Raw genomic sequence first — 57671 nt, 5'->3', positions numbered from 1 at the left:
TGTATGTTGTCTTGTTGTAGGCCGTGTCCGTATGTTATGTCATCCAGATTAAATACCGAAATAGACCATGAGTCCTCCGAGTATGATATATACCACCGCATAGGGAATAGCCGAAAGCATAATCTCTCCGTCCTTTCCTTGCATATCACACGATGCAGTAGCAATAGCGATACTTTGTGGTGAAATCATCTTTCCACCAGTTGCACCAGTGGTATTTGCAGCGACGAGCCAGTTGCTTTCCGAGCCAGAGATGCCATAGAATGACGATGTGCCCGTCATGCCCAACTGTCCTGCCACATTGGCTTGTAGTTTTGCGAAAAGTATATTCGACGAGGTATCAGATCCTGTAACGAATGTTCCGATAGCGCCGATGAGTGGTGCAAAGAATGGATAGAACGATCCAGTCAGTGCCACGAGTCCTGCCGCAATAGCCCCTATCATGCCGCTATAGTTCATGACCGATGCCAATGCGATGAGTGAAACGATGGTCACCACCGTTTTCTGCAGGTTGATGGTAGTACGTGCAAGCACTGTCATCAACTTGCGTAAAGAAAGTCCTTGTATCATTCCACCGATGGTAGCACCTAAGAAGAGCATAAGTCCAGCATTGGATATCCATCCGAATTTGAACGTCGATCCGATGACTGGCAGCGGCACTTTCGATACGAGATGTGTTTTGAGGAAATCGTTGACTGGTGGGCATAGTGCACCGCTGACAAGGATAAACACAAGGATAAAGAGATATACGCTCCATGCGCGGAAGGTCTCTCCGAGTGTGAAGTGTCGTTCGTTCTCACGATGTTCCTTCTTCTTTCCAAAGAGTTTAGCATAGATGATGATAGCCACGATAGCCGCCACACTGCCTATGATAGCAGGAGTTTCCGATCCCAGATAGCGTGCGCAGAGATATTGCACCACTACCGATATGATGCCCGTCCATAGTGCCAGTGCAATGTTTTTCGCCCATGCTTTCCGGTCGGTGAGCATCAGGATGATGAACGGCAGCAGGACGAACAATGGTGAGAGCTGTACCACAGCGAATGCCGATGTCTCGCAAATGGCTTCTGCCGATGCCGATCCGCCCGGTGCCACTTCGTTGCAGAGCGTTGTTACCGGCACTCCCACAGCACCGAATCCCGTAGCCACGGTGTTTCCGATGAGGGCCACCAGTGCCGAGAACATCGGTTTGAATCCCAGTCCGATAAGTATTGCCGCAGGAATAGCCACAGCCGTTCCGAATCCCGCCATACCTTCGAGAAGTCCTCCGAATCCCCATACAAGCATGAGAACGAGTATTCCTTTATCGTCTGTAAACGACGTAAACTGCTGTTTGATAGTTTCTATTTCTTTCGATTCCACCAGTATGTTATAGCTGTAGATAGCCATCAGAATGATGATGAGTATAGGAAATACGGCTTTGAGTATGCCTTCCACAAGACTCCACCACACTACTGCATAGGTACTGGCAGTGGCAAACTTTTCTGGCATCATGCCCATTGCTGGCGCCACGAATAGCGCTAACAGGACGGTGGCAGCCAAAGTGATAAACGCGCTCTTGTGACCGGGCATTTTCAGTCCCAGCATCAATACGAAGAGCAGGATAATGGGGATAATAGCGATAATTGCTGTCATAGGTTTTAGTGTTTTAGTGTATTTGTGTGTAAGTATTTACAGTTTCGTTTTTCGGCTATTGTGCTTCTGCGGTTCGCATTGCCAGCGCTTTGTTTTCTGCAGCCTCCATGATTTCCCGTTCTCCCGGCCCTTTGTCGTTGATGCCACAGAGGTGTAGGATGCCGTGTATGATGACGCGGTGTAGTTCTTCGTCATAGTTTTTATGGAAGAGTTCTGCATTGCTCTTCACGGTGTCGAGTGATATGACGAGGTCTCCGCTGATGATGTCATCCTCATCATAGTCGAAGGTGATGATATCAGTATAATAGTCGTGTTGCAGGTATTCGCGGTTCACCTCCAGTATTTTCTCGTCATCGCAGAAGAGATACCCTATCTCTCCCACCTTTCTTCCATAGGAGGCAGCTACTCTTTTAATCCATGCTGTGGTTTCCCGGCGCTTTATTTTCGGGAATTTCACGTTTTCTGCGTTGTATGTTATCATATTGTCTTTATTGTTTCGTTCTATCTGTATATTGTAGTCATACGCTGTATTTTCATTGCCCAGCGTTATTGCTTCGTTGGTGTTTTAGCTTTGGGCAGATAAGGAGAAACATCTACTCCGAAGTGCATCAGTTCTCGCACCATGGTTGAAGAAACGCTCGAAAGTTGTGGTTCGCTGTATAGCAGCAGTGTTTCCACCCCACTCATTTGTCTGTTGATGTCCGCCTGTTCGCGTTCATACTCAAAGTCTTTTACCGACCTAACCCCTTTGATGATGTACTGCGCCCCCTCGTTGCGAGCGAAATCCACCGCCAGTCCGTAGTATGGTTTCACTTCTATGCGTGGTTCGTCAGCATAGAGTTCGGCAATCGCCTTCATCCGATTTTCCGCCGGTTGCATATAAGGTTTCCCCACATGATCGCCCACTACGCCGATAACGAGTCTGTCAAATAGTGCCACACTTCGTCTGACGATGCTGTCGTGTCCGATGGTAAAGGGGTCGAAGCTTCCCACAAATATTCCTGTTCTCATAGTTTTTATTCGTCAAAGAGTCCTGGTTCCATGATGTTTCCCGTATAGGGGTTGCGTCCAAAGTGCTTGTAAGCCAGTTCGGTGACCATTCTTCCTCGTGGTGTTCGCTTGATGAAACCCTCCATGATGAGGAATGGTTCATAGACTTCCTCCACAGTTCCTGCATCTTCTCCGATAGCCGTAGCAATGGTCGTGATGCCCACCGGTCCCCCTTTAAACTTATCGATGATGGTCAACAGCAGTCTGTTGTCTATCTCGTCCAGTCCGTATTGGTCGATGTTGAGCGCTGTCAATGCCACCTGTGTGATATTGGTGTCGATGCGTCCAGTGCCTCTCACCTGTGCAAAGTCGCGCACTCGTCGCAACAGTGCATTGGCGATACGTGGCGTACCTCTCGATCTTCCCGCTATTTCAGCCGCTGCTTCAGCGGTGATGGGTACACCGAGAATCGATGCCGATCTCGTGATAATGCGTTGTAGCGTCTCTGGTTGGTAATACTGCAAGTGCATGTTGATACCGAAACGTGCGCGCAGTGGAGCCGTCAAGAGTCCGCTTCTTGTAGTAGCCCCCACGAGTGTGAAGGGGTTGAGGTCAATCTGTATGGACCGTGCCGACGGTCCTTTGTCTATCATGATGTCTATGCGATAGTCCTCCATAGCCGAGTATAGATACTCTTCAACCACTGGTGACAGACGGTGTATCTCGTCAATAAAGAGCACATCGTTTTTTTCGAGCGATGTCAGGATGCCTGCCAAGTCGCCCGGTTTGTCGAGCACTGGTCCGCTGGTAATCTTGAATCCCACTCCCAATTCATTGGCAATGATATTGGACAGTGTGGTCTTACCCAGTCCTGGTGGGCCATGGAGCAGGGTGTGGTCCAATGGTTCGCCCCTATATTTAGCAGCCTCTACAAACACCCGGAGATTCTCTACCACTTGTTTCTGTCCGCTGAAATCATCGAACGAGAGTGGTCTGAGTGCGTTCTCATAGTCTTTCTCCGATGCTGAGATCTGCTCTTGTCTTATGTCGAAATCTTCGTCCATCATTGTTTTTTTATCGCTTTTGGTGCAAAGTTAATCATAATTTTTGTAATTTTGCAAAGCGAATAACAAAAAACCATACTATAGTTCATGAAAAGAATCGTTTTCCTCATGCTCTCAGTTGTTGCCGTCTTTTCGGCTGCGGCATCGACCACACGTCCTGTAACAGGCACAGTTATCAACCCCACCGACAGTTGCATCCAGTATGTGGGACGCATCTGTTTCTCCAATCCCATGCGTCCGCGCTTCACTTTCCCTGGCACACAGATCATTGCGCGCTTTACCGGCACCTCGTTGAAGATGATGGCAAAACCTCGCAGTGGCTATTTCATGGCACAAATAGACGGTGCCGAACCCTTCAAAGTGAGTTTCATGGGTGAGCGCGATTCGGTTGTTACACTTGCCACAGCCTTACCTCAAGGTTGTCATGATGTGCGATTGATGTATGTGATAGAAGGTTATGAACTCAAACCCGACTTCCGTGGTTTTGTTCTCGACGCTGGCGCTAAGTTGTTGACAGCCCCTGCATTGCCCCAACGCACTATCGAATTTATCGGCAACAGCATCACCTGCGGTTATGGCAACGAGAGTATCGAGATGAGCGATCCTTTCGAATACGAAACAGAGAACCACTATTTCACCTATGCGCAAATCGCTACGCGTGATCTTGATGCCGTAGCGCATGTCGTGGCACGCAGTGGTATTGGAGTATATCGCAGTTATGACGGTCCGAAGACAGGTACTCCCGACAATGTGATGACCACCGAATATCTCTACACCAACCTCTACGACCGTTCGGAGAAATGGGATTTTGCCCGTTACCAACCTCAGTTGGTGTGCATCAACCTTGGCACCAATGACCTCTCCACCAACAATTACGATACAAAGTTGCTTAAACAAGCCTACAAACGCTTTCTCGCTCAGGTGCGCCAACGCAATCCACATGCCAAAATAGTGTATCTTTGCGGTTCTATGCTCAATGGCAAAGAGCTCGACATAGCCCGTCGAATCCTCGATGAAGTAGTGGCAGAGGCACGCAAGGGCGGTGACGCCGAGGTCTATCGCTTCGACTTCACACCACAAACCGGCGATTTATACTATGGCGCTTCATGGCATCCATCACTCTGGCAACACCAGAAAATGGCAGCTGAGCTCGTTGCATTCTTGCGACCGCTGATGAAGTGGTTTTGATTAACCAAATAGGGAGGATATGGCAAACTACAGCAAGTGGGGGCAGTGCCTATGTCTGCTTCTATGCCTGACAGCATCGCCTTTGATGCTGTCGGCACAGCAATCGCGCCCTTGGCAAGATGATTTTTGGCAGTGGGTTGAGGCTGATGAGGGCGATGCCGCCCAATGGGAAGAGGCATTCGACCAATTGACAGAACTGGAAAACCACCCCATCAACCTGAATAGTGCCACTCGCGAGCAACTTGAGCGGCTGCCTTTTCTTTCCGCCAGACAGGTGGACGACCTCTTGGAGTATGTCTATCGCAACAAGGCCATGCTATCCCTTAGCGAACTGCTGTTGGTGAAGTCGATAGGTGACGATGTGCGCCGACTGCTGTTACACTTTGTCTGTGTGGCACCCGTCGAGCGTCAAATGCCCACGTTGCGACTGGACTCAGCCCTTTTGCGAGGCGACAATACGCTGTCAGCCACCGTCTCCATACCGTTTTACACCCGTAAGGGCTACCGCGATGGATATTTGGGCAAGCGCTATGCCCATACCGTGCGCTATCAGCACAACTATCGCGACCGATTGAAAGTGGGGTTTACGGCAGCACAAGATGCCGGTGAGCCCTTCTTTTCCGACCGCAACAAGATGGGGTATGACCACTATTCCTATTATCTGCAACTCAACCATTTGGGGCGTATCGACCGCCTTTGTCTGGGCATGTATCGGGTGCAGATGGGCATGGGACTCATCATGAACGGAGCTTTCGCCATGGGAAAAACCATGATGCTACAGTCTGCTATGCGATCCTCTGCCGATATCCGAGCCTACAGCTCGCGATCTGTTGCCAACTATCTGCAGGGTGCAGCCCTGACCATGCGCCTGTCTGACCATTGGCGCACCACCGTATTCGGCTCCTACCGACCGCTTGATGCCACGCTCAACGATGATGGAACGGTGCGCACACTGCTCACTTCGGGCTACCATCGCCTGCCTGCCGAGATGGACAAAAAGCATAATACTTACCGATGGGATGCCGGTGGAAGTATTGGCTGGCATGGCAAGAAGGTCTATGTCAATGGCAATTTCGTCTATTCCCACTTCGACCGCACACTTGATCCCGACCGTGAGGGTACTCCCTTCCGTCGCTATCAAGCCGCAGGAGCCACCTTTGCCAATATGAGCGTGGATTACGGTTATATAGGCGATAACATCTCGTTGGCAGGCGAAGCAGCCATCAACCGCCATGGCCACTTGGCTTTGCTGCATCGTGCTACTTGGCATCCTGCCACCTCACTGACTTTTTCAGCCATCCACCGCTACTACGACAAGCAATACACCGCCCTCCATGCCCGCAGTTTCTCGGAAGGAGGCAAGGTGCAAAACGAGCATGGCATGTATGTCGGCATGGAATGGCGACCCTCATGGCGATTTCTGTTGAAGGTATATGCCGACTATACCCACTTTGCTTGGGCACGCTATCAGGTCAGCGCATCGAGCGATGCCTTCGATACCAAGGTGGCTTGCGAGTGGAAGAGCCGCAATTGGATGCTTGATGGCTATTACCGACTGCATCTCACCCAGCGCGACAATGCAGAGAAAACTACCCTCTACAATCGCTACAACCATCGGTTGCGCCTCCGGCTGAGTAGGGCAATAGGTTCGTGGCTATCTTGGCAGACCCAGTTCGACGGCACTTCGGTTAGCATCCATCAGCAGTATTGGGGCTATATGGGTAGTCAGCAGCTGACTTGGAAACGTTCCGCCTTCCGCCTGTCGGGGCGCATGGGCTATTTCCACACCAATAGTTATGAGAGCCGCCTCTATCAGTATGAGCCATCGTTGCGCTATGATTTCTATTTCCCTGCCTTCTATGGTGAAGGCATCAGGTATAGTTTCTTGGCCTCTGCCACCATTGCCAACCGTCTGATGCTAACAGCCAAGTTGGGTGTCACCGATTATTTCGACCGTTCTAAGATAGGCAGTGGCAAGCAGGAAATATGCCATTCCTCGCAACCCGACCTACAGTTGCAGATGGAGTGGAAGTTCTGAACGATCACCATGGTCAGACCTTTTGGCATTGTCTGATATTGATGGTTTCAAAAGACCTGTTTTCTCTGTGTTGTTGAAAAGCCATGTAATATGCTTGTATATAGCGTGTTGCATGCTTGTGGATGTTTCGTTGCTCAGCAAAGTAAATTGAATTGCCGAGGAAAACAAATTGAATTGCTGAGGAAAACAAATTGAATTGCTGAGCAAAATAAATTGATTTGCACACCAATAAAACTTGCATAGCGCTCACAACAGATAGGTATAGGAGTCAAATGAAATATTCAGCGAAGGTGCAAATTCATTGAGTTTGCCGACCAAATTCATTGAATTTGCCGAGTAAATTCAAAAAAAAATGCCGCTACTCACCACGAGCAGCGACATCCAAAGCCTATGTATAACTAAAAATCCTTTTCTAATGTTGTTGACCTTTCGGTCGGGGCTACCTTGCGGTAGTATATCTTGTATAAAACAAAATTCAATTAAAAAAAAGAAAGTTATGGGAGCCTCACGGCGACCACTGTTATCCATATTTCAAACTTTCTTTTTACCAATAACTAAAAACCTAAAACTATAAATATTACTACTAACCTAAAACAATCTATTTGTGTGTGTCATTTTGGAACCTCTTGTTCCTTTTGACGATGCAAAGTTACGATGTTTTTCGATATCTCGCAACATTTTTGCAATAAATCATGCATTAAATTATCATATTCTTGACGTATATCAAGGATTTGTGTGCGAAAACAATGGTTTGTTAACAGGCTTTAACTATCTGAGCGCTATTTTGTTTTACGTGTTTCTGATATTTTGCTTAGGCTTGTATCCGTCGTATGGATGTCCAGTTCTGAACTAAGAAGATACTATTATATTAGATGTGAGCATATTCCTGGTAAGTTGCAGGTGATTCTGAGTTTCTTCCTTTTTTGTATTTGTACACGGCCTATTTAGGCCTTATACAGATTGTATGTAAGTCCCATGTGACTACCAAGTAAGTCCCAAGTAAGTCCTATTTTTACGATGATAAATGGGAGAATGATAGGAGGACAATAGGAGAAAGTTGGAGAGTCTTGCGCTTTGTACTATCTTCTTTGACGTGAAAGTAATGTAAAAATAGGGCAGAATACACAGAATATCGTTTTTTTTTCATAACTTTGCAGCTTGAACTATTATATACTCCAAGACACATGGCTTGTATATTACATATTGAAACCAGCACAGACGTATGTTCGGTGGCAGTGTCGGAAGACAGCCACTGCATTTATCACGAAGAAGACCATAGCGGTCCTAACCATGCCGAACGACTCGGATCAATGGTGGATGAGGCCCTTTCGTTCACTGATAGTCACGCCATTCCATTCGATGCCGTGGCTGTGAGCTGCGGTCCTGGAAGCTATACGGGACTGCGTATCGGTGTGTCAATGGCAAAGGGTGTCTGCTACGGACGTGACTTGAAACTCATTGCCGTTCCTACACTTGAGCTTCTTTGTGTGCCCATACTTCTGCGCGAAGGCATTGAAGACGATGCCTTACTTTGTCCCATGCTCGATGCACGACGCATGGAAGTTTATGCCGCCATCTACGATCGCAGCCTGAAAGAGGTGCGGCCGGTAGGTGCCGACGTTGTGAATGCCGATACTTATCGGCAGTGGCTCGACCAGCATCCCGTATATTTCTTCGGCAATGGTGCGAAGAAGTGTATGGACATCATCGATCATCCCAATGCCCACCATATAGACGGCATTGAGCCACAGGCACGCTGGATGCAGCCGCTGGCAGAGCGCCGATTGCTGGACGGACGTACGGAAGATGTGGCCTACTTTGTGCCTTTCTATCTGAAAGACTTTGTAGCCCTCAAGCCCAAGAAATTACTCTAAAAGACAAAACAACATGACAATGGACATCAAAGGAATAGATTACAATACACAACGCGAGAAACTCGTCATGCCTGAATATGGACGCGAGATTCAGTTGATGGTGCAACATGCCTGTTCGTTACCTTCCAAAGAGGAACGCCTGCGCTGTGCAAAGAGTATCGTCAGACTGATGGAGAGTCGTAATCCGCAAGCCAGAGTCAACAACAGTGACGCACAGGCTTATTGGGATCACCTATATCTCATCAGCGACAAGAAGCTCGATATCGACTGGCCTTACGATGTGTCGTTGGCAGAAAAGTTTTTGGCAAAGCCCGTACCGATTTCTTATAACAAGAGCCGGTTTAAGATGCGTCACTACGGTAGATTGCTTGATGAGTCTTTTGAACGCCTCAAGAGCATGCCGCCGGGAGAGGAACGCGACGAACTAGCACGGTTGACTGCCAATCAGATGAAGCGTGATCTGGCAAATTGGGGACATGGTTCGACAGACGACGAGAAGGTGGCTGACGATATTGCCCGACTGACGGACGGTGTGATACAGCTTGATCTCAACGAATTTAAGTTTGAGAAAATCATTCCCGGTACAGACCCTATTCCCATGAAACGCAATAAGGGAAAAGGTCGCAGATAAGTATTTTTATAACCCCTAACATTCTGATTATGGCATCATTCAAAATCGAAGGCGGACACCTGCTCAGTGGAACCATCGTCCCTCAAGGCGCTAAAAACGAGGCCTTGCAGGTGATCTGTGCAACGTTGCTCACCAACGACGAGGTTATTATACGCAATATTCCCGACATTCGCGACGTCAACAATCTGATACAGTTGTTGAAAGACATCGGTGTGAAAGTCAGTAAGGAACAGCAGGGAGTGTTTCATTTTCAGGCTGATGAACTCAATCTCGACTACCTCGGTAGTGAGGAGTTTGTCCAGAAGTGTGCTGCACTGCGTGGCAGTGTGCTGATGATTGGACCGCTTTTGGCACGTATGGGAAAGGCTGTGATTGCTAAACCTGGGGGTGATAAGATCGGTCGCCGACGCCTTGATACCCATTTTCTCGGCTTCAAATACCTGGGTGCAGACTTCCGACAGAACCCAAAGACGGAAGTTTATGAGATTGCTGCCAAACAGCTCGTTGGCACCTATATGTTGCTTGATGAGGCTTCGGTGACCGGTACTGCCAATATCATCATGGCGGCGGTTCTTGCCAAAGGCACTACAACAATCTATAATGCAGCCTGTGAACCCTATATTCAGCAACTCTGCCACATGCTCAACCGCATGGGTGCCAATATCAGCGGTATCGGATCAAACCTGATAACCATCGTGGGTGTGAAGCATCTGCATGGCACAGCCCACCGCCTTCTGCCTGATATGATTGAGGTGGGATCGTTTATCGGAATGGCTGCCATGGTGGGCAACGGCATACGCATCAAGAATGTGTCGCTCCGCAATCTGGGTATCATTCCAGACGCTTTCCGCAGATTGGGTGTGAAGATTATAGAAGAGGGTGATGACTTGTATATTCCTCGTCAGGAACATTATGAGGTGGACTCTTTCATCGATGGAACTATCATGACGCTGGCTGATGCACCATGGCCTGGACTGACTCCCGACTTGTTGTCGGTGCTCATTGTCGTGGCAACGCAGGCACGTGGCACAGTGCTCTTCCATCAGAAAATGTTTGAGAGCCGACTCTTCTTCGTGGATAAACTCATCGACATGGGAGCGCAAATCATTCTCTGCGACCCACACCGCGCTGTGGTGGTAGGCCACGACAGGGTAAATACGCTGCGCCCGCAACGCATGTCGAGTCCGGATATTCGTGCCGGTATCGCTCTGCTCATCGCTGCCATGAGTGCTGATGGCGTCAGCCAGATCAGCAATATCGAGCAGATCGACCGCGGCTATGAAGATATTGAAGCGCGCCTCAATGCACTTGGTGCACACATTGAACGCATATAATAATTTATATAAATAAGGTGTAGAACGACTGCAAACGATAACAAAGAGTGAGATGATTCGTAAAGAAGAGGTCTATAAGATAGGACGACTGGGCAAGTCGCACGGTGTGAAAGGCGAGGTGAGCCTGCAGTTTACCGATGATGTCTTCGACCGTGTCGAGGCAGAATACCTGATTCTCGATATCGACGGCATACTCGTGCCGTTCTTCATGGAAGAGTATCGCTTCCGTTCAGACAGTCTCGCACTCATCAAATTCTGCGATGTCGATACCCAACAACGGGCAGCAGAACTCACAGGGTGTGATGTCTATTTCCCAAGAAGTCTGGCAGAAGAGGAGGACGCCATGCCTTCACTGTCTATGCTCGTGGGATTCATGCTCGTGGATGCTGATACAGGAAAAGAGGTGGGACGCATTGCATCGATTGACGATTCAACCCATAACATCCTCTTTGAACTCGAAGACGGACGACTCATTCCGGCTTCTGACGACCTAATACACTATATTGACACCACGGAAAGAACCATAAAAACAATTATCCCAGAGGGATTGTTAGAGATATGAAAAAGAAACAAATTGCCATCCTCGGATCTACAGGTTCCATAGGAACACAGGCTCTGCAGGTCATCGAAGAGCATAGCGACCTCTATGAGGTGTATTGTCTCACGGCAAACAACCGTGTGGAACTGCTCGCCGAGCAGGCTCATCGCTTTCATCCGGCAGCTATCGTTATTGCCAATGAGGCACGTTACGATGAACTCAAACGACTCACCGACGATATTCCCGACGTGAAAGTCTATGCTGGAGCACAGGCCATCAACGAGATAGTAGAGGCTAAACCGATTGATATCGTACTCACTGCCATGGTGGGATTTGCTGGACTGACCCCCACCATCCATGCCATCAAAGCAAGAAAGACCATTGCACTGGCCAACAAGGAAACGCTTGTTGTGGCTGGAGAACTGATTGGTAATCTGGCTACGCAGTATCATGCGCCCATCCTGCCAGTAGATAGTGAACACTCGGCAATATTCCAAAGTCTTGTGGGCGAGGATGTCAACCGCATCGACAAGATACTGCTGACAGCTTCTGGAGGCCCCTTCCGCAACTTTACCATTGAGCAGTTGGCACAGGTGACCAAGGCAGATGCACTCCGACATCCTACATGGGACATGGGAGCGAAGATTACTATCGACTCGGCATCGATGATGAACAAGGGCTTCGAAGTCATCGAAGCCAAGTGGCTCTTCGGTGTAAAAGCCTCGCAAATTCAGGTATTGGTACATCCGCAAAGCATTGTCCATTCGGCTGTGCAGTTTGATGACGGTGCGGTCAAAGCGCAACTCGGAGTGCCCGATATGCGACTGCCCATACAGTATGCGTTCTCTTATCCCAAACGTCTGACGCTCTCTGGTGAGCGCCTCGACCTGTTTAAGACCCGCAGCCTTGAATTCTTTGAGCCCGACTTGAAAAAATTCCGTTGCTTGGCACTGGCTTTCGAGGCCATTGAGAAGGGTGGAAACATGCCTTGTATCGTCAACGCAGCTAATGAAATTGTCAATCGCGGATTCCTTGAAGATAAGTGTGGATTCCTGCAGATGAGCGACATCATAGCCGAAACCATGCAACGTTGCACCTACGATGCTTCGCCTACCTATGATACATATATTGCGACCGATGCCGAGGCAAGGCGCATAGCAACAGAACTCATGAATAAATAAAAATCGAATAGACACAAATAACGAATGGAAGTTTTTCTTATTAAACTGCTACAACTGATGTTGGCCATCTCTATCTTGGTGCTCTTGCACGAAGGTGGTCACTTCTTCTTCTCGAAACTTTTTGGAGTGAAAGTAGAGAAGTTCTATATGTTCTTCGACTGGAAATTCAGTCTTTTCAAATTTAAACCCAAAAACAGCGACACTGAATATGGTATCGGATGGATTCCCCTTGGCGGTTATTGCAAGATTGCCGGTATGATCGACGAGAGCTTCGATACCGACCAGATGAAGCAACCCGCACAGCCTTGGGAGTTCAGAAGCAAACCGGCATGGCAGCGATTGCTGATCATGATAGGCGGTGTGCTGGTCAACTTCCTCCTTGCGCTGTTTATCTACTCCATGATTCTCTTCTATTGGGGAGATACCTATGTGCCAGTGAAAGACATGACTGGCGGTATGAAGTTTAATAAAGAGGCTAAGGCTCTCGGTTTCCGCGATGGTGATATTCTCGTGGGAACAGAGAAGGGCGCCTTCAAAGATTTTAGTGCCGACCTGTATCGCGATATCGCTGCAGCACAACAGGTGGAGGTGATTCGTCAGGGAAAAACCGTGACGGTGAATCTGCCTGGTGACCTGAATCTCCTGAATATGATGAAGGCAGAACCCTCGTTCGTGCGTCCGCTCCTTCCTGCAGTGGCAGACTCTGTCGTGCCCAATATGCCTGCATCGCAAATTGGAATGAAGAAAGGCGACCGAATACTGGCGGTCAATGGACATGCAGTGGATTCATACAATGAGATTATCGACCAGTTGGATCGTCGCTCCGACCTGTTGGCAGATGCTAAATCGCCTGCCGATAGCCTCAAAGTGCGCACCATCCCTGTGGTATTTACCAATGGCGTAAAAACCGATACTGCCGTGGTGACGCTCACTGCCGATATGCGTTTGGGATTCACCGTACAGAGCGTAGCGGGTCTCTATAAACCATATACACAGAAATATGGATTCTTTGAGAGCTTCCCTGCTGGTGTCAAATATGGCATGCATGTGCTTGGTTCCTATGTTGACGACCTGAAATATGTGTTTACTGCCGATGGCGCTAAGAGTCTCGGAGGATTCGGAGCCATTGGAAATCTCTTCCCCTCAACATGGGATTGGTATCTCTTCTGGAAGATGACCGCATTCCTGTCTATCATTCTGGCATTTATGAATATTCTGCCCATACCTATCCTCGATGGCGGATATGTGCTTTTCCTCATCTATGAGATTATCACACGTCGTAAACCATCCGAAAACTTCATGATACGTGCCAATTATGTGGGACTTGCCTTACTCATGCTCCTTATGATTGTGGCTAACCTCAACGATGTGTTGCGTTGGATTGGTATCATGTAATAATCATAGGACAGAACAGCTATCAAATAACATAAGCGCTCATGCACGTATATATGAATAGGTACGTGCGTGAGCGCTTTGTCTTTAGTGGAACTTTCATCAGGTGGAATGCCACGATGCTTATGACATTCTCTAAAAATTTTAGTTTTCAGAAAATTTCGACCACACGACCACGGAAGTGTGTATCGCATTATCATACAGTGTTTTATGCTGTGGTCGAAGCTGTTTCTATCGACCACCCATCGACCACCGCCAAAATTCGTCGAATTTCATATCTCAGTCCAAGATACGTATAGTTAGACATTTCCCAACCTTTGGTAAAGGTATTGCCTAACGTTTGTTAAGAGTGTTTTCGAACATTTGTCAAGACTGTTTCGAAACGATTGAAAAAGGTCTTTTCTGCGTTTGAAAAAGATATTATCTAACGTTTGAAAAAGATATTGTCCAACGTTTGACAAAGGTATTGTCCAATATTTGATAAAGGTATTGTCCAATATCTGACAAAGGTATTGCCCAACGTTTGATAAAGGTATTATCAAGGTTGTGAAAAACGATGATAAACAACATCTCTAACTTATATATCGATATGCAGGACTTGCTTTGCTTGGTCAGTGTTGATAATCGATGGCAATCCGGTGGTCGAAGGGTGGTCGATGATAATAGTTTCGACCACCACTTAAAGTTCTAAACTACTGCATGTTAGACTATAGAGGTGGTCGAGTGGTCGATTTTTACGACATCGCGTGCGCGCGAGTGCGCGTGCGCGATCCTTAAATATTATATATGGACCGAAGCATATTTTATGCTGACCATCATTATTAGTGTGTGCTAAGTAAAAAAGGTGAGAGTGTGTCTGTTTATGACACACTCTCATGATGAATTATTATTTTTTTTTAGTTTATGACGCCGCTAACAATTCCGTTTTCTATCATAACGATGCTGCCAGATTCATAAGACCACATGGTACGTTGTGAGTTTTCTGTGACTGTAAGGGGTTTACCCTTTGCCAATATAACCTCGTTGGGGTTCATACCTTTTACTACTTGTCCATTGATAATGGCTTCCCAATGAGACAAATCAATATTTTCTCCAAGGATTTCTTTCATTGTTTGTTGCATAAACTGATTGCATAAAACAGAAAACTTATCAACATATTCCTTGTTCTGGGGTTTCTTCTCTAAATTCAACTTGTCTAATGATACGGTCTTGAATACAGCCATAACACCCTTTGGAATACATTTTACGTCTTTTACAAGAAATTCTATCTTCCCCTTGTTTACCCCAATGTTGAGTTGAAAGGTATAAGCCTTGTCTGAGTTTTCGCTTTCTTCAATGCTACAACCGACGCTTAATGATAGCTTTTTCGCATCACACTTCAGTGTATTCTCAATGATGTTGCTTGATTTCTCTATTGCCCAGAGTGCAGCGCTTCCGAAGGTCGCTTTCTCGTCATATTTGCATGGTTGAGAACCTTTGCAAATATAGCTGTTGCCTTCTTTAATCAAGGTGTAGCTCTCTTGTGCATGTGCAAAGGTAATAGACGTCATCATTAATGCTGTCAAAATCATGAATTTCATATCATCATCTCTTTATTGTTAAAGAAAATAATCTGCCCAACATCCATTATAGTAACAGATGTTCGGCAGACCATTAAGTTATTCTTTTTTTGTTAGAATACGATACCGACAGTGGCTGCAAGATTGTTCAATTTGCAACTGTATGACTCGTTTCCTGCATAATTGGTCAGACCACCACCATAAGTTACACCAACATAGAATTTACCCAACTCTACATTAACTCCAGCCTGCCAACCAAGGCTAAAGACCTTCACGTCATCAGCGTCTGATAAAATGTTTCCATTGAAAGTCAAACCTGCCAAAGGAGCAATCTTGATGCCCTCGGTAACTGGTAACTTGTATGTTACGTTCAAAGGAATAGTGGCTGTGAGGGCATTTAATTCATCAAATGCGTAAGTGGCACCAATACCAGTCTCTATGTATAGAGGCATGCTTTTAGAAACAGAGATACCTTTGGTCCATGACAACGAAGCTCCACTGACAGATCCAGAACCTTCGGCATCAGTACTGATTGAATTGTACGATGCACCAATACGGTTGTAACCACTGCCCTTTTTGTGAGAATAAGTCATGGTGTTTGAGGTAATGAGCTGGGCTGAAGCGCCGAGGCTCATGATTGAGGCGATAGCCAGAACTAATAATTTTTTCATTGTCTTTAAAATTTAAAATTAATATTGAAATTTACTTGTTTGTGTTTCGTTGTACAGCCTTGTTCTGCTTGTTGTCAACAGATATGGCACGTATGCGAGCGCCATCCTGCAATGGAGTAATCCACTTAGAGTCGTCAGCGCCAAGTTGTCCTTCGCCATAGTTGTGGAATTTCACATACTTGGCAGGATAACCACGTACGGTAACATCCAGTCCTTTAGCTTTTTCGTTGTTAATAACATAGAAAGTAGCACCAAGAATAATGTCTGCACCAGCAAGTTTTGTGGCTTTAAATGCTGCGTTAGCCTTGGCATTTTCAAGCATGTCAACACTGATGTCGGAAAGAGGAACACCAGGGAAAATGTTGAAAGACCATTCTTGGCAATCTTTGTTGAGCATTTGAAGTTCGGCTACCATAGGACGAACAAAAAACTCAGACATACCCTCTTGAATACGTGTCTGTGCATGCTCAAATTTAGCCTGTGCAAACATTGAGGATGCACAGCTAACTAGTAATAAAAGTGTAAACGCAATCTTTTTCATACGTGTTTAACTGGCCAACTGACTCCCAAGTATCGGCAATAATACATTGTTACATGAAAAAGTTATTGACTATAAACAAAAAGCGTAGGAGTCTGATCTTGTCACTCGTCCTACGTCTTGAGGCTTCTCGCATTGCCCATTCAGTCAAGAACGAGCAACGTCAGAAACCCACGCCGATTGTTGATATAAAAATCCCATTATACCATACACGTACATTATTATAAAGTAACAACGTACAGCATGATATCAGGGCATTATAAAAACATCCCATGAGCATCTATCGTTGCTTCGTCACGTGACTGAATCATTTTGAAACTTTGCGAGAATTTCAAGACGTCAAGCTACAAAGCGCATGATAAACGCTTCCCATAAATAGTGGCTCTCATTACCTCTGTGGTTTATATCCCTTAGCCTATGCGGAACCTCATACACACTAAAAAAATCTGTGAGCGCATCATGTCGGCGTGGATTCTGCAGTCCAAGTAACAATTCAGCGATAAGTCTCTACTCATCATGTTATAGGAAACTGCATGTTTCATGAAAACCGCTTCAAAATTAAATATTATTTATGAAACGACCAAATGAATTTGAAGTTTTTAACAAAAAAACGGTAACAAATGGCGTGTTTATGCATGTTATATATGTTTTTATGAAGTAAAAATATTGCTTTGTACTGAGGCATATTACTAATAAATAACCATACGCTTGCTGCGCGTTTACAGTGTATGGTTAGTACTCATGAATGTAACTACTCAGCCCCCCACAGCATAAGATAGTCAACTGAACTCGTTAATAATTCACAAACTTGATTTTGTTCCAAAACAAAATCATTGTTAAAGCGGTTTGTATGTATGGTCTTATGTATGTGTAGCCTACATTTGTCAAATTTTAGATCTATTAGGATGCCTGTGGGTGTGGCATACTTGCGCAGCCAAATTATGTCTTCAAGCAGACAGTCGTCAACGAGAGCCTATTTTGCGTTTCGGGCAAACGCAAAACTTCCGGTAATGGATGTGAAACCGCATTTGGTCATTTCACAAGAAATGCCTATCATTGCAGATGAATGGCAAGACCGTGTACAGACATAGACGAAATTTTACGCTCGATTAATCAGCGTCTGCGTAAGCTTGAGAAGTCCGACTCCAAGAAGACTGAGGAGATTGGACGTCTCAACCGTGTCATATGCCAAAAGGACAAGAAGATACACAATCTGAAGGTGGAGCTTGCTTCGTCCAAGTCAGATCTTGCCGATGCCAAGACCCGCATCAAGGAACTTGAGGGCGAGGAACCTGACGAAGAGGACGATTCTTTGTCGAATGTTAAATAATCATAAATATAATAATCTTCAAGCTTAAACACTCTGACTATCAAAAGAAAAGTCGTAACTTTGCAGTCCGATTATTGGGGAGAGACTTAGAATCCCCGTGAACCGTGTGTAAATAGCAGTGCCTTTGGCCGGGCAAAGCGGTTTGTGAATCACGATTCAGCACAAGACGTTAGACTGCTGCAGGGAGTTAGACCTCTGCCGTGGTATTTGTCTGTGCATAAGAGAAAAGAGAATTAAATGTTTTTTAGTAGTTAAATTAAAAAGTAAAATGAACACTTTGAGTTACAAGACTATTTCCGCTAACAAGGAAACAGCTAAGAAGGAGTGGGTGGTTATTGATGCCACAGACCAGGTTGTTGGTCGCCTTGCTTCTAAAGTAGCTAAGCTCATCCGCGGAAAGTACAAGCCCAACTACACACCACACGTAGATTGTGGCGACAACGTTATCATCATCAATGCCGCTAAGGTGGTTTTCACCGGCAAAAAGGAAACCGACAAGGTTTACACCCGCTACACTGGTTATCCCGGTGGACAGCGCTTCACCTCTCCCGCCATGTTGCGCAAGCAGCCATTCGGCGTTGAGCGTATCTTGAAGCACGCTGTCAAAGGTATGCTTCCCAAAGGCCCACTCGGCCGTAGCTTGCTCGACAACCTCTACATCTATGAAGGAACTGAGCACAACCACGAGGCACAGAAGCCCAAAGCAATTGATATTAACCAGTATAAATAATAAGATAGAAGATGGAAATGATTAATGCAATCGGTCGTCGTAAGAGCTCTGTAGCTCGCGTTTACCTGAGCGAAGGCACAGGCAAAATCACGATCAACAAGAAAGATATCAGTGTATATTTCCCTTCAGCTATCCTGCAGTACGTGGTTAAGCAGCCGCTGAACCTGCTCGAAGTGGCTGAGAAATATGACATCAAGGCTAACCTCGACGGTGGTGGTTTCACTGGTCAGAGCCAGGCTCTCCGCCTCGCTATTGCCCGTGCACTCGTTAAGGTTAATGCAGAAGACAAGAAGGCCCTTAAGGTACAAGGCTTCCTGACCCGCGATTCACGTGAGGTTGAACGTAAGAAGCCAGGTCAGCCCAAGGCACGTCGTCGCTTCCAGTTCAGTAAGCGTTAATATCTACTGGACACGTTTAGTATCTAAACTGGTAGGACTCCATCATAGGATTACCTGCCGGCTGGTTCTAACAACAAGAATTAAAAAGAAAGTAAACAACAATTTTAAAGCATTAAGACAATGTCAAGAACTAATTTTGATACATTGCTTCAGGCCGGATGTCACTTCGGTCACATGAAGCGCAAATGGAATCCCGCTATGTCTCAGTACATCTACACAGAGCGTAACGGTATTCATATCATTGACCTCCACAAGACTGCAGCTAAAATTGACGAGGCTGCTGAAGCATTGAAGCAGATTGCCAAGAGCGGCAAGAAAGTACTGTTCGTCGCTACTAAAAAACAAACTAAGGAAATCATCGCCGAGAAGGCTTCGAGCGTGAATATGCCTTATGTTATTGAGCGCTGGCCGGGTGGTATGCTTACCAACTTCCCGACTATCCGCAAGGCCGTAAAGAAAATGGCGAACATCGATAAGCTCATGCAGGATGGTACTTACAGCAACCTCTCAAAGCGTGAGTTGCTGCAGATTACCCGTCAGCGCGCCAAGTTGGAGAAGAACCTCGGTTCTATCGCTGACCTGACTCGTCTGCCTTCTGCACTCTTCGTTGTTGACGTGCTGAAAGAGCAGATTGCCGTTCGCGAGGCTAACCGTCTGGGTATCCCCGTATTCGGTATCGTTGACACCAACTCTAACCCCAACAACATCGACTTCGTAATTCCTGCCAATGATGACGCTAAGGACAGCGTAGAGGTTATCCTCAATGCTTGCTGCCAGGCTATCAACGAAGGTCTCGAAGAGCGCAAGGTAGAGAAAGCCGACGAGAAAGCTGCAGACGCACAGGCTGAGGCTGATGCTGACGAGGCAAAAGCTAAGCGTGCTGCACGCAAGCCTCGCAAGGCTGCTGAAGCTCCCGCAGAGGAAGCTCCTAAGGCAAAAGAGGATACTCCTGCTGCAGAGTAATTAAAGGTTTAATCATCAATTCTAAAAAAGCAAAAAGATTATGGCTATTTCAATTGAAGATATCAAGAAGCTCCGCACTATGACTGGTGCTGGTCTGGCTGACGTTAAGAAAGCGCTGACCGAGGCTGAAGGCGATTTCGAGAAAGCTAAGGAACTGCTCCGTGAGCGTGGTTTGGCTATCGCTGCAAAGCGTAGCGACCGCGAAACTTCAAACGGTTGTGTTCTTGCAAAGGTTGCTGATGGCTTCGCTGCTATCATCGCCCTGAAGTGCGAAACTGACTTCGTTGCCAACGGTGCTGACTTCATCGCCCTCACTCAGAGCATCCTCGATGCTGCTGTAGCTGCTAAGGCTAAGGACATCGAAGCTGTGAAGGAGCTGACTCTCGCTGATGGTCAGAAGATTCAGGACGCTGTTACTCAGCGTTCAGGTATCACCGGTGAGAAGATGGAACTCGACGGTTACAATGTTCTCGAAGGTGAGAATATCGAGGTTTACGACCACATGGGCAAGCATACTCTTGCTACTATGGTACAAACCAACAAACCCGTTGCAGAGATTGGCCACAAGCTCGCTATGCAGGTTGCTGCCATGAAGCCCGTAGCACTCGATGCTTCAAAGGTTTCTCAGGCTGTTCTCGACGAGGAGTACAAGACTGCTGTTGAGAAGACCAAGCTTGAGCAGGTTGAGAAGTATGTTGAGAACATGCTGAAGAAGGCCGGTATCAATCCCGCTCACGTTGACTCAGACGAACACATCGAGAGCAACATGAAAAAGGGTTGGATTACTGAGGAGCAGGCTAAAGAGGCTCGCGAAATCAAGGTAAAGGCTGCTGCTGAGAAGGCTGCTTCACTCAACGAGAACATGATCGACAACATCGCTAAGGGTCGCGTACAGAAGTTCTTGAAAGAGAACTGTCTCGTTGACCAGGAGTTCCAGTTCGGTGATGGCGACAAAGCTTCTGTTTCACAGTGGCTCGCTAAGCAGGACAAGGATCTCAAGATCGTTGACTTCAAGCGCTTCACCCTTTCTGCTGAGTAATCCGTAGATAGGCATTAAGCACAATCCGATATTATTGGAGGAGCATCCCATAAGGGTGCTCCTTTTTTGGTTATTATTAATCAACTTGAGTAGCATGCTGGAAATGTACAGTGGATATCACATGACGGATTGTGCTTTATACATGTTTCCCTGCTATCGATAGGGTTTTTCCTATTATTGTTTATGAATTTCCCCTTGACTCTATTGTCATCTTTTCCGTATCTTTGCACCATCAGAAGTCAAACGATACGAGTTTGCGCTCACGTGCTGGCTCTGGAAGAGATAATAAACATGGTATAACCCAAACATCGAAGAGTTATGAAAAGAATGGTATTCGCAATGGCAACAATCCTGATGTTTGCCGTTTCTGCAAAAGCACAACGCCTCGAACATGCGAAGGATGAGGCCAGTTATATCACCCGAATAATGACAGCCGAACTCGGATTGACCCGTGTTCAGAGTCAAGAACTGTTGCGCATCAACCTTGTTTATCTGGATGGTATTAGCAGTTACCGTGACATAGAGGGTAGAGGATGTAAGAGTAGAGACAAAAAGATTAAGTCGTTGCTCAACAAACGTCAATGGCATCAATATAAAAACACCTATTATTTCTACCGTCCCATCTCTTGGCGTGACCATGCTTATGTGCACCATATCTATGCTAAGTATCCTAAGAACAAAAAACATAAATACTGTAAGCATCAGGTAGATCGCAATTGTCGACAACAGGGTAATAACAGTCCCGAAGCTATTCGTCAGCGTCAGAAGATGTGCCGCCATGTGATGAATGGCGCAAGATAAAACCTCACATACATACAATCTTCAATAGAAAACATTTCTGGTCTTAATGACTGGAAAGTATCAGGATAAAATAAAATTAGTAGCTGTAAGAATGTAATAAGACCTCGGCATCCTATAAAGGGTGTCGAGGTCTTCACGTTATCTGATGACAGTTTAGTTTGTGTCTGTGTGTTATAGACTGTCCAGTCTTAATGATTCATTAGGGCCTTTATTTGCGATGCATATACCAGTCTTGTGAATTCTGACCGTCGCTTGTTGCCCACGATTTGAAGTTGGGAAACTCTTCATCAATCTTTTTGCCTTCTGTGGCAGGCACAAAGATTTTGCTGTGCTTGGGATCTGCGATGGACGGAAGGGGAATTTCGAGTGCAAAAGGATGATGTCCGCCTTTGTCACTCTTTGTCACTCTTTGAGCTGAAATTTAGCTTTATTTAACTTGTCTATAGACTCTTTTACATAAATTCTGCACAAAGAACAGCTAAACGCTTTTGAAGAGAGATGAGTGATCAATCAATAAGATAATGTTTCTTTTGCCGATAATAAATCCTAATTGGTTGTCTGACTATCTGTAAGTATCATTTACCGCAGATTGTTGCTTCGGCTCGCCTTGATAATGCTGTTTGTAATACTACCGAAAGGATGATGAGCAGTACGCCAAACCAGAATGCGCCATTGAGTTCTTGTCCTTCGTCGAAGAGCATCATGGCGAGTACGATGCTATAAAGCGGTTCGAGGTTATAGCTCAGATTGACGGTGAATGCTGATATGGTGCGTAGTGCTTGTAGCTGTGTGAGGAACGGACCGATGGTAAACACCGATGCAAACATCAATATCATGGCCCAGTCGATACCCGTAGGCAATAGTGTTGCGGTGGGGTAGAGGTGGAGATATATTGGCAAGATGACTGTCAGAGCGCCCCATCCTGCCAGCAATTCGTAGAGTAGCATGGTGCTGCTTGAGCGTCCGGTTTGCTGTTGTACACGTTTGCTGGTAATGGAGAATAAAGTGTAGAACAGCGATGAGAATGTACCGATGATGATACCTGTGCGATGTCTGGTATCCAGACCGAAGATAAGTAGGATGCCTGCCAGAGTGAGAAGACTGAGTGCCAGTTCATGCCACGACATGCGTCGGTGTCCGATGAGCGGTTCGATGATGGCAGTAAAGAATCCGTTGAGTGCGATACAGACCACAGCGATACTTACGTTTGATGCTTTGATACTGGCGTAGAACAATACCCAGTGAATAGCCAGTAGTATGCCACATCCAGCAATACGTGCAAGTTGGTGGCGTTCGGGTATGCTGACGCGGTGGTTCATGCGCATTACAATCCATAGTACGATGGCTGCAATAAGCATTCTATACCAAACTAAAGGAATCTCTGTTAGTGCGATGATACGCCCGAAGATACCGGTAGCTCCCGCCAACAGTATGCCGATGTGTAGTCTCAGATAGTTGTGTGGGTTGTTTTCTTGTGTCATATTAAGGCGTTTTTTGGATTTGCTGTAAGTTTGTTATTCCTTCTTTGTCGTCTTTACAGGTTTCTTATCGCTCATTTATCTCTTATAGAGCGTATCTCCGCTTCCTTATCACCCATACGTGAGAACTGATAGTTGGTCATACTCGTACGCATCTGGTGGTTTCGGTGCATGTTGGATATCATTGGGGTTTGTTTTGCAAAATTATACCTTATAATTGTAATGACCAAACATTTATTTGGAAATCTGCAAGACTAAGCGTGTTGCTGTTTTGTCTGACAGTTTGATACTATTCTCTATGACGACAATTTTTTTTCGGTTGTTGACAGAAAAAGGATAGATGCAGGATGGAAAATACAAAGAAAACATGGACTGCTCCATCACCGGAGCAGTCCATGTTGAATCAAAAGTAATGAATTATTTGAAAATCAGTTGTGCAAATTGATAGATGCTTTCGCGCCATACAGGCCAAGTGTGACCGCCTGGGTACTCGTAGTAGTCGTATTTCAAACCCATTTCGTCAAAGCGTGCACGCATGGCTTTGCAGTTTTCATAGGCGATGTCTTCTTCTCCGCCCATTGACAGCCAAAGTTTCTTGAGGTTCTTATTGTAGATGGCAACCTTTTCTTTCAGCGTTTTGTAACATGCCTCCGTATCAATAAACGATGCCCAAGGTACTCGTTCTTTAAACCATCCCGAACTGAATACACCGGCATAGCTCACCAGGTCAGGACTTGACACCAAGGCGTTGAGTGTATGTATTCCGCCCATTGACAGTCCAGCTAAGGCACGATACTTCATGCCTTTCTTCACTCGGAAGTTCTTCTCTACGAAAGGAATCCCCTCTTGTGTCCATTCGGCAGTAAAGTCGCTGGTGTTGCCATCCATCATCACTACAACCATTGGCACAGCCTTGCCATCGGCAATCAAGTTGTCGAGAATGATGTCTGTCAGTCCTTGGTTGCTCCATCCGCGTTCGTCCTCACCGCCACCATGTTGCAGATAGAGCACGGGAAAGGTGGCTTTGGGATTGGTATCGTAGGCAGCAGGGGTATAGATATACATGGTTTTCCATTTGTTGTCAACCTTTGAGAAGTATCGTTTGCGGTGTACGTCGCCACGAGCAACATCACGTTGGGCAAAGCGTGGAGCTTTGATGTCATCATAGGGAATCTCTACACCGCTGGTCATCATCGAACAGCCATAGAACGATTCACTCTGCGGATCTGCCACACGTACTCCGTCTATTACGAGGAAATAGTAGTGGAATCCTTCGCTCTGCGGATCGGTCACACAAGTCCATATGCCATCACGGTCTTTATACATATCATATTTTCGTCCAAGGTCTATCTGCACATGTTTGGCAGTAGGAGCCTTGACGCGGAATACCACACGATGGTCGGCCAATACCTTAGGATACTGTTGTCCGCGGATATTCCAGAGTGAAGGCTGTCCTTCTTGGTTAGCGAGTGTTTGCTTGGCTTTGGCCTCTTGTTGGAAGAACGTCACCATTTCGTTGAAGGTATTTTCGTTGAATGTCACAGGACCATGCTCGCCACCTTCCACGGTGATGAACTTTTCCAACCGTCCGTTTTTCTTCAGTGCCGCAGCAAAACGCTCGCTCTGACAGTAAGGCACTACGCTGTCGGAATTGCCATGTATGACGAGGAAACGAGGGATGTTTGGTGTGACGTAGCTGTAAGGACTGGTGAGTGAAATCATGTCAGGCATATCGGCAGGCGCACCACCTATCAGTGCGGCTTCTGGTGATTTGGCATCTTTTACAGTCTCGCAGCGTTCCATAGTTGCCATATCGACTGGTCCAAACCAATCCACTACAGCATCCACTTCACTGGAATAGTCTGTATAATGCCCTACATTGCCTTCGATATCTACCGTGGTCTTACCTACGGTGTGTGTCTTCATGTGGTTGGTTACACCAGCCAGCGATGACAGATGACCACCAGAAGAATATCCTGTGATGCCGATGAACGAGGTGTCGAGATGATAGTCCTCGGCATGGGCACGAATATAGCGGATGGCGGCTTTCACATCGTTGATCTGTGCAGGGAATTTTGCGTCACCGCTACTACGATGGTTGATGCTTACTACGGCAAAGCCGGCATCCACCAGAGGTTTGCCGATTGATAGATAGCCCATGGCCTTCATGTTGTTGGCAAACCATGCGCTACCATATATTACCATCACCACTTTATACTTCTCATGACCTGTAGCAGGTAGATAGATGTCCAGTCGGTGAGCTTCCAAACTATCGCCTGCATAGTTCAAATCCTTGTACTGCGGATTGGTTTCGGGCATTTTGAATCCGCCTGATGCGCTCTGTGGCTGTGCCATCATCACGATGGCACAGCAGAGCATAAGTAATGATAAGATAGATTTTTTCATTATAGTATTTTTGACTATATGCTTTATTTGAAGAGCAGCGGTGCCATAGTGTGCAGGGCACGGCGCCATGACAGAAACTCGTGGGCTGTGCCCTCAGAGATATGTCCCACAGCGTTGAAACCAGCTTCTTTCAAGCGAGCTGTTGAAGCGTTGATGGCTTCGGGACGCTCTTTGCTACCACAGCTTTGGAAGATCAGTTTCACCTCGCCCTTATCTTTCAGATCGGCAGGTTCATACTGTCCACCGCTCAGCAGTCCCCAGTATGCAAACACCTCTGGGCGGCGCATGGTGATGAGTTTGGTTTCAAAACCACCCATTGACAATCCTGCCATTGCACGATTGCTGCGGTCAGCCTTGGTCTGGAAATTGGCATCAATATAAGGAATGAGCTCATCCACCAATACGGTTTCAAACTCCTTGGCATCAAACTTATTGATATGTCCGAAGCGCACATCGTTGGTCATGCCGTAGGTCATCACAATGATAAACGGTTTGCACTTACCTTCTGCAATCAGGTTATCCATTATCAGGTTGGCATGACCTTGGTTGCTCCAAGCTGTTTCGTCCTCGCCCCATCCGTGTTGCAGATAGAGCACAGGGAAGCGTTCTTTCTTGTTTTTGCCATACGTCGGTGGAGTATAGACAAAAGCGCGACGCACGGTGTTGGTGCTTTTTGAGGGGAACAATACCTGTTGTACATGACCATGAGCCACATTCATGCGGTTCTCATAGAATGCTTGATCGTGGGCAGGAATCTCAATACCACTCTCCCAACGGCATGAACCATAGTAGTTGTTGGCACCTGGGTCGTTTACCACAGCACCATCAATGGTCAGGTGATAATAGTGGAAACCTTCATCCATAGGACCTTCTGTAGTTCCAGTCCATACGCCGTCCTTGTCTTTGCGCAGTACTGTACCGCCACGACCACCTAATCCGAGACTTACAATAACAGATTTGGCATCTGGAGCGACAATGCGGAAACGGGCATAACCCTCAGAGTTGACCATAGGATACTGTTGTCCAGGCTGGTTCTTTGAACTGGGTACAAAGTCTTCCTTAGGCTGATGTTGGTCGAGTGCAACATTGAAGTCCTTTACTACGCTATATACCTTCTTGGCTTTGTAGTTTGCATCAAAGAGCAACGGATGGTTATTCACGCCAAGCCAGGAGTCGCGGTCAGAAAGATTCCAAAATGTTACGTTGTCAATCACGTCCTTGTGTTTGCGCAATACGCGGAACACACGTGCATACTGGTCTTCCTGCAGTGCAGCAATATATGCGGGCTGTGCTACGGCTTGACCACGTGAGAACTGCAACTGTCCACCCATTTCCTCATTGGTACGGATGTCGAGTTCGGTGATGTGGATATGTTTTACCAACTGAGAATATTTGGTCAGTGCAGCATCAACATCCTTTTCCGATGGTCCATAGATGTTGTAGTGCCCCTGCATACCAATACCAGTGATAGGTACACCGGCATCCTGCATCTTCTTCACCATATTGTATATTCGCTCGCACTTCTTGGGGTCTGCAGCGTTGTAGTCGTTATAGAACAGCAGAGCGTTGGGGTCTGCCTCATGGGCATATTCAAAAGCTTTGGCAATAAATTCATCGCCACAAAGTTTGAACAGACGACTTTGGCGATAGGGAGAAGGCTCCTGTCCAGGACGGAAGCGCATCATGTTGTTGTCGTTCATGGCTTCGTTGACCACATCCCATGCATATACAATGTCCTTATATCTGTTGACCACTGTATGGATATGTTCGCGCAAGCGTTGGTAGAACACCTCTTTTTTCACTTCCTTACCTTTTTTATCGGTAAACATCCAGTCGGAGAACTGGCTGTGCCAAACCAGACAATGTCCGCGCAGTTTGATACCATTCTGTCGGCAGAAGTTGGCAATACTGTCTGCAGCCCCCCAGTTCCATACACCTTCTTTCGGGTGTACCGATATAGGTTTCATATCATTCTCGGCAGTCACACTGTTAAATTCGCGCTTGATCAGTGCGATTTGTTCAGGCTGTGCAATATTGTGCTTATTGACAGCCACACCAATAGTGAAATAGTCTTTGTAGGCATCTTTCAAACCCTGTGCCTGAGCGGTTGTTGCGCTGATTGCAGCAAGAGCAACCCATACAATCTTTTGTTTGATCTTCATGTCTTTAGTTTAATTGTTTTAGGATGATGCAAAGATACATATAAAATATGTAGTAATGGTCATGCGGTGTAACACATTCTTTTTCGGTTCTTTCATTTCTGCTGGTTGAGATAATAGATAAAGATGTTGAAATGGTGTGTGGGATGGAATCGGAAGCAAGTGTAGATGTCCTGATATTGATTATTCTTGAATAAGAAGACAAAAACAACGAGTCCACGAAACATGGTTTCCGTGGACTCGTTTCGTATGATAGCGTGAGTGCTTTCTGCTTGAAGTTTAGTTTTTCTTTGTCAGCACATAGTGTTTAGCCATTTCTCCTTCAGGCTCGTTGCCGAGCGAATCGGTCATGATAAGGCTATTGTCATCCTTAACCTTGTAGTAAGAGGCCTCACCACTTGATGGGCGGATAATCTCAATCACATGATTTGCTGATACCTTGAAGATGCCACTTGCCTCGTCGTGTCCATCCTTGCGGTCGATGTAGTCGGCAGCATACTGGTAAGTGCTATCGCTGTTGAGTGTCAAGACAGTCTTGATTCCTGGGCAATCTGCTGCGGGGAGTGTTCCCTCATAGGTGCCCGTAATCGATTCGATAGCAATGCCATCAGCCTGCAGCGAATCACTCTCTACACAGCTGAGGCTATCTGTATCAGTTTTCTGACCTGTTGTCTTGTTGCCATTGCATGAAACAACAAACATTGCAGCAATAACGGCTACTGCTAAAATAATTGTCTTTTTCATATTTTATACATTTTGATAAATAGTCAAGGGTAATCCACACTTTTCCTGATGAAGTTCCCGTTTCATCATCTAATGAGTGGGATAGTTGTATGTGGAAGTTTATGTGGAGTAGGAGGGTGTTGCACCTGTTTTGTTATTCATCCCAATAGCGAATCTTGCGTGTCTGCACCACGTTGGTAGATTGGCTTTGTGCATCTTTCTCCCAATACACGATGTTAAGTTGGTTGCGTGTCCAGTTGCCGTCATCGTCGTGGGCGGTATATTCATTGCGCATATTGACCGACATCAGACACTCCTTCTGTTCATTATAAACCTTTTGACTCTCGTTGAGTATTTCGTTCTTTTCGTTGTAGATATACTCATTGACATAGGTGATGGCAGCTTTCTCGTTGGTCAGTGTGCGGCGCACCAGTCTGTTTCTGTCATCATACTCATAACTGATGCTGCTTGTGCCGTTGCGTTCCAGCATCTTCGCCTTTGTCAGATAACCATATTCATTATATATGCGCTCCATGATGTCAGGATTCTCCATCTTGCCGTCTCGTGCGAAACGCTCCATGGCATTCTCCGACACCGGATTGGTGGTCATCACCTCTTGCACCTTGCCTTTCAGTCCCAACAGTACCGCATCTTTATAAAAAGGAGTAGTAGGTTGGAAGAAGATATTGATATCCGAAGCCCCATCGTTGTTTTTAGTGATAGACACTTTCACATTGCCATAGTCGTTGAAGAAATAGTATGATCCGTTTCGTGTGGTATAGTTGCCATAGTCTTGCGACAGTTTGCGGAGGAAATAAGCCGTATTGCGGTTCATCATCTCTTTGGTACGATAGGGTCCCACGGTGAAATACATCGATTCAACCCGTTTGGTGTCTTTATCGGCACTAACCATCAGTTTGGCACGTATGCCATAGAAGTTTCCCCGGAAATAATAGTCTTCGCCATCTCCCGAATCTCCCCATGGTGTGAAGTTTTTCTCTTGTATGCGTACAAGGAACGAATCGACCGCTCCCTCGATGGGCACACCCATAAAGTCGAGGCAGCGCACATCTGTAGTCTGTGCCTTTCCGCTGGCAAGTGATAGCCAGACCATTAGTGTTATGATGCAGTATCTAACCATTTTCCGTGCAAAGATAGTGCAAACCGAGAGAAATACAAAGAAAAAACACTTTTTTCTTTGTACTTCCGAGGTGTAGCCTATCTAAGCAATGAGATTGCAAAGATACGATTAAGTGAGCGAAAAGCAAAAGAAAAAGCATTTTTTCTTCTGCTTTGCCGAACGTGAGTATCTTGGGGCTGTAGGTCCAAAGATAGTGCAAACCGAATGCAGAATAGCAAGCTTGCTTAAATATTATGCTTAAAAAAACATAATAACCCAATTGTTTTGCTATGTTTATTTGGATGTATGTGTCAAAAAGTGTATCTTTGTGATGATTTTATGTGTCAGAAAGTGTAAGATGTTACCATTGTTATGTGTCTAAAAGTGTAAATCTATGAAAAGAAAGATATATACTCAGCTTGTAGATTGGAAGAATCAAGAGCGTCGTAAACCATTGGTATTAAATGGAGTAAGACAATGTGGAAAAACCTATATTCTAAAAGAATTCGGCCAAAAAGAGTTTGATAATCTTGTTTACGTCAGTTGCGATAGGAATGAGAGTCTGCATGCAATATATTCAAGCGACTTTGACACAGCAAGAATTATTAGAGGATTAAGTGCTTTGACCGGAGTGGATATAATCCCCGGCAAGACTCTTATATTCTTAGATGAGGTGCAAGCATTTCCACAAGCATTGGAAGCATTGAAGTATTTCTGCGAAGATGCCCCAGAGTATCATATTGTAGTTGCAGGTTCGTTGTTAGGAGTAGCCTTGCATACAGGAGTGTCTTTTCCTGTAGGCAAGGTACAGACCATGCGACTATTTCCTATGGATTTTGAGGAATTTCTTATGGCAATGGGTGAAGATCAACTATTAAAACTTATGCATAGCAAGGACTATGAGCTGATGAATGCCTTTCATGAGAAACTGAAAGACTATTTGCGACAATACTATTACGTGGGTGGAATGCCTGAAGTAGTGAAGACGTATGTGGAAAACAGATTGTTAAACCAAGTGCGCACTATACAGAACGAAATTCTCTCCAACTATGCCAGCGACTTCTCCAAGCATGCTTCTACGCAAGAGGTGCCGCGCATAGACATGGTATGGCAGTCGATATTGGGCCAACTTTCTAAAGAGAACAAGAAATTTGTGTATGGTGTATTGAAGAAGGGTGGCAGAGCCAAGGAGTTTGAACTGGCCATACAATGGTTGGTGGATGCTGGTTTAGTGTATAAGATAACAAAGGTGACAAAGCCGGAATTGCCCTTGAAGTTTTATGAAGACTTGTCGGCATTCAAGCTTTATCTATGCGATTGTGGACTGATGGGGGCTATGGCAGATACCGCAGCCAAGGATGTGTTGCTTGGCGATAACGTGTTTACGGAGTATAAAGGAGCGTTCACCGAACAGTATGTTCTTCAACAGTTGCTTGCGTCAGGCATCAATCACATCTACTATTACAGTTCTGACACATCTCGTATGGAAATGGATTTCCTTGTTCAGTGCAACGGTGCCCTATTGCCTATAGAGGTAAAGGGCGGAACAAGCATAAAGGCCACTTCGCTGCACAACTATCTCATGGAGCATCCTGACATATCAGCCATACGCTATTCTATGCTGCCATACCGCCAACAAAAGAACATCACAAATATGCCGTTATACGGAGTTTTCCTACAATAAGAACATCGGTCAAGCAAAGTTGCTCGTTAATAATCCTCTACAAACCTATCTGCACTACGTTTCTGAATCCCGCCACCACTCCCTACTTTTGAAATGCTTTCGCCTGTTGGAATCACTTATTGGTTCTTATCTTTGAACAGTTGCCTATTCCTTCAGCCATCCACTGATGAGGTTGATGATTTCCTGTCGGGTGGGTTCGGGGAATGAGAGAATTCGTGTGCGGTGTGAACCACCCTTGCAAACATATACATGCAAGTTGGTTTTGTTTTTGGTGAATGGTAGTCCGGCAACGCCCGATGCGCCCCATGGGTCAAGGTCACCATAGATATAGATCATCTTAGGATCGTTGTGGCTCAGATATTCCACTGTGCGTTTGTAGAGTTCCGGTGAGAATTTTACGTCTTCTGCATCTTTGGGCAACATCAGTCGCTTCAGGTATCCTTTTGCAGTCTTGATGCTCAGGTATTTCTTGAAAGGTTTGGTATAATAGCCATAGTATTCCTGTTGCCCTCATCTTTCGCGTGATGTTCACGCGCGTATGCGCATGCGCGATGTGTTGTTTTTCGACCACCGACCACCCGTGATGGTTATGTTTCTGAGTAGTAAAGACTTATATGGTGTTCGATGTTGTGGAATCGACCACCCTTCGACCACCGATCGACCACCAACTATATTTTTCTTTCCCTGGTAGTCTGACGTGTTTGAATCGATTGCCTATCGTTGGAAACTACATTTACCTAACGTTTGACACAACTCTTTCGCAATGTTTGAAATAACTTTTACCCAACGTTTGATATAACTCTTTTCAACGTTTGACACAACCATTATCCAACGTTTGACACAACTATTATCCAACGTTTGATAATACTATTATCCAACGTTTGACACAACCATTATCCAACGTTAGACAAAACTTTTGTCAGGCGTTAGAAAAACGCTGAAAAAAACAAGTGTAGCATTTACATTGATACCAGTTTGTGTGGAAACTATCGTTAGGGCTATCCAAAAACAAGAGAATAGCGATTCCTATATGCCTACGAATAGATTGTGTTGTAGTTATTTTTCGTGCGTGAATAATGCATATAAAATCCACCCATATCTATATGTCAACCCACACGAAGAAGTGTATGGATGAACATATAGTTATGGGTGGCACGATTTTCAACGAACCGATATTACATCGTTGCTCCGAATCTGGCGCTTGGCAGTGGAGCTGTGAAGTAGTAGTTCTGATCGTTGTTGTTATCCAAGAAAACTACCTTTTTCATGCCAAAGAAAGGAATGCCGTTGGGGAAAAGGCGAGCAAAATCGGTAACACCGCCAGAGCGTGCAGGACTTTCGGCTTTCACGTCGAAGTTCCATGCCTTGTCGAAGGCGAGTGGAGCACCTTTTTCCACATCATCTGATTCGCAATTGATATTCATGTTACTGCTTTGTTTGAAATTTTCGAATAGTGGGTCGAGTTGTCCGGCAACGCCGCTCTTGATGTCGGTATCAAACCAAATGCCGAGTGAAGCCCCTTTCTCCATTTGTTTCACACCCGTTTCTGTTGAGGCGAAATAATAGTTGGGAGTGAGTCGGCTGTGCTCCATATCTGCACCGTCCTGCTTAGGTTGTTTCAGTCCGAAGCGTGAATCGTAGATTAAATTGTTGACGAAAATGGGCTTTGCAGCCTTCTCGACCCATACCGAACCGCCTTTTTGGTTTTTGGCGCGACGCCATCCACAATCTACAACCGTATTGTTATATACGGTCATTTCGGTGAGAGGAATCACCTCGCTGTTACCCGCATTTGAGAGTTTGAAAGCATTGGTGCAGGCATTGTAGATGATATTGTTAGCCACATCAAATTTGCATCCAGCCTTCACGTTGATAGCTTCGCCACCATCGGTCTTGTTTCCGCAATCAGCAAAGATGCTGTTGACAATGACGGCATTGCCGCCAGTAAAGTAGGTAAGGTCGTTGTAGGCATCGTGGAAGAAACTGTTTGCAATCACAAACTTACCGTTTACATTGCAAAAATGGAAGGCAGGCACACCGCCATCGATAGTAGTTTTGAAGAGTTTTCTTTGAAACGAGATGGAGTTTTCTGTAGGTGTTGCTCCTGCGTAGGCTATCTCTACATGGTTGAGCACCACTTCTTCCGAATTGTATCCGCAGATGATACCACCCCATGCCTCAGGTTTCTTGTCGTCTGAAGTAAACACAACGGGCTTCTCGGCAGTACCCATACAGTAGAGGTTGCCCAATACCACGATTTCGATGGGCACTTGCACTTCAGCCTTGCAAGTGACAGTCACACCCGGTTCGATGTAGAGCGAAGTGCCTTCCGGAATTTCTATGCTCTCGGTCAGCGTAGTGTCTTTGGTCCATACCAGCGACCCTATGGGGTATTCGGCAAACGATGTTTTGATGACATCGGTAGAACCTTGGTTATTGTTATCCTGATTGTTGTTGTTTACGTAATCGTATGGATTGATATTGTCGTTCTCGCATGATGTTGAGAACACTGTCGTTGCCATGATCAACATGCAGGCGAAAGTATTTATCTGTTTCATATTTGTTCTTGTTTTTTATAGTTTATATCTTACTCCCAAAAGGAATGTTCTGCCGTATTTATACGTACCTATGATGGTCTTATCACTCTGCTGTCCCTCATATTCAAGGTTGGCAGGGTTCACCGTCTTGAGGTATCTCTCTCGTTTGGCATCGAGCAGATTGTTGGCTTTGAAGAAGATAGAGAATCCGTTCTTGAATTGTTTTTCGGCGCTAAGATCGAGTCCAAACATGGCTTTGTCCCATTGGTCGGCATCTTTGAAAGGTGATACCAATGCCAGTTTGGTGCCAGTGAACGAAGCCGCGAGTTGTCCATTCCATCCGTGTTCGGTATCCTTATACAGCAGAGAGAGGTTGGCGGTGTGTGGAGCCTGATTTACCAGAGGTCGGGTCTGGGTCACTCCCGTCTTATATTCCGCGCTGCCTTCTTGATATTCACGCTTTGATGTTGTGATTCTCGAATAGGTATAGGTGTAGTTTGCCTTTATACCAAAGTGGCGGATATACTTGATGACGTCGATTTCGAAACCCATGTTTTTGGCATTTCCCAAATTGTCGGGCATATAGTAGGCATCGGTTCCCGCACCAATCTTACCGTCGGAAGTGACAAACACCTGTTCGATAGGATCCTTCAGGTATTTATAGAATACGCCAGCCAGTATCTGTTCATTCTTTGACGGAAACCACTCCCATCGCAAGTCGATATTATCGATGCGTGCTCGCTTCAGATTAGGATTACCCTTCTCCTGATATTCCTCGCCCTGAATCTGATAAGGCACAATCTCGTAGAATCCAGGTCGGTTGATGGAACGATAGTAGGATAGACGCACATTCATCTTTTGTGTAGGTGTCCACTTGATATTGGCAGAGGGCAGATAGTCCCAGTAGCTCTGTTCTCCCACCTGTCCCATGTTGCGGAAGTGTTGCAGCATGGTGTATATCTGGTTGGTGTGTTCTGCGCGGAAACCAACATTCACCTCGCCCAATTGACTCTTCATGGTCATCATGGCATAGGCTCCACCGATGTGTTCCTTAGAGTCGTAGTTGAGTTGTGAGGCTTGCGAGTATGGAGTTCTGCATGTCCATTCGATATGGCCAAACTGCTCCAGACTATTGTCATCCAACGTCAGTTCGGTATCGGCAGGATTGAAGATGTAGGAATAGTATCTGTTGCTGCGTTCCTTGCGACGATACTGCCCACCAGTTTTCCAAATAGCTTCCATATCGTTTCCGAAACGGGTGTTGTAAGTGAGGTTGATGTATCCAGCCCAATCGGTATCTCTGTTGTGTTGGAATCGGCGTTCCGCATTTTTTGGATACGTCTTGCTAATGGTCTTGTTGGGCGACCAGATCGAGCCGGAAACGGCATCCCCCTCTGTGTTGTCGGTAGTCACCGTGTTGCTCAGTGTGGCGTAGGTTCTATCGGGATCCTCCTCTTTGGCTTGAGAAAAAATTCCCGCCCAGTCGATGGTGAAATCCTTGGTGAGATGGTGAGTGCCCTTCAGATTGGTGGCAAAAATGCTTTGCGTGGTAGAGGTAGATCGCATCTCGTCATCTTGCGTATAACTGTTTTCGCCGATATATTCAGTACCGATGCCATTGCTGTATCTGATACCTTTGGAGTTGGTATGCACATACATATTATACCATTCCAACTTGTGACCAGGCAAAGTCAGGTCCAGTTTGGCATGAACACCCGTATTCAAATCGTGGATGCTGTAGTAGCGGTGTTGCAGCTTGGAAATATACATGGCCTGTTCGCCCGAAGCCATCTTTACAGAATTATAAGTGCGCTCAGTCCCCCGGAAGGTGTTTTGTATGCTACCTGCAACTATCACGCCCAAGCGGTCTTTCCAGAAGCGATTGCCTATGCTGATGCCACCAATGAAGTTGGGACTTGGAGCGGAGTGACTCTTTAGTTGCATCGGACCATTCTTAAAGTCGCTCATGCTTGCCTTGTATTCCGAACCGAAAGCCTCGTAAGGCGACTTGTGGGTATAGTCAGAACGGTTGCTTGTGAGATAGTCTCTGCCGTTTTTCCAGAAGTAATCGCTCGCTCCAATGGCAGCATTGGCTTGGAGCTGAAAACGTGAAGGAGCGTCCTTCATGACCATATCGATCACTCCACCGGCAGCATCACCTTCCATGTCGGCAGTCAACGACTTCGATACTACGAGGCGATCCATCAGGTCGCTTGGGAAGATGTTCAACGGGATGTAGCGGTTCTTGTCATCGGGACTTGGAATCTTCACCCCGTTCACAAGCGTGTAATTGTAGCGCTTGTCCATGCCACGGAGAATGGCATAAGAAGCCTCACCCGACGCATCGCGCTCCATCGTGACACCCGATACGCGCTGAAGCACACTGGCCACATTGACGTCGGGAGACAGTTGGATGCTCTGCTGGCTAATCACGTTGAGCACATTGCCAGCCGCCTTTACGGTTTCTACGGCACTACGGTCGGAGCGATATTCGCGATGACCCGTCACCACCACTTCGCCAAGTTCCTTCTGATCTTCAGTCATCGGAATGTCGAGTTTGTCTTTCTTGGCAACATCCACCACAATCTCCTGAGTCTTGTAGGCAATGTAGGAAACGATAAGGGTGAACTTTCCCTTGTTGGGCAATTCATGCAGGGTGAAAGTTCCGTCGAGGCCTGTAGTGGTGGTCACTTCAGGCAACTCTTTCACTCGGATCACAGTTCCGATGAGCGGTTCGCCCGTTTTGTTGTCCTTGACAGATCCATCCAGCGTATGGGCTTGGATAGTAGCTGTCACGGCGGCAAGCAATGCCGCACTGATTAAAAATCTTTTCATCTCAATATATGTCTCAGTAGAATACTTCTCTCTGCTTCCTTTTATTTGCTTTTTTCTATCGTGTGAATCACTTTGCCCTCTTTGTCAATCATCGACATGCGGAGCTGATTCTTGTCGGCTGTGATGACAGAAAAACCATCGGCAGAACTGCAAAATACGGTGCCGTCGATAGGTTTTACTGGGCGTGCCAACGACGACGATGAGTTGACCACATAGTCGATAGCATCTCCTTTCTTCTCGATATGCTGGAAATTATGGATGTGTCCGCAGGCGTAAATTGCCACATTATTATATTTATGGAGCACAGGCAACAGGCGCTTCTGCATATCAAGACGCTCGGTTTCCTTCTTGCCTGTCTCGGCGTAGATGGGGTGGTGACCCACCACGACGACCCAGTCTTCGTGGGCATTCTTTAGCGTTTCGTCGAGCCAAGAGAGTTGCGCTTGCATATCCTCCTTACAGGCGTCGGGGTATGTGTCGGCATTCTTGCGATAAGAATCGATAAGGGGTGTGGTGTCGAGGAATACGATGCGTATGGTGGTATTCTTATGTGAAAACACCTTTGTGTAGTATTTGGCAGGCATCATCCAACGGCGGCTCACCTTGCCATAGTTGAGGAAAGCCTCGGTATTGCCCCGATATTCATGGTTGCCGCAAACAGGAAACCAGTCGAGCATGAGGTCGGGATGGGAGTAGATCAACTCGTAATTGGTCATCCAAAGTGGGTCTTGCAATGATGCCACTCCATTGAAATGATGGATATCGCCCACGGCAAGTACTGCTTCCGGATCTACCACATCAGCCATTTCGCCCATCAGTTCGGCAATCGGCTTTTGGTCGTAATAGCCATTCCGACCCATGTCGTTGGTCATATAAAGTGTGATTTCACCTTTCAATTTCTCCCATTCTGTGGCATTTTGTGCTTGCGCCTGCACGTTGGCAAGCATCAGACAGACAGCCATCAGCATCATGGCAACTCTATTGCCGCATGCTCTCATTACATTGTTTCTCATTTTATTTCTCTTTTTAAAATTGATTTTATCCTCATCTAAATAGTGTTCCGAAATACCGATATATGCTATTAAAGCACCCGAATCTCAAACCCATTCATGGTGGGTGAAATGCGAGTGCAAAGGTAGTGGGACGATGTGTCAAACGTGTTACGAGTGTTTGAACATCTTGATAAAGTCGTGTAACAATACTGTTACAAGTCAGAGAAAGAACAGTCGCGATGTTACAAATCTGCAATTACAGATGGTCAATTTGCCACAAAACATCATACTTTTGATGGAAATGTCTTAGTTCTCGATATTTTTATTTAATTTTGCAACGATAAGCTATCAACATATACATTATCTATAATAAGCATACACTATGAAGATATTCGCCGTTGGCATGAACTACCTCCAGCATACCGAAGAACTGGACGGAAAGGCATATAAACCAGAAAAGCCTGTGATATTTACCAAGGCTGATTCGGCTTTGTTGAAAGACCACAAGCCTTTCTTTATCCCTGACTGGAGCAGTCAGGTGGACTATGAAACAGAATTGGTGGTGCGCATCTGCCGATTGGGAAAGAGTATTCCAGAACGCTTTGCTCACAGATACTATGATGCCGTGACCGTGGGAATCGATTTTACAGCCCGTGATCTGCAGCGCGAAGCACGCGAGAAAGGATTGCCCTGGGAACTCTGCAAGGGCTTCGACGGCTCGGCGGTTATTGGCGACTGGGTCGATGTGGAGAAGTTTCGCGACATTCAGGCACTCCATTTCCATCTCGACATCAATGGCAAGACGGTGCAGGAAGGCTGTTCAAGCGATATGCTCTATCGTGTTGACGAACTCATTGCCTATATCTCACAATATTTCACACTGAAAACTGGCGACCTGCTCTATACCGGCACACCTGTTGGAGTGGGACCCGTGCATATCGACGACCATTTGGAAGGATGGATAGAAGAACGAAAAGTATTGGAATTCAACTGTAAGTAGATGAAACACGCATGGCTGAGTCTTATCGTGTTGCTCGTGTTGCTGACACCTTGTCGCGCACAACGCACCATCAACCTGACGGCTTCTGAGGTCAGGATTGACTCTGTATTGCCACGCGTAAGCTATTCCATTCCACTCTGTGGCGCATACCTCGACTCCGTATATACAGTAAGTCTCGACTATCCCGAATTCATCCCGATGGGTAATGCCGATGTGCAGCGCCTGCAGAAAATTACAGACGCATCGTTGCCGCGTATTCCACGCATATCCCAACAACTCAGCATCGCACGTAAAAAAGGAAGCCTTGAAGTTTCTTTCGTACCGTTGGTGAAGCGCGGACGTAAGCTCCAGAAACTCGTGAGCTTCGTGCTTCGCATCGATGCCAAAGCCAAACCGGCACGCAACCGCACACAACAATCTGCCACAGCACCTGTCAATCGCTATGCCGACCACTCGGTATTGGCAGAAGGGCGATGGGTGAAAATCAGCGTGCCTGCCTCAGGTATCTATCAGTTGACCGACAAACTGCTGCGAAATGCAGGATTTGCAGATCCCTCGCGCGCTAAAGTCTATGGCTATGGTGGTGCCTTGCAGCCTGAATGGCTGACGGCAGACTATCTGCAAACCACCGACGATTTGCATGAAGTGGCAACCTGTCGCCTTTCCGATGGGCGTTGCCTGTTGATGGCAACAGGCCCTGTGACGTGGGACAGCAACCATCAGCGCATCCGTAATCCCTATGCCAATTACGGTTGTTATTTCTTGACAGAGGGCGACAACCCACTTACAATCGATACAGAAGCCTTTTTGACCAACTGGCAATCGCATGCCGACCGCACGCATACGCTCTATGAGGTTGATGACTATGCTTGGTATCAAGGTGGCAGAAATCTCTATGATGCCACGCGTATCACAGCCGCCAATCCTCGCAGTATCACCCTGCAAGGTGCACAAGACCACGATACCGGATCTCTGACTGTGACGCTCTCTGCCGACCAAGCCACTGCTGTGATGGTGGGAGTCAATGGGCAGAACGTGGGACAACTGGCGGTGGTATCGCGTGGCGAATACGATGAGATGCGTACTGCCACGGCAACTTTTCCCGTGACCGAACTGCTTGCAGCCAACAATAAAGTGACGCTCACGCCCGTCAATGCTCAGGCTGTGGTGCGTCTCGATCATATCTCGCTCTATCATGCTACACCGGAGGCTACACCCAATCTCGCTTCCGCAACATTTCCTGCACCAGACATTGTGGGACTGGTCAATAATCAGAACCTCCATGCCGACGGTCCTGCCGATATGATTATCATCATTCCTGCCGACCGTAAGATGCAGGAACAAGCCCAACGGTTGGCTGATTGGCACGAAACCCACGATACCCTTCGCGTGCGCATCGTTGCGGCCGACCAACTTTACAACGAGTTCAGTAGTGGCACACCCGATGCCAATGCCTACCGCCGCTATCTTAAAATGCTCTACGACCGCGCTACAACAGAGGCTGACCAACCGCGCTTTCTGTTGCTGATGGGGGATGGAGCATGGGATAATCGCATGCTTACCACCACTTGGCGGGGGTATCGGCCTGACCAGTTCCTACTCTGTTATGAGAGCGATAACTCCTATAGCCGTACCGGCAGCTATGTCTGCGACGACTATTTTACGCTCCTTGACGATGGCGAAGGCGCTAATCTCTTGGGTAGCGACAAGAGTGATGTGGCTGTAGGCCGCCTGCCCGTGCGTACTGTGAGTCAGGCGGAGGCGGTAGTGGATAAGATTATTGCCTATGCAGACAATCGCGATGTGGGCAGTTGGCAGAATCTTATTGTCGTGATGGGCGACGACGGCAACGAAAACCAGCACATGGAAGATGCCGATGATGTGGCGAAACAAGTCGAATGCCAACAGCCTTCTGTCCAAGTGAGGCGCATTCTTTGGGATGCCTATCAGCGCACATCGTCTGCCACATCTAACAGTTATCCCGATGTGACACGGCAGATACGTCAACTGATGAATACCGGAGCACTCGTCATGAACTATTCCGGTCATGGCGCTGCAACAAGCCTATCCCATGAGAAGGTGGTGGATGTTACCGATTTCGCCAATGCCGTTTCCAGTCATCTGCCCCTTTGGGTTGCTGCCACGTGTGATATTATGCCCTTCGACGGACAGACAGAGAATATCGGTGAGACCGCACTGCTTAATCCCCATGGTGGCGCCATTGCCTTTTACGGTACCACGCGCACCGTCTTCCAGTCGTATAACCGCCTGATGAACCAGACCTTCATGCGTCATTTGCTCAATATTTCCGATGGGCGCCCCATGCCTATTGGTGAGGCTGTGCGCCGAGCAAAGAACGAATTGATAACTACCGGAGGCGACCTTACCGCCAACAAACTACAGTTTCTCCTACTTGGCGATCCTGCTTTGCGCTTGTCGCTCCCCGTCAGAAAGGTGCTTATCGATAGCATCAACGGTGTGGCTTTGACAGATACCGACCGTCCGATACCACTCTCTGCCGGTACTACAGTCAAGGTTTGTGGTCATGTGCAGCAGGGGGAGGGGGCTGATCCTGCTTTCAATGGACAGATTACCGCCACGGTATGTGATGCTGCAGAGACGGTGGTGTGCCGACGAAACGATTCGTCACAGGCACAGAAAGCCTTTGTATATACCGACCACACCCATACTTTGTTTACTGGAAGTGATAGCATCCGGCAGGGTGTGTTCTCGTTTTCCTTCACCGTGCCACGTGACATCAGCTATTCCGATGCCATAGGACTCCTGCATGTCTATGCGGTAAATACCGACCGCACGCAGACTGCCAATGGGCATTGCACCCGTTTTACTCTGGGCGGAACCGATGCCAATACCGATGATAACGAGGGCCCCGAAGTATATTGCTATCTCAATAGTAGCGACTTTGTGGATGGAGGGCGCGTCAATCCCACTCCTTATTTCATAGCCGAACTGGAAGATGCCAGCGGTATCAATGCCGCAGGCAATGGTTTGGGCCACAACCTGACCTTGGTGATTGACGGACAAACCACACAGACTTACAACCTCAACGATTATTTCGCTTATGATTTCGGTAGCCACACCCGTGGCACGGTAGGCTTTAGCATTCCCCAGTTGACAGTGGGCGACCACCATTTGATGTTCCGCGCTTGGGATATGCAAAACAATGTCACCACCCGCGAACTCAACTTCCGTGTGGTAGAAGGCCTTGCTCCTGGAGTGTTCGAAGTGGAAACCACACGCAATCCTGCCACTACCACTACCGGTTTCCGTATCATTCACGACCGTGTGGGTACAGCGCTCGACATCAGTATTGAGGTATTTGACATGGCAGGGCGCATGCTTTGGCAGCATCGCCAACAGGCAACACCATCAGACCGAAGTCTTACCATCGACTGGGATTTGTCTGCCAGTAACGGGCATCGTCTCTCTACCGGAGTCTATCTCTATCGGGTGCGCTTGGGTAGTACGGGAGGACAACAGGTGTCGAAAACCAAGAAACTGATAGTGTTGAGCAATAAATAATGCATGGCTACGTTATATTGATGATGAACAAAGTAAAGATTCTCCTTATAGCCATGTTGATGGCAACGGCAGCAAACGGTTGGGCGCAAGACGGAAAAAGTCAGTTCAACCCCATTGACCATGCCGTCATATCACAGACCATTGCACCCGATGCCCGTGCGGCAGGTATGGGCGATGTGGGTGCTGCCACCGATCCTGATGTCAACTCACAATACTGGAACCCCGCTAAATATCCCTTCTGTATCAGTAGGGCAGGCATAGCACTCAACTATACGCCATGGCTCCGACAGTTGGTCAACGATATCGATTTGGCATATCTGTCAGGTTACTATCGCATCGGCGACTATTCCGCTATATCTGGTTCGTTGCGCTATTTCTCCTTGGGTGAAGTTTATACCGGCAGTGGTGACGATGCCATGACGGTGAAACCCTATGAGATGTCGCTCGATGTGGCATATTCGCTCATGCTCAGCGAACGCTTTTCTATTGCTGCCGCCATACGTTGGCTCTATAGTGATCTGCGTTACGACTATAGCGAAGACGCTTCGCCAGCATCGGCAGTGGCAGCCGATTTGGCATGCTACTATAATAACTACATCAATATCGGACAGCGCGAATGTCAGTTGGGACTGGGTCTGAACATCTCCAATATCGGTAGTAAGATTACCTATTTCGGCGATGAACGATCCAACTTCCTACCTGCCAATATGCGTCTGGGCGCTTCGCTGATGGTGCCTGTCGATGAGTATAACCGCTTTACCATAGCTGCCGATGCCAATAAACTATTGGTACCGACGGTGCCCAGACAAAACGAAGGCGAGAGTAAAGAGGAGTATGAACAGCGTGTCATCGATGAATACAACAATGTGAGTGCCATTTCCGGCATCTTCAAGAGCTTCCATGATGCACCTGGCGGACTGAAAGAGGAGTTGCAAGAGATACAGTGGAGTGTCGGTGCTGAGTATGTTTACCATGATCAGTTCACACTGCGTGCAGGCTATCACCATCAGAGTGAGAACAAAGGCAACTTGAAATATTTCACTGTGGGAGGCGGTTTTCGCATGAATGTCTTTTCGCTCGATGTGGGATATGTCATTGCCACAGCCAAAAGCAATCCGCTCGACCAGACCTTGCGCTTCACACTGGCATTTGATATGGACGGTATCAAGGACCTCTTCAAACGATAAATCTACACCAAATATAATACAGACAAACAACTATGATACGAGTAGGAATGGGATATGATGTCCATCAGTTGGTCAGCGGACGCGACCTTTGGATGGGCGGCATCAAGATAGAACACACCATGGGACTGTTGGGACATAGCGATGCTGATGTGCTGATACATGCCATCTGCGATGCCATATTGGGTGCTGCCAATATGCGCGACATTGGTTTCCATTTTCCAGATACCAGCAGCGAAACTGAGGGAATGGATAGCAAGATTATCCTCCGCAAGACTATTGAACTGATTGCCACCAAAGGGTATCGGTTGGTAAACATCGATGCCACTATCTGTGCCCAGCGTCCGAAGATGAATCCGCATATTCCTGCCATGCAACAATGTATGGCAGATGTTATCGGTACCGATCCCGATAATATTTCTATCAAGGCCACCACTACCGAACGTTTAGGATTTACTGGTCGTGAGGAGGGTATCTCTGCCTATGCCGTGGCACTGATAGAAAAGTAATGGCGATTGTTTTGGCAATCCCTTTCAACTATCTGTAGGCAGATCTTTTTATTTCTTTATCACTGCTCTTATTACAAACCAAAGGTGGCACAGCAGTGTGGAAACAAATCCATAATGGTTGCGCATGACTGTGAAACGCTCACGGAGCGAGGCACGGTGATGTTGTGTGGTATTGCCGCCATCCATAAAGTCGGATAGAATTTGATGGCTGTTGACAATAGGTAGATGTCGCTTCTCCGCATCTTTCATCAGTCGGATACACCAATCTACATCGGCAGAGTGGCGGTACTGCAGATTGTAATGATGCTGTTGCGCCACATCCGTGCGGGCATAAAACGACTGGTGACATACCAACATGCCCCATCGGAACGATCGCCAAGAGAGTTGGTGGGGTGGGCGAAGTCTTCGTAATCGTAGGAAATGGCCTTGCTCATCCACTATTGCTGTATCTCCATAGACCACTGCAGGCAGTGGGGCAGAGGTGTTGCCGGCTGTCTGTAGGTCTATCGTCTGACAAACAGTCTGTAGGGTGTCGTCGGCATGAAACACGTCGCCAGCATTGAGAAATACCAGATAATCGCCCGTTGCCTTCGCCATTCCTTTGTTCATGGCGTCATAGATACCCTTGTCGGGTTCCGACTGGATGACTACGGGATAATTCTTGCCCTCGGCATAGCGATGCGCTATGGCGAGTGTATCGTCTTTCGATGCACCGTCTATAATAAGGTGCTCGATATGCTGATATGTCTGATGCGCCACACTGTCGAGGGTGCGTTGCAACACCGTAGCAGCGTTGTAGGTGATGGTGATGACGCTGATGGTAATGGTCTGTTGCATGAATAATAGTGGAAATTATTGTTTGGCTGTGGTCGGACGCATAGCGTTTTCATAAACCTGAATATACTGTCGTGCCACACGCTGGTGTGAATAGCAGCGTGTCACCTTGTCGAGACACGCTTTGCCAACGGCAGTCGGATCGGCTTCCGATAGTGCCCAGCGAATGCCATTGGCAAGGTCTTCACCACTGCAATAGTCTGCTACATAGCCATTCTGCTGATGGTCAATCTCTTCGGGAATACCTCCGATGCGGAATCCTACGCTGGGCAACCCACATGCCATAGCCTCCATGATAGTGTTGGGAAGATTCTCCGAGAGTGAAGGCAATACAAAGACGTCGGCAGCCTGATAGACACTGACGATGCGTTGCTCGTTGCTGATATAGCCCAGTGGGTAGGAACGGAACGGCAACTGCGCCACTACATCTTCGGCATGACCGCCGAGGATAGCCACTGCGGTATGTTCCACCATGTCGGGGTAGCGCTTTGCTAATAGTTGGCAGGCTTCCGTCAGATACTGCATACCTTTGTTGGGATTGGTAGCGCGCTGTGATACAAATAGAATGATACGGTCATCGATAGGCAATGATAGGCGTTGGCGTGCAACCGTTTTGTCTCCTGGTCGATAAATATACGTGCTGATAGGGTTGGGGATAGCGCTGACAGTCTGTCCTTTCAGCAGTGCGCTCTGTCGAGCCTCACCTGCCAACCATTGGCTACAAGCAACGAAACTGATGTGTCGTCCCTCGAGCATGTGTTGTTTGCGACGCCATATCAACGATGATAGGTCGTTGGCAGAACCGCCACCGGGCAGCAACCGACAGTATTGACAAGCGGTTTTGAACCGTTCACATCCGAGTGTAAGATGGCAGATGGCTGTTGCAGGCCATATATCGTGCATGGTCCACACCACCGGTTTGCCACTCTCCAGGATGCGTCGGATGCCGTTGAGCGATAGCGTGCCTTGGTTGATCCAGTGGAGATGAATGATGTCAGCTTCTCGAAATTCGGGCAGTTTGGTGATGTCGCAACCAGCATTTGCCATATCCACTTCAAAGAGATGGCGGCGCTGAAAGCGTAGGCGCACCCAAATGCACAGGCGTTCCCATAGAAAATTCCAGTGTAGCCGTTTTTGATGAGGCATTTGTGCTACGCTGATATGATCACTTTCTTTAGTGCCTACCAGCATTTTTGCTTTCACACCATTGCCGTTTAGAGCCTCCAATAGACGCTTAGCTGCCACTGCTGCACCACCTGTTCGTTCGCTTGTGTTGACTATCAGAACTTTCATATCTTCTAATTTTGCTACAAAATTACAAGTTTTTCTATAATTCCATTCTATTTTTTAGAGAAAAATCATCTATGGGCGTGGAAGCAGAAGGTGGTTTGCACTATCTTTGAGGCAATGCTTCTTCGCTACTCACGTTCGGAAGAACAAATAAAAAAAACGAGTTTTTCTTTGTTCTTCTCTCACTTAATCGTATCTTTGAGGCAATGCCTCTTCGATAGGCTGCACCTCGGAAATAAAAGAAAAACTACGTTTCTCTTTGTATTTCTCTCGGTTTGCACTATCTTTGTGGCAAAAAGAAAGAAATAGAATATGAATAAGAACGACTTTATGGCAAGAGCCATTGAACTATCGGAAAATAGTGTGAAGAATGGTGGTGGACCATTTGGTGCTGTCATTGTGAAAGATGGAGCGATTGTGGCAGAAGCATCCAATTGCGTCACAATAGACCTTGACCCGACTGCACACGCAGAGGTTAGTGCCATTCGTAAAGCAACAAAAGTGTTGGGAACATACGATTTGACAGGGTGTGAAATCTATACCTCATGCGAGCCATGCCCTATGTGTTTGGGTGCTATCTATTGGGCACACCTCGACAAAATCTATTATGCGAATGACAGAAAAGATGCTGCCGACATTGGTTTCGACGACGATTTCATCTACCAAGAACTCGAACTGAAGCCTGAATATCGTAAGAAACCCAGTGAAATAGTGATGCAACACGAGGCTAAACGAGCCTTTGAGATGTGGCGCGAGAAGACAGATAAGACCGAATACTAATCTGGATATGATATTTGTTGATTATATAATCCCCAAACAATAAATCTCTTTATGTTGAAACGCACAATTCTATTTATCCTTTTGTCTTGCATCTCAGTAGTCTGTATTGATGCGCAACGCCGTTGGGTTGTAACCGACGAAGACCTTACAGTGTGGGATTCTCCCCAATACCTGAATAAACTCGGTATGATACATCGAGGCTATGAAATCACCGAAACAGGTATGGATGGCGATATGATTCGTTTCGAATATCATGGAAAAACAGCTTATGTTGCTGAGTATTGCTGCAAATTGTTGAAACAAGAACCTGCAAAGAAAACTGAGCCAGCACAGCGTGAAGCAGTCATAGAGGTTAAGAAGAGCGAGAGCGATCGTGCATCATACAATACAGGAAACCCCTCAACAGCAAGCAACAACAGCAAATGAAGAAGCTGTTGGTGATGCAACCGACGTCCCCGAAAGGGTTGTTGTACCTAAAGAGAATAATAAAAGTGCAGAAAAAGTAACTTTGTCATCTGTAGTATTCAGCAGTCTATCCTCATTTTACGATGTGCATACTTTGTTGGAACTTCTGAAATCCAAAGAAAATAATAGATTTCCTTTGTATTTCGCTCACTTAATCGTACCTTTGACGCGATGCGTCCAAGTTACTCACGTTCGGAAATGAAAAGAAAAACGAGTTTTTCTTTTGCATTTCGCTCACTTAATCGTACCTTTGACCTGCGGTCCAAGGTAGGCTGCACCTTGGAAATGAAAAGAAAAACGAGTTTTTCTTTTGCATTTCGCTCGGTTTGCACTACCTTTGCACCTAATATTATAGAGAAAGAGATTTGTACTATAAGAATAATATTAGGTAAACAAGAGTGTAGCAACAGATAACAATTGCTCGAAAAAACGATAACGACAGCATGATACAGTCAATGACAGGCTACGGTAAAGCCGTAGTAGCATTCAAAGAAAAGAAGATTAATGTGGAAATCAAGTCGCTCAATTCCAAGCAACTTGACCTAACCACTCGTATAGCACCACTTTATCGTGAGAAAGAAATGGAGGTGCGCCAACTCATAGCAAAGCATTTGCTGCGCGGAAAAGTGGAAATGTCACTCTGGGTAGAAAAGGATGTCACAGTTGATGCCACTACCATCAACACCGCATTGATGCAGAACTATTACGATCAGTTGCGCTCTTTTGTTGAGGCTAATGCTATCGGACAGCAGGTGGATTGGTTGCAGACACTGACCCGCATGCCCGATGTTATGGCAAAGACAGAAGTGGAAACACTGACCGATGAAGAGTGGGAAGTGGCACGACAAGCAGTCGAGCAGGCCATCAACAACCTTGTTGACTTCCGTATTCAGGAAGGTGCAGCTCTGCAAAAGAAGTTTGCTGAGAAGATCGACAATATCGAAGCACTGCTCCAAAGCATCGAACCCTACGAGAAAAGTCGTGTGGAGAAGATTCGTACTCGCATTGTAGATGGACTCAAACAGATACCTTCTGCCGAATACGACAAGAACCGTTTGGAACAAGAACTCATCTACTATATCGAGAAACTGGATATCAGCGAAGAGAAACAGCGCTTGGCAAACCATCTGAAATATTTCCGCGAAACCATGGCAGACCATGCCGGACAGGGTAAAAAGCTCGGCTTTATCGCCCAAGAGATGGGTCGCGAAATCAATACCACCGGTTCGAAAAGCAATCAGGCAGAGATGCAGAACATTGTGGTGAAGATGAAAGACGAATTGGAACAAATCAAAGAACAAGTGCTCAACGCACTCTAAATCGCCTATGAAAGGAAAGCTCATCATCGTTTCAGCCCCATCCGGCAGCGGCAAATCGACTATCGTGCGTTGGCTGATGGAGCAACATCCAGAGCTGAAGCTCTATTTCTCCGTATCCTGCACCAGTCGCCAACCACGCGGAACAGAGCAGGATGGAGTGGATTATTTCTTTCTGCAACCCGACGAATTCCGTCAGAAAATAGCCAATGGCGAGTTTCTTGAATATGAAGAGGTCTATACCGACCGCTTCTATGGAACACTCAAAGCACAGGTGGAACGCCAGCGTGAAGCAGGCCAGAATGTCGTCTTCGACGTCGATGTGAAGGGTGGAGTAAACATTAAGAAATATTATGGCGATGAAGCCATGAGCCTTTTCATCCAACCCCCATCGGTAGAAGAACTGCGCCGCCGCCTTGAAGGACGCGCCACCGATACTCCCGAAGCCATCCAACAGCGTTTGGATAAGGCAGAATACGAATTGACCTTCGCCCCGAAATTTGACCATATCGTGGTCAACGACGACCTCGAAACAGCCAAACAAGAGGCACTCCGACTGCTCAAAGACTTCCTCGGATGAAGCATATCGGCATCTTTGGAGGGTCGTTCAACCCTATCCACTGTGGACATGTGGCACTCGCGGAAGAGATTCTCCGCCACACCAGCCTCGATGAGATATGGCTGATGGTGTCACCCCACAATCCCCTGAAGCAGCAAAACGACTTGCTTGATGACCAGAAGCGACTGGCATTGGCTGAGAAAGCCCTTCAGGGTCACCCTCATATCAACGTCAGCGACTACGAAATGCACATGCCCCGACCGTCCTATACTTGGAATCTTCTCGAGGCATTGACCGCCGATTTTCCCGGCCATGTGTTTTCGCTCATCATCGGAGGCGATAATTGGGATCTCTTCAATCGCTGGTATCGCGCTGACGACATCCGTAGGAAATACCCCATCATCGTTTATCCACGCCCCGGAAGTACGATGGTTCCTGCCGACGATGACCATGCCTGTTGTCACCTCACCGTGGTAAATGCACCGCTCCTTGACGTGTCGAGCACCGCTATCAGAGCCCGCATACAACGAGGCGAAAGCATCATTGGAATGGTGCCCGATAGTATTATTGCCGATGTAGAACGATTCTATCATCAATAAAAGATAACTAAAAATAAGTAAATTATCATCATGGAGAAATTGTTGCGAATCATCAGCATGCTTTGGAGGCCTATCCGATCCAATGTCTCCTTCTTTGTCTTCATGTATGCATTAGGATATTGCTGCACACAGACAGAGATACGACTGCACCTGCGCGGTGCCGTTCCCTACGAGCTGTCGGCTGTCGAATTGTTTTTCGATCTCTATCTGTTGTGTGCTATCCTGGCGGTAATCCCGCGTAAAGTGCGCCGTGTCATCCGTGCCGTTCTGGCTTTCATATTCTATGCGGTGGCACTCATCGACATGTTCTGCTATGTGCATTTCGAATCCACTTTGACCCCCACTATGCTGATGCTCTTCTTCGAAACCACCGGACGCGAAGCCGGCGAGTTTCTGCAATCTTATGTCGGATGGGATCTCATCACCTCTAAAACAGGACTCATACTGCTTATCGCGCTGCTCCATCTGGCATGGAATATGGTGGCACAACAGTTGCGGAGCAATAAAATGGTTGGTCCACGACTCGCTCCCCCAGTGGTATGGACGCTCAGTGCACTGGCAGGAATCGCTGCCTTTGCCTTTTTCATCCATTGCGGTTCCCGTTGTTGGGACAATAAGTGTGCCACGGTACGCCTGATGAGCAAGCACAATCTGGGAGAGGTGGAACACGAACTGACCCAAAAGGGGTGTGCCAATCTCTATCTCCCTATCTACCGTTTGATGTTTAGTCTCTATGCCAACCGATTGGCAGCGAAGCAGGTGGATCGTCTTCTTGCCACTTCCGAGCATGTCAGCGTAGAGAGTTGCGACTTCCGTAGTCCGCAGATCGTACTCATCATCGGCGAGAGTTACAACCGTCATCGCTCTCAACTCTATGGCTACCAGCGGCCCACTACCCCCCGACAGCTACAGCGCATGCAGGATAGCACCCTTGTGGCGTTCACCGATGTGGTAGCTCCATGGAACTTGACAAGCTTTGTTTTCAAGCACATGTTCTCACTTCACTGTATTGGCGACGATGGAGAGTGGTGTGACAGTCCGCTCTTTCCGCAGGTTTTCCGCAAAGCTGGCTATCACGTGAAGTTCCTTACCAATCAATTCCTACCCAAATCGGGTGAAGAAGTATATGACTTCAGTGGCGGCTTCTTCTTAAACAATCCCACGCTGAGCCGTGCACTCTTCGACGAGCGCAACTCCAAACTCCATCGCTACGACGAAGGATTGCTTGAAGACTACGACCGCATGGTGGCAAAGAAACGCTATCCCCACCAGCTCACCATCTTCCATCTCATGGGCCAGCACGTTGATTACCGTGCGCGCTTCCCGATGAAAACCCGTCGGAAGTTTACTCCTGCCGACTATAACCGCACAGACTTGTCGCCACAGCGTCAGCAGATCAATGCCGACTATGATAATGCTGTGCTCTACAACGACTCTGTGGTCGATCAGATTATCCGTCGCTTTGAAAACGAAAATGCCATCGTCATCTATGTGCCCGACCATGGTGAGGAGTGCTTCAACGGCAGTCTTCCCTTCTATGGTCGCATGCATTCTGCCGATATCGACTATCGGTTGGCACGCGAGGAATTTGAGATACCTTTCTGGATATGGGCTTCCGATGAATACCGCATGACCCATCCCTACGGATGGAAAGCCATACAGGAGTATCGCCACCGTCCGCTGATGACCGATGCGCTGCCCCATACGTTGCTTTTCCTTGGTGGCATCCACTCCAATTACTATCGTAAAAACTATGATGTGCTCAATGCCGAGTATAACACCCAACGGCCACGAGTGCTGAAGATGACCACCGATTATAACCATCTGAACAAGACATCACGCTGATGAAAACCACTCCTACGCTCCTTACGCGCACCGAATGCGCCGCCTTGCGCGGTCTCGCCATCATCGCCATCGTGCTCCATAACTATTGTCACTTCGTGGGATCGATAGTCAAGGAGAATGAGTATCAGTTTTTCACCTCTAATAATGACCGCCTGATGCAAGCGCTGTCCAGTCCCGACAGTCTGCTTCCTGCCCATCTGCTCTCGTATTTTGGCCATTACGGTGTACCCGTATTCCTCTTTCTCAGCGGTTTCGGACTGGTGATGAAATACGAGCGTGGCAGTGCCCCTGCCGATTCATTGGATCGCCGCTTGTCGTTTGTGCGCTACCATTATCTCAAACTCTTGCGCATGCTCATCGTGGGTTTCACCATCTTTCTCATGGTCGATGCCGTCACTCCGGGTCGTTTCCACTTCCATTGGAATCATGTAGTGGCACAGTTGGTGATGTATATCAATGTGTTGCCCACACCCGATAAAATCATCTGGCCCGGCATCTATTGGTTCTTCGGACTGATGATAGAACTCTATATCGTCTATCGTTTCCTGCTCTATCGCCGCCATTACGGATGGACTGTAGCGCTGATGGCAGTCTGCTGGATACTTCAAATGGTATGCGACCCTGAGGGCGATACCCTCAATCGACTGCGCTATAACTTCATTGGCGGCATGGTGCCCTTCGGCATGGGCATCCTCTGGGCACGCTATGAGCAGTGGCGCAAGGCGATGCCCCTATGGGGACGCGGTGTCTGGAGTGTGATATTGCTGGTGTCGCTGATATTGCTTTTTGTCATGAGCTACACCTTCCAGACATGGCTGTGGGTTCCTGTTATTGCCATTGTGGGTAGTGTGGCATTTGTCAAGAGCATACCTGCAGGTGCAGGCCATGTGTTGGCATGGTTTGGTGGCCTGTCAGCCGCCATGTTTGTGGCACACCCCATCATCCGCAAACTCTTTATCACCGTGGCATGGCGAGGCGACCTTTACGACGGACTGATGCTCTATGTCGTAGTGGTCATCGGTGCTTCGTGGGCGGTGCGACTATTGATAGACCAGATACCACAACCCCAAAGCGATAAATAGTATGCGTACCAAGGACATCGAACTGGCAAATATCAGCCGTTTCCGAGGCGAACTGATGGGAGCCGCCATGCTCTTCATCATCCTTTTCCATGTGGGATTACCCCGCACCGATTTGTTTTTCGGCCTCCGTCGCTGTGGCAATATCGGCGTCGATATATTTCTCTTTCTTAGTGGCATAGGCCTTTGGTTCTCCTGGGTGAAGCAACCTTCCACCTGGAGTTTCTATCGTCGTCGCCTGTTGCGCATTTTGCCTGCGTGGCTCATCATGGCATCGCTTTACTATATTCCACGCTTCAATCCGCAAACCGGGAGTATCATCGATCTGATAGGCAATATCACCATCAACTGGAATTTCTGGCTTCACGACGAGCTGACTTTTTGGTATATTCCCGCCATCATGATGCTTTATCTCTGGGCACCACCTTATATGAAACTCATCACCAAACACCCTATCTATCGTTGGTCGGTGGTATTGATGGTGTTGTGGTGTGTCATGGTGCAGTGGATCATACCCGTCCACCATGCTGTGGGACATTTGGAAATCTTCTGGAGCCGCGTGCCCATCTTCTTTCTTGGCATCAATTTCGGTGAAATGGTACGTCGTGAAGTGCGCATCGACGGTGCTGCCGTATGGCTTGCCCTGATCACCTTTGTGGCATGTTTCGCATCGTGCATCTATCTCGAACAGGTATCTCACGGGCGTTTCCCACTTTTCGTAGAGCGCATGATTTATATCCCTTTGACGCTGACAGCCATTCTGTTGCTCAATAGAATATTTCGCCGACTGCCCCAACGCGTCAACCGTTTCTGGGCTTTCTTCGGCGGATTGAGTCTGGAGGCATATCTCATCCACAACCACTTTGTGATGGCTTGGCTCAGTCCCTACCATCTGGGTTACTGGCCCACGTCGCTGTTGACCATCGTGCTGACCATCCCCTTGGCGTGGTTGCTCCATCAATTTGTGAAACGACTGTTGCAATGGCTATGAAAGAAGTAGTGGTATATGATTTCGACGGAACGCTGACCAAGAGCGATTCGCTATTGGATTTCATCCGTTATGTGCATGGGCGATGGGCAATGCTGTGGGGATTTCTGTGTTATTCGCCCTTGTTGGTGCTGATGAAACTGCACTGTTATCCCAACTACAAAGCGAAGCAAAAGGTGTTTGCCCATTTCTTCCGAGGCATGACGCTTCAGGAGTTTGACCGCCATTGTCGGCAGTTTGCTGCCGACAACCGCACGATACTGCGCGAAAAGGGTATGGCATCGCTGCAACGCGATTGCGATGCCGACCGCCAGGTGGTCATCGTCAGTGCCTCTATTGACAACTGGGTGCAGCCGTTCTTCCCCCATGTTTGTGTGCTCGGCACACAGGTTGAGGTGGCTCATGACAGGTTGACCGGTCGCTTTCTCACCCCTAATTGCTATGGCAGCGAGAAGGTGCGCCGCCTGTTGCAACGCTTTCCCGACCGCCAGCAATATCGCCTGACCGCCTATGGTGATAGCCGTGGCGACCGTGAGATGCTTGCTTTTGCCGATGAGGCTCATTATAAACCGTTTCGAGTATGAGAGAAAAACAGGTGGAAAAGATGCTGGTGACGGTTGTTGCCGTGCTGCTGTTGGTGCTCAACGTGCTGATGGTGATGAAGTATGATGCGGTGTTTTCCGTTGTTGCCGCCGACTATGCCAAGCGCTTGTCGTATCTCTTCCATGTCTCTGGCTTTGATCCCAACAACTATGCGATACTCACCGAGTGGGGCATGAAATATGATGTGTTGCGCCATCCGCTGTTACCCTATCTCATGGCATTACCCGCTTCGGTCAACGAGGTTGTCATGTCGCTGTTCGGCTTCAATGCCGCACTCTATATATCCGCCATGATTGTATGGTTTAGCGGCTGTGTGTCGGCATGGTTGCTCTATCGCATCATCCACCGACTGGTGGGTGTCGTAGCCGAAGATGCCGCCCTGCTGACCCTGTTGTTCTTTAGTTTTGCCTACATCCAGGTCACGTTTTTCGTGCCCGACCATTTCAGTTTGTCGCTCTGTCTCATCCTTCTTTCCATCTATTTGATAGGCCGTGCAGCTCAGAAAGGCCGTGTGCTGAAAACCTGGCAGACCGCTCTGCTCTTTATAGCAACCGCCGGTGTGACACTGACCAATGGTGTCAAGGTGTTTGCAGCCGAATGGATAGCCCGTGGGCGTCGCTTCTTCCAGTGGCGTTACTTCCTTTTGGCGGTGGTCGTTCCATCGGCATTGATGGTTGGAGCAGGCATGCTGGAGGAGCGAATCTATGTTTATCCGAAACAGCAGGAACAGCAGCGCTACTTCGAAGAACACAAGGCAGAGATGATGGCGAAAGCACACCAGAACCATCAACGCTATAAGCATGCGCCATGGGTCATCCATAAAGGCAAGGCGCTGGGACAGGGCGGACTGCTCCGATGGACCGATATCTCGACCTCCCGATGGGACACGATGACCGAAAACCTCTGGGGCGAATCCATCCAGTTCCACGAAACTCACGTGCTCGACGATGTGCTGACGAGTTATCGCCCGGTATTGCTGTCCTATCAGTCGGTGTGGCGCTATGCCGTTTCACTGCTTCTGCTTTTGCTCTTTGTGGCAGGTATCTGGATGGGACGTCACCACCATTTGCTATGGATGTGCCTGTTGGGCATCGTGCCCGATGCACTGATGCACCTAGGACTGGGCTTCGCCATCAACGAAGTGTATATCATGGCAGCCCATTGGCTTTATGTGGTCCCCATCGCCCTGTCGTTTCTCTTTGTGCGAGCTCACGGTCGGTGGCTGTTGGCGCTGCGTGGCGTCACGTTGGCACTGATGGTCTATTTGGTGAGCCACAACCTCGCTCTCCTTTTCGACTGGATGCAGCAGCCCATCGTATCTACTGCCTTTTGGTATGAATAAGTGTATGATTTCTCAAGCAACAAAATAAAAATTTGGTATGATAAGTATATTCAACGATATTTTCAAGATTCGTAAGGAAGAGCGCTGGATGGCACTCATCGTCCTGCTGGTGATAGTGGCACTCAACGGCTTGTTTATTGCGCGACTCTCCCCGCTGTTTATGCAAGAAGGCTTCGGCCCCTATTGGAAAGTCTTTATGCGCGAGTTCCATCTCTCCGGCTACGACCCCTTGACCTATCTTGGCGTTACCGATTGGGGCACCGTCTATAATGTCTATCGCCATCCGCTATTGGCATTTTTCATCTGGCCCCTGTTCCTCATCAATGCTATGTTGAGTGCATTGACGGGTGTCAACTGTGTGCAATATGTCGTAGCACTGCCACTCGTGGCAGCTTCGCTCTATTCCTATCTGTTCACCTATCGCATCATGCGCGAGTTTTTCCTCTTGCCCAAGGGCGATGCCACACTGCTGTCGGCGTATTATTTCTCGATGGCATATATCCTGTTGTCGGTCATTGTGCCCGACCACTTCACCATTTCGATGTTCTTGCTGCTGCTCACCGTCTATGTGTCGGGCCGTTGCATCCATGCCGGGCGACAACTGTCGTGGTGGCAGACCGCATTGCTTTTCGTGGTGACAGCGGGTGTCACGCTGAGCAACGGTATCAAGACCTACCTCTCGGCACTATTGGTCAATGGCCGTTCGTTCTTCCGTTGGCGCCATTTGCTACTTGGCGTGCTGCTGCCGGCTGCATTGATATGGGGATTCTCGCGCTGGGAATACCGCACCTACGTATGGCCCAAAGAGCAGCAACGGGCTGCCGCAAAGGCTAAAAAGGCAGAGGAACGCCAGCGTTTCATGGCTTCGTTGTCGGTAGATGAACGTCAGAAAGCCGAGGAAAAACAGCAGAAGCGCAATCAGGTGCTTGCGCGTCAGGCAGCCAAAACAGGTAAGCCGATGAAGAAAGTGGGCTTCTTGAGCTGGACCGATACCACCACTCCGCGATTGGAAACAGCCTATGAAAACCTCTTTGGCGAGGCCATACAGTTCCACCAGCAGCATTTTCTGGGCGATACGCTCGTGTTCCGTCCCGTCTTTGTGCGCTACGATTGGGCTATCAGCTATGTGGTTGAAGGCATCATCGTACTGCTTTTCATCGTAGGACTGTGGGTAGGTCGTCGCAACAGAGTGTTGTGGTTGGCACTATCATATTTTGTTTTCGACATGGGCATCCATCTCGTTTTAGGTTTCGGCATCAATGAGATATTCATTATGGCCCCCCATTGGCTCTTCGTAGTGCCTTTTGCAACAGCCGCATTGTTCCATCGGTTGCAGGGCACACCGCGTCAGGTGCTTCGCCTATTGACCGCAGTATTGTCGATCTACCTTCTTCTCTATAATGGTGTGCAGCTGGTAGATTTCCTCCTGTCGCCCATCAATGCAACGCTCTGAAACGTGTGACCGTACTGAAAAAAACTACCTATACGATACTTACGGACGTTGGATGAGATATCCATCCAGCGTCCATAGTTTTTCTGTTGACAGGCTCTTTCTCTGCAAATCAAATTGTTTTGCTGAGTAAATCAAATTGTTTTGCTGAGTAAATCAAATTGTTTTGCTGAGTAAATCAAATTGTTTTGCTCACGCAAGTATTGTTTCTGATAGTGCAATATATTGTCTGTTAGTGGTTTGTGCACGTTTGGAAGGTGTGCGACAAATGGTACTTTGCAGCGTCATAGAAGTCATGTGCCGATGCAACGCAACATGGTTGTGATAGCAATCTGACTTAATACAGATTTACTTTACACCGTTTTAACAATTAAAAAACAGTGTAAATGATGAAAAAGGAACGTAGAGCAGCTCGTCATTTTGACGATCAATTCCGTTTGAGTGTATTAAAGGATTATTA

49 protein-coding genes are annotated in these 57671 nt (G+C 47.3%); 30 read left to right on the top strand and 19 right to left on the bottom strand.

The window, feature by feature from the left end:
• Positions 1-48: 48 nt before the first annotated feature.
• The 4 genes from CIK93_RS13230 to ruvB all read right to left on the bottom strand — a co-directional run bounded on the left by CIK93_RS13230 (position 49) and on the right by ruvB (position 3686).
• On the bottom strand, positions 49-1632 hold the full coding sequence (locus CIK93_RS13230) for an L-lactate permease (RefSeq protein WP_094447621.1): 1584 nt from the start codon (positions 1630-1632) through the stop codon (positions 49-51).
• Between the two features lie 55 nt (positions 1633-1687).
• On the bottom strand, positions 1688-2113 hold the full coding sequence (gene ybeY / locus CIK93_RS13225) for an rRNA maturation RNase YbeY (RefSeq protein WP_094389838.1): 426 nt from the start codon (positions 2111-2113) through the stop codon (positions 1688-1690).
• A gap of 65 nt (positions 2114-2178) precedes the next feature.
• Positions 2179-2643, bottom strand: coding sequence for a pantetheine-phosphate adenylyltransferase (gene coaD, locus CIK93_RS13220; protein ID WP_094389837.1), 465 nt, complete (start codon positions 2641-2643; stop codon positions 2179-2181).
• 5 nt (positions 2644-2648) lie between these two features.
• Complete coding sequence (gene ruvB, locus CIK93_RS13215; protein WP_094389880.1) at positions 2649-3686, bottom strand: Holliday junction branch migration DNA helicase RuvB; 1038 nt, start codon at positions 3684-3686, stop codon at positions 2649-2651.
• A gap of 87 nt (positions 3687-3773) precedes the next feature.
• Between ruvB and CIK93_RS13210 the strand changes: the two genes are divergently transcribed.
• From CIK93_RS13210 to rseP, 8 genes are all read left to right on the top strand, one after another.
• Complete coding sequence (locus tag CIK93_RS13210) at positions 3774-4874, top strand: SGNH/GDSL hydrolase family protein (RefSeq protein ID WP_094439502.1); 1101 nt, start codon at positions 3774-3776, stop codon at positions 4872-4874.
• 19 nt (positions 4875-4893) lie between these two features.
• The gene (locus tag CIK93_RS13205) at positions 4894-6912 is read left to right on the top strand and encodes a helix-hairpin-helix domain-containing protein (protein ID WP_094447620.1); all 2019 of its coding nucleotides are present in this window, start codon (positions 4894-4896) and stop codon (positions 6910-6912) included.
• Between the two features lie 1184 nt (positions 6913-8096).
• Positions 8097-8786 (top strand): tRNA (adenosine(37)-N6)-threonylcarbamoyltransferase complex dimerization subunit type 1 TsaB, encoded by a 690-nt coding sequence (gene tsaB, locus CIK93_RS13195; protein ID WP_094447618.1) that lies wholly within the window; start codon positions 8097-8099, stop codon positions 8784-8786.
• 19 nt (positions 8787-8805) lie between these two features.
• Entirely contained in the window at positions 8806-9417 is a 612-nt protein-coding gene (locus CIK93_RS13190; RefSeq protein ID WP_094447617.1) for a DUF4290 domain-containing protein, read from the top strand.
• A gap of 29 nt (positions 9418-9446) precedes the next feature.
• Positions 9447-10751, top strand: coding sequence for a UDP-N-acetylglucosamine 1-carboxyvinyltransferase (murA, locus tag CIK93_RS13185; RefSeq protein WP_094389830.1), 1305 nt, complete (start codon positions 9447-9449; stop codon positions 10749-10751).
• 52 nt (positions 10752-10803) lie between these two features.
• Positions 10804-11313, top strand: a complete 510-nt coding sequence (gene rimM, locus CIK93_RS13180) for a ribosome maturation factor RimM (protein ID WP_094447616.1) — start codon at positions 10804-10806, stop codon at positions 11311-11313.
• Positions 11310-12470, top strand: a complete 1161-nt coding sequence (locus CIK93_RS13175) for a 1-deoxy-D-xylulose-5-phosphate reductoisomerase (RefSeq protein ID WP_094435253.1) — start codon at positions 11310-11312, stop codon at positions 12468-12470. The genes rimM and CIK93_RS13175 overlap by 4 nt, the downstream gene beginning before the upstream one ends.
• A gap of 24 nt (positions 12471-12494) precedes the next feature.
• Entirely contained in the window at positions 12495-13865 is a 1371-nt protein-coding gene (rseP, locus tag CIK93_RS13170) for an RIP metalloprotease RseP (protein ID WP_094389827.1), read from the top strand.
• Positions 13866-14758: 893 nt separating this feature from the next.
• On the opposite strand, the gene CIK93_RS13165 is transcribed toward rseP, so the two are convergent.
• From CIK93_RS13165 to CIK93_RS13155, 3 genes are all read right to left on the bottom strand, one after another.
• A complete protein-coding gene (locus tag CIK93_RS13165; RefSeq protein ID WP_094447615.1) occupies positions 14759-15442 on the bottom strand; it encodes a hypothetical protein in 684 nt (227 codons plus the stop codon).
• Between the two features lie 92 nt (positions 15443-15534).
• Positions 15535-16092, bottom strand: coding sequence for a hypothetical protein (locus CIK93_RS13160; protein WP_094389825.1), 558 nt, complete (start codon positions 16090-16092; stop codon positions 15535-15537).
• 31 nt (positions 16093-16123) lie between these two features.
• Positions 16124-16633 carry a hypothetical protein gene (locus CIK93_RS13155; protein WP_144007572.1) on the bottom strand — a complete coding sequence of 170 codons (510 nt, stop codon included), beginning with the start codon at positions 16631-16633 and terminating at the stop codon, positions 16124-16126.
• 1063 nt (positions 16634-17696) lie between these two features.
• Here CIK93_RS13155 and CIK93_RS13150 point away from each other — a divergent pair.
• The 6 genes from CIK93_RS13150 (at position 17697) to CIK93_RS13125 (ending at position 21891) form a co-directional block, all read left to right on the top strand.
• Positions 17697-17960, top strand: a complete 264-nt coding sequence (locus CIK93_RS13150; protein ID WP_216820900.1) for a hypothetical protein — start codon at positions 17697-17699, stop codon at positions 17958-17960.
• A gap of 268 nt (positions 17961-18228) precedes the next feature.
• Positions 18229-18690: a 50S ribosomal protein L13 gene (gene rplM, locus CIK93_RS13145; RefSeq protein WP_094389823.1), complete on the top strand. Its 462-nt coding sequence runs from the start codon at positions 18229-18231 to the stop codon at positions 18688-18690.
• Between the two features lie 11 nt (positions 18691-18701).
• Positions 18702-19088 (top strand): 30S ribosomal protein S9, encoded by a 387-nt coding sequence (gene rpsI, locus CIK93_RS13140; protein ID WP_094389822.1) that lies wholly within the window; start codon positions 18702-18704, stop codon positions 19086-19088.
• A gap of 120 nt (positions 19089-19208) precedes the next feature.
• A complete protein-coding gene (gene rpsB / locus CIK93_RS13135; protein ID WP_094389821.1) occupies positions 19209-20051 on the top strand; it encodes a 30S ribosomal protein S2 in 843 nt (280 codons plus the stop codon).
• Between the two features lie 40 nt (positions 20052-20091).
• A complete protein-coding gene (tsf, locus tag CIK93_RS13130; RefSeq protein WP_094435247.1) occupies positions 20092-21090 on the top strand; it encodes a translation elongation factor Ts in 999 nt (332 codons plus the stop codon).
• Positions 21091-21408: 318 nt separating this feature from the next.
• Positions 21409-21891, top strand: a complete 483-nt coding sequence (locus tag CIK93_RS13125; protein ID WP_144007573.1) for a hypothetical protein — start codon at positions 21409-21411, stop codon at positions 21889-21891.
• Positions 21892-22099: 208 nt separating this feature from the next.
• Here CIK93_RS13125 and CIK93_RS13120 read toward each other — a convergent pair whose 3' ends face one another.
• From CIK93_RS13120 to CIK93_RS13095, 6 genes are all read right to left on the bottom strand, one after another.
• A complete protein-coding gene (locus CIK93_RS13120; RefSeq protein WP_158215527.1) occupies positions 22100-22297 on the bottom strand; it encodes a DUF4842 domain-containing protein in 198 nt (65 codons plus the stop codon).
• Between the two features lie 169 nt (positions 22298-22466).
• Complete coding sequence (locus CIK93_RS13115) at positions 22467-23372, bottom strand: DMT family transporter (protein WP_094389817.1); 906 nt, start codon at positions 23370-23372, stop codon at positions 22467-22469.
• A 414-nt stretch (positions 23373-23786) separates the two neighbouring features.
• The gene (locus tag CIK93_RS13970; protein ID WP_254046811.1) at positions 23787-25775 is read right to left on the bottom strand and encodes an alpha/beta hydrolase-fold protein; all 1989 of its coding nucleotides are present in this window, start codon (positions 25773-25775) and stop codon (positions 23787-23789) included.
• A gap of 23 nt (positions 25776-25798) precedes the next feature.
• The gene (xyn10D/fae1, locus tag CIK93_RS13105; RefSeq protein WP_094447612.1) at positions 25799-27937 is read right to left on the bottom strand and encodes a bifunctional endo-1,4-beta-xylanase/feruloyl esterase; all 2139 of its coding nucleotides are present in this window, start codon (positions 27935-27937) and stop codon (positions 25799-25801) included.
• A 276-nt stretch (positions 27938-28213) separates the two neighbouring features.
• A complete protein-coding gene (locus tag CIK93_RS13100) occupies positions 28214-28678 on the bottom strand; it encodes a copper resistance protein NlpE (protein ID WP_094447611.1) in 465 nt (154 codons plus the stop codon).
• Positions 28679-28811: 133 nt separating this feature from the next.
• Positions 28812-29771 carry a hypothetical protein gene (locus tag CIK93_RS13095; protein WP_094447610.1) on the bottom strand — a complete coding sequence of 320 codons (960 nt, stop codon included), beginning with the start codon at positions 29769-29771 and terminating at the stop codon, positions 28812-28814.
• Between the two features lie 400 nt (positions 29772-30171).
• Between CIK93_RS13095 and CIK93_RS13090 the strand changes: the two genes are divergently transcribed.
• A complete protein-coding gene (locus tag CIK93_RS13090; protein ID WP_094447609.1) occupies positions 30172-31461 on the top strand; it encodes an ATP-binding protein in 1290 nt (429 codons plus the stop codon).
• A gap of 144 nt (positions 31462-31605) precedes the next feature.
• On the opposite strand, the gene CIK93_RS13085 is transcribed toward CIK93_RS13090, so the two are convergent.
• The 4 genes from CIK93_RS13085 to CIK93_RS13070 form a co-directional block, all read right to left on the bottom strand.
• Positions 31606-31884, bottom strand: a complete 279-nt coding sequence (locus CIK93_RS13085) for a hypothetical protein (protein WP_094447608.1) — start codon at positions 31882-31884, stop codon at positions 31606-31608.
• Positions 31885-32636: 752 nt separating this feature from the next.
• Positions 32637-34019 carry a hypothetical protein gene (locus tag CIK93_RS13080; RefSeq protein WP_094447607.1) on the bottom strand — a complete coding sequence of 461 codons (1383 nt, stop codon included), beginning with the start codon at positions 34017-34019 and terminating at the stop codon, positions 32637-32639.
• A gap of 15 nt (positions 34020-34034) precedes the next feature.
• The gene (locus CIK93_RS13075; protein WP_094447606.1) at positions 34035-36833 is read right to left on the bottom strand and encodes a TonB-dependent receptor; all 2799 of its coding nucleotides are present in this window, start codon (positions 36831-36833) and stop codon (positions 34035-34037) included.
• Positions 36834-36874: 41 nt separating this feature from the next.
• Complete coding sequence (locus tag CIK93_RS13070) at positions 36875-37846, bottom strand: metallophosphoesterase (RefSeq protein ID WP_094389810.1); 972 nt, start codon at positions 37844-37846, stop codon at positions 36875-36877.
• 361 nt (positions 37847-38207) lie between these two features.
• On the opposite strand from CIK93_RS13070, the gene CIK93_RS13065 reads away from it, so the two are divergent.
• Genes CIK93_RS13065 through ispF form a run of 4 tightly spaced genes read left to right on the top strand, consistent with a single transcriptional unit; the run spans position 38208 to position 44061 of the window.
• Positions 38208-38825, top strand: a complete 618-nt coding sequence (locus tag CIK93_RS13065) for a fumarylacetoacetate hydrolase family protein (RefSeq protein WP_094389809.1) — start codon at positions 38208-38210, stop codon at positions 38823-38825.
• Positions 38826-42368, top strand: a complete 3543-nt coding sequence (gene porU / locus CIK93_RS13060) for a type IX secretion system sortase PorU (RefSeq protein WP_094447605.1) — start codon at positions 38826-38828, stop codon at positions 42366-42368.
• A gap of 23 nt (positions 42369-42391) precedes the next feature.
• Positions 42392-43555: a type IX secretion system outer membrane channel protein PorV gene (porV, locus tag CIK93_RS13055; RefSeq protein ID WP_094447627.1), complete on the top strand. Its 1164-nt coding sequence runs from the start codon at positions 42392-42394 to the stop codon at positions 43553-43555.
• A gap of 32 nt (positions 43556-43587) precedes the next feature.
• Complete coding sequence (gene ispF, locus CIK93_RS13050; protein ID WP_094389807.1) at positions 43588-44061, top strand: 2-C-methyl-D-erythritol 2,4-cyclodiphosphate synthase; 474 nt, start codon at positions 43588-43590, stop codon at positions 44059-44061.
• Between the two features lie 48 nt (positions 44062-44109).
• Here the strand turns inward: ispF and CIK93_RS13045 are convergent, their stop codons facing one another.
• Together CIK93_RS13045 and CIK93_RS13040 are read right to left on the bottom strand one after the other, a co-directional pair.
• Positions 44110-44898, bottom strand: coding sequence for a glycosyltransferase family 2 protein (locus CIK93_RS13045; RefSeq protein ID WP_094435231.1), 789 nt, complete (start codon positions 44896-44898; stop codon positions 44110-44112).
• 15 nt (positions 44899-44913) lie between these two features.
• The gene (locus tag CIK93_RS13040; RefSeq protein ID WP_094447604.1) at positions 44914-46188 is read right to left on the bottom strand and encodes a glycosyltransferase family 4 protein; all 1275 of its coding nucleotides are present in this window, start codon (positions 46186-46188) and stop codon (positions 44914-44916) included.
• A 309-nt stretch (positions 46189-46497) separates the two neighbouring features.
• Here CIK93_RS13040 and CIK93_RS13035 point away from each other — a divergent pair, with 309 nt between their 5' ends.
• The 11 genes from CIK93_RS13035 (at position 46498) to CIK93_RS12985 (ending at position 57214) form a co-directional block, all read left to right on the top strand.
• Positions 46498-46965 (top strand): nucleoside deaminase, encoded by a 468-nt coding sequence (locus tag CIK93_RS13035; RefSeq protein ID WP_094439311.1) that lies wholly within the window; start codon positions 46498-46500, stop codon positions 46963-46965.
• A gap of 51 nt (positions 46966-47016) precedes the next feature.
• Complete coding sequence (locus CIK93_RS13030; RefSeq protein WP_094447603.1) at positions 47017-47391, top strand: hypothetical protein; 375 nt, start codon at positions 47017-47019, stop codon at positions 47389-47391.
• Positions 47392-47873: 482 nt separating this feature from the next.
• Positions 47874-48749 (top strand): YicC/YloC family endoribonuclease, encoded by an 876-nt coding sequence (locus CIK93_RS13025; RefSeq protein ID WP_094447602.1) that lies wholly within the window; start codon positions 47874-47876, stop codon positions 48747-48749.
• Between the two features lie 7 nt (positions 48750-48756).
• On the top strand, positions 48757-49326 hold the full coding sequence (gene gmk / locus CIK93_RS13020) for a guanylate kinase (protein ID WP_094389801.1): 570 nt from the start codon (positions 48757-48759) through the stop codon (positions 49324-49326).
• A complete protein-coding gene (gene nadD / locus CIK93_RS13015) occupies positions 49323-49904 on the top strand; it encodes a nicotinate (nicotinamide) nucleotide adenylyltransferase (protein ID WP_094439315.1) in 582 nt (193 codons plus the stop codon). The genes gmk and nadD overlap by 4 nt, the downstream gene beginning before the upstream one ends.
• A gap of 30 nt (positions 49905-49934) precedes the next feature.
• Positions 49935-51749 (top strand): phosphoethanolamine transferase, encoded by a 1815-nt coding sequence (locus tag CIK93_RS13010; protein WP_094447601.1) that lies wholly within the window; start codon positions 49935-49937, stop codon positions 51747-51749.
• Positions 51749-52831, top strand: coding sequence for an acyltransferase (locus CIK93_RS13005; RefSeq protein WP_094447600.1), 1083 nt, complete (start codon positions 51749-51751; stop codon positions 52829-52831). The genes CIK93_RS13010 and CIK93_RS13005 overlap by 1 nt, the downstream gene beginning before the upstream one ends.
• A gap of 1 nt (position 52832) precedes the next feature.
• Positions 52833-53819, top strand: coding sequence for an acyltransferase (locus CIK93_RS13000; protein WP_094389797.1), 987 nt, complete (start codon positions 52833-52835; stop codon positions 53817-53819).
• Positions 53816-54400: an HAD family hydrolase gene (locus CIK93_RS12995; RefSeq protein ID WP_094389877.1), complete on the top strand. Its 585-nt coding sequence runs from the start codon at positions 53816-53818 to the stop codon at positions 54398-54400. Before CIK93_RS13000 ends, CIK93_RS12995 begins: the two co-directional genes overlap by 4 nt.
• On the top strand, positions 54397-55761 hold the full coding sequence (locus CIK93_RS12990; RefSeq protein ID WP_094447599.1) for a DUF6080 domain-containing protein: 1365 nt from the start codon (positions 54397-54399) through the stop codon (positions 55759-55761). Before CIK93_RS12995 ends, CIK93_RS12990 begins: the two co-directional genes overlap by 4 nt.
• A gap of 37 nt (positions 55762-55798) precedes the next feature.
• On the top strand, positions 55799-57214 hold the full coding sequence (locus CIK93_RS12985; RefSeq protein WP_094447598.1) for a DUF6080 domain-containing protein: 1416 nt from the start codon (positions 55799-55801) through the stop codon (positions 57212-57214).
• Positions 57215-57671: the final 457 nt, after the last annotated feature.

The sequence above is a fragment of the Prevotella sp. P3-92 genome, assembly GCF_002251205.1.
Classification (GTDB): Bacteria; Bacteroidota; Bacteroidia; order Bacteroidales; family Bacteroidaceae; genus Prevotella.
Note: the sequence above shows the minus strand (reverse complement) of the source record. Positions and strands in the feature narration are given on the sequence as shown.

Bases quoted from the DNA above. Each gene is read 5' to 3' on its own strand.
- ruvB (WP_094389880.1), bottom strand. From the start codon at position 3,686: ATGGACGAAGATTTCGACATAAGACAAGAGCAGATCTCAGCATCGGAG.
- ispF (WP_094389807.1), top strand. From the start codon at position 43,588: ATGATACGAGTAGGAATGGGATATGATGTCCATCAGTTGGTCAGCGGA.
- ybeY (WP_094389838.1), bottom strand. From the start codon at position 2,113: ATGATAACATACAACGCAGAAAACGTGAAATTCCCGAAAATAAAGCGC.
- CIK93_RS13150 (WP_216820900.1), top strand. From the start codon at position 17,697: ATGGCAAGACCGTGTACAGACATAGACGAAATTTTACGCTCGATTAAT.
- CIK93_RS13210 (WP_094439502.1), top strand. From the start codon at position 3,774: ATGAAAAGAATCGTTTTCCTCATGCTCTCAGTTGTTGCCGTCTTTTCG.
- CIK93_RS13070 (WP_094389810.1), bottom strand. From the start codon at position 37,846: ATGAGAAACAATGTAATGAGAGCATGCGGCAATAGAGTTGCCATGATG.
- CIK93_RS13090 (WP_094447609.1), top strand. From the start codon at position 30,172: ATGAAAAGAAAGATATATACTCAGCTTGTAGATTGGAAGAATCAAGAG.
- CIK93_RS13005 (WP_094447600.1), top strand. From the start codon at position 51,749: ATGAAAACCACTCCTACGCTCCTTACGCGCACCGAATGCGCCGCCTTG.
- CIK93_RS13080 (WP_094447607.1), bottom strand. From the start codon at position 34,019: ATGAAACAGATAAATACTTTCGCCTGCATGTTGATCATGGCAACGACA.
- rseP (WP_094389827.1), top strand. From the start codon at position 12,495: ATGGAAGTTTTTCTTATTAAACTGCTACAACTGATGTTGGCCATCTCT.
- CIK93_RS13205 (WP_094447620.1), top strand. From the start codon at position 4,894: ATGGCAAACTACAGCAAGTGGGGGCAGTGCCTATGTCTGCTTCTATGC.
- CIK93_RS13190 (WP_094447617.1), top strand. From the start codon at position 8,806: ATGGACATCAAAGGAATAGATTACAATACACAACGCGAGAAACTCGTC.
- CIK93_RS13100 (WP_094447611.1), bottom strand. From the start codon at position 28,678: ATGAAAAAGACAATTATTTTAGCAGTAGCCGTTATTGCTGCAATGTTT.
- CIK93_RS13230 (WP_094447621.1), bottom strand. From the start codon at position 1,632: ATGACAGCAATTATCGCTATTATCCCCATTATCCTGCTCTTCGTATTG.
- CIK93_RS13970 (WP_254046811.1), bottom strand. From the start codon at position 25,775: ATGAAAAAATCTATCTTATCATTACTTATGCTCTGCTGTGCCATCGTG.
- rpsI (WP_094389822.1), top strand. From the start codon at position 18,702: ATGGAAATGATTAATGCAATCGGTCGTCGTAAGAGCTCTGTAGCTCGC.
- CIK93_RS13030 (WP_094447603.1), top strand. From the start codon at position 47,017: ATGTTGAAACGCACAATTCTATTTATCCTTTTGTCTTGCATCTCAGTA.
- CIK93_RS13160 (WP_094389825.1), bottom strand. From the start codon at position 16,092: ATGAAAAAATTATTAGTTCTGGCTATCGCCTCAATCATGAGCCTCGGC.
- CIK93_RS13065 (WP_094389809.1), top strand. From the start codon at position 38,208: ATGAAGATATTCGCCGTTGGCATGAACTACCTCCAGCATACCGAAGAA.
- CIK93_RS13165 (WP_094447615.1), bottom strand. From the start codon at position 15,442: ATGAAATTCATGATTTTGACAGCATTAATGATGACGTCTATTACCTTT.
- CIK93_RS12995 (WP_094389877.1), top strand. From the start codon at position 53,816: ATGAAAGAAGTAGTGGTATATGATTTCGACGGAACGCTGACCAAGAGC.
- CIK93_RS13025 (WP_094447602.1), top strand. From the start codon at position 47,874: ATGATACAGTCAATGACAGGCTACGGTAAAGCCGTAGTAGCATTCAAA.
- CIK93_RS12990 (WP_094447599.1), top strand. From the start codon at position 54,397: ATGAGAGAAAAACAGGTGGAAAAGATGCTGGTGACGGTTGTTGCCGTG.
- tsf (WP_094435247.1), top strand. From the start codon at position 20,092: ATGGCTATTTCAATTGAAGATATCAAGAAGCTCCGCACTATGACTGGT.
- porV (WP_094447627.1), top strand. From the start codon at position 42,392: ATGAACAAAGTAAAGATTCTCCTTATAGCCATGTTGATGGCAACGGCA.
- porU (WP_094447605.1), top strand. From the start codon at position 38,826: ATGAAACACGCATGGCTGAGTCTTATCGTGTTGCTCGTGTTGCTGACA.
- xyn10D/fae1 (WP_094447612.1), bottom strand. From the start codon at position 27,937: ATGAAGATCAAACAAAAGATTGTATGGGTTGCTCTTGCTGCAATCAGC.
- nadD (WP_094439315.1), top strand. From the start codon at position 49,323: ATGAAGCATATCGGCATCTTTGGAGGGTCGTTCAACCCTATCCACTGT.
- tsaB (WP_094447618.1), top strand. From the start codon at position 8,097: ATGGCTTGTATATTACATATTGAAACCAGCACAGACGTATGTTCGGTG.
- CIK93_RS13035 (WP_094439311.1), top strand. From the start codon at position 46,498: ATGAATAAGAACGACTTTATGGCAAGAGCCATTGAACTATCGGAAAAT.
- CIK93_RS12985 (WP_094447598.1), top strand. From the start codon at position 55,799: ATGATAAGTATATTCAACGATATTTTCAAGATTCGTAAGGAAGAGCGC.
- CIK93_RS13095 (WP_094447610.1), bottom strand. From the start codon at position 29,771: ATGGTCTGGCTATCACTTGCCAGCGGAAAGGCACAGACTACAGATGTG.
- CIK93_RS13115 (WP_094389817.1), bottom strand. From the start codon at position 23,372: ATGACACAAGAAAACAACCCACACAACTATCTGAGACTACACATCGGC.
- rplM (WP_094389823.1), top strand. From the start codon at position 18,229: ATGAACACTTTGAGTTACAAGACTATTTCCGCTAACAAGGAAACAGCT.
- CIK93_RS13155 (WP_144007572.1), bottom strand. From the start codon at position 16,633: ATGAAAAAGATTGCGTTTACACTTTTATTACTAGTTAGCTGTGCATCC.
- murA (WP_094389830.1), top strand. From the start codon at position 9,447: ATGGCATCATTCAAAATCGAAGGCGGACACCTGCTCAGTGGAACCATC.
- coaD (WP_094389837.1), bottom strand. From the start codon at position 2,643: ATGAGAACAGGAATATTTGTGGGAAGCTTCGACCCCTTTACCATCGGA.
- CIK93_RS13075 (WP_094447606.1), bottom strand. From the start codon at position 36,833: ATGAAAAGATTTTTAATCAGTGCGGCATTGCTTGCCGCCGTGACAGCT.
- CIK93_RS13000 (WP_094389797.1), top strand. From the start codon at position 52,833: ATGCGTACCAAGGACATCGAACTGGCAAATATCAGCCGTTTCCGAGGC.
- rimM (WP_094447616.1), top strand. From the start codon at position 10,804: ATGATTCGTAAAGAAGAGGTCTATAAGATAGGACGACTGGGCAAGTCG.
- rpsB (WP_094389821.1), top strand. From the start codon at position 19,209: ATGTCAAGAACTAATTTTGATACATTGCTTCAGGCCGGATGTCACTTC.
- gmk (WP_094389801.1), top strand. From the start codon at position 48,757: ATGAAAGGAAAGCTCATCATCGTTTCAGCCCCATCCGGCAGCGGCAAA.
- CIK93_RS13045 (WP_094435231.1), bottom strand. From the start codon at position 44,898: ATGCAACAGACCATTACCATCAGCGTCATCACCATCACCTACAACGCT.
- CIK93_RS13085 (WP_094447608.1), bottom strand. From the start codon at position 31,884: ATGTTGCCCAAAGATGCAGAAGACGTAAAATTCTCACCGGAACTCTAC.
- CIK93_RS13040 (WP_094447604.1), bottom strand. From the start codon at position 46,188: ATGAAAGTTCTGATAGTCAACACAAGCGAACGAACAGGTGGTGCAGCA.
- CIK93_RS13125 (WP_144007573.1), top strand. From the start codon at position 21,409: ATGAAAAGAATGGTATTCGCAATGGCAACAATCCTGATGTTTGCCGTT.
- CIK93_RS13010 (WP_094447601.1), top strand. From the start codon at position 49,935: ATGGAGAAATTGTTGCGAATCATCAGCATGCTTTGGAGGCCTATCCGA.
- CIK93_RS13175 (WP_094435253.1), top strand. From the start codon at position 11,310: ATGAAAAAGAAACAAATTGCCATCCTCGGATCTACAGGTTCCATAGGA.